Source organism: Pantoea sp. F_5, from assembly GCF_008631595.1.
GTDB lineage: Bacteria > Pseudomonadota > Gammaproteobacteria > Enterobacterales > Enterobacteriaceae > Pantoea > Pantoea gossypiicola.
This window is the reverse complement of record NZ_VWUO01000020.1, coordinates 1-56,960: the sequence shown is the minus strand read 5'-3', so window position 1 is coordinate 56,960 and position 56,960 is coordinate 1. Positions and strand designations below refer to the sequence as shown.

At 55.9% G+C, this 56,960-nt stretch carries 52 protein-coding genes and 1 pseudogene (1 of these 53 running past the window's edge); 33 read left to right on the top strand and 20 right to left on the bottom strand.

Annotated elements, in window-relative coordinates; translation table 11 throughout:
* A protein-coding gene (gene moeA, locus F3I44_RS20440; protein ID WP_150015269.1) for a molybdopterin molybdotransferase MoeA crosses the window boundary here: on the bottom strand, positions 1-1,094 show its 5' portion. 142 nt of this gene lie to the left of the window's left edge; the window shows 1,094 of its 1,236 coding nt (coding positions 1-1,094); the start codon lies at positions 1,092-1,094; the stop codon falls past the left edge of the window.
* Positions 1,095-1,350: 256 nt separating this feature from the next.
* On the opposite strand from moeA, the gene F3I44_RS20435 reads away from it, so the two are divergent.
* From F3I44_RS20435 to F3I44_RS20395, 9 genes and pseudogenes are all read left to right on the top strand, one after another.
* Positions 1,351-2,310, top strand: a complete 960-nt coding sequence (locus F3I44_RS20435) for an isoaspartyl peptidase/L-asparaginase family protein (protein WP_150015268.1) — start codon at positions 1,351-1,353, stop codon at positions 2,308-2,310.
* Positions 2,311-2,320: 10 nt separating this feature from the next.
* Positions 2,321-4,177, top strand: coding sequence for a dipeptide ABC transporter ATP-binding protein (locus F3I44_RS20430; protein WP_150015267.1), 1,857 nt, complete (start codon positions 2,321-2,323; stop codon positions 4,175-4,177).
* Positions 4,178-4,231: 54 nt separating this feature from the next.
* A complete protein-coding gene (gene gsiB, locus F3I44_RS20425; protein ID WP_150015266.1) occupies positions 4,232-5,767 on the top strand; it encodes a glutathione ABC transporter substrate-binding protein GsiB in 1,536 nt (511 codons plus the stop codon).
* Positions 5,768-5,813: 46 nt separating this feature from the next.
* Positions 5,814-6,743: a glutathione ABC transporter permease GsiC gene (gene gsiC / locus F3I44_RS20420; RefSeq protein WP_013357265.1), complete on the top strand. Its 930-nt coding sequence runs from the start codon at positions 5,814-5,816 to the stop codon at positions 6,741-6,743.
* Entirely contained in the window at positions 6,740-7,645 is a 906-nt protein-coding gene (gene gsiD / locus F3I44_RS20415; RefSeq protein ID WP_150015265.1) for a glutathione ABC transporter permease GsiD, read from the top strand. The genes gsiC and gsiD overlap by 4 nt, the downstream gene beginning before the upstream one ends.
* A complete protein-coding gene (locus F3I44_RS20410) occupies positions 7,642-8,091 on the top strand; it encodes a DUF4385 domain-containing protein (protein WP_013357267.1) in 450 nt (149 codons plus the stop codon). Before gsiD ends, F3I44_RS20410 begins: the two co-directional genes overlap by 4 nt.
* Positions 8,092-8,526: 435 nt before the next feature.
* Entirely contained in the window at positions 8,527-9,162 is a 636-nt protein-coding gene (locus F3I44_RS20405; RefSeq protein ID WP_010254395.1) for a carbonic anhydrase, read from the top strand.
* A 132-nt stretch (positions 9,163-9,294) separates the two neighbouring features.
* Positions 9,295-9,960, top strand: a pseudogene (locus F3I44_RS20400) (DUF3313 domain-containing protein).
* A 112-nt stretch (positions 9,961-10,072) separates the two neighbouring features.
* Complete coding sequence (locus tag F3I44_RS20395; RefSeq protein ID WP_150015264.1) at positions 10,073-11,209, top strand: PQQ-dependent sugar dehydrogenase; 1,137 nt, start codon at positions 10,073-10,075, stop codon at positions 11,207-11,209.
* A 145-nt stretch (positions 11,210-11,354) separates the two neighbouring features.
* Here the strand turns inward: F3I44_RS20395 and F3I44_RS20390 are convergent, their stop codons facing one another.
* Positions 11,355-12,011, bottom strand: a complete 657-nt coding sequence (locus tag F3I44_RS20390) for an HAD family phosphatase (RefSeq protein ID WP_150015263.1) — start codon at positions 12,009-12,011, stop codon at positions 11,355-11,357.
* 272 nt (positions 12,012-12,283) lie between these two features.
* On the opposite strand from F3I44_RS20390, the gene F3I44_RS20385 reads away from it, so the two are divergent.
* A complete protein-coding gene (locus F3I44_RS20385) occupies positions 12,284-13,486 on the top strand; it encodes a serine hydrolase (protein WP_150015262.1) in 1,203 nt (400 codons plus the stop codon).
* Between the two features lie 258 nt (positions 13,487-13,744).
* Here F3I44_RS20385 and ybjG read toward each other — a convergent pair whose 3' ends face one another.
* The gene (gene ybjG / locus F3I44_RS20380; RefSeq protein WP_150015261.1) at positions 13,745-14,350 is read right to left on the bottom strand and encodes an undecaprenyl-diphosphate phosphatase; all 606 of its coding nucleotides are present in this window, start codon (positions 14,348-14,350) and stop codon (positions 13,745-13,747) included.
* A gap of 401 nt (positions 14,351-14,751) precedes the next feature.
* Entirely contained in the window at positions 14,752-16,440 is a 1,689-nt protein-coding gene (locus F3I44_RS20375) for an aspartate:alanine antiporter (protein ID WP_150015260.1), read from the bottom strand.
* 258 nt (positions 16,441-16,698) lie between these two features.
* On the opposite strand from F3I44_RS20375, the gene ybjM reads away from it, so the two are divergent.
* Positions 16,699-17,064, top strand: coding sequence for an inner membrane protein YbjM (gene ybjM / locus F3I44_RS20370; protein ID WP_033782470.1), 366 nt, complete (start codon positions 16,699-16,701; stop codon positions 17,062-17,064).
* An 88-nt stretch (positions 17,065-17,152) separates the two neighbouring features.
* On the opposite strand, the gene F3I44_RS20365 is transcribed toward ybjM, so the two are convergent.
* Positions 17,153-17,416, bottom strand: coding sequence for a GrxA family glutaredoxin (locus tag F3I44_RS20365; RefSeq protein WP_003849263.1), 264 nt, complete (start codon positions 17,414-17,416; stop codon positions 17,153-17,155).
* A 254-nt stretch (positions 17,417-17,670) separates the two neighbouring features.
* Between F3I44_RS20365 and F3I44_RS20360 the strand changes: the two genes are divergently transcribed.
* The 10 genes from F3I44_RS20360 to rlmC all read left to right on the top strand — a co-directional run bounded on the left by F3I44_RS20360 (position 17,671) and on the right by rlmC (position 26,429).
* Positions 17,671-17,922, top strand: a complete 252-nt coding sequence (locus F3I44_RS20360; protein WP_150015259.1) for a DUF1418 family protein — start codon at positions 17,671-17,673, stop codon at positions 17,920-17,922.
* A gap of 16 nt (positions 17,923-17,938) precedes the next feature.
* Positions 17,939-18,661 (top strand): oxygen-insensitive NADPH nitroreductase, encoded by a 723-nt coding sequence (gene nfsA / locus F3I44_RS20355; RefSeq protein WP_150015258.1) that lies wholly within the window; start codon positions 17,939-17,941, stop codon positions 18,659-18,661.
* Positions 18,662-18,681: 20 nt separating this feature from the next.
* Positions 18,682-19,584, top strand: coding sequence for a 30S ribosomal protein S6--L-glutamate ligase (rimK, locus tag F3I44_RS20350; protein WP_150015257.1), 903 nt, complete (start codon positions 18,682-18,684; stop codon positions 19,582-19,584).
* 87 nt (positions 19,585-19,671) lie between these two features.
* The gene (locus tag F3I44_RS20345) at positions 19,672-20,151 is read left to right on the top strand and encodes a YbjN domain-containing protein (RefSeq protein WP_150015256.1); all 480 of its coding nucleotides are present in this window, start codon (positions 19,672-19,674) and stop codon (positions 20,149-20,151) included.
* Positions 20,152-20,533: 382 nt separating this feature from the next.
* Positions 20,534-21,643 (top strand): spermidine/putrescine ABC transporter substrate-binding protein PotF, encoded by a 1,110-nt coding sequence (potF, locus tag F3I44_RS20340; RefSeq protein ID WP_150015255.1) that lies wholly within the window; start codon positions 20,534-20,536, stop codon positions 21,641-21,643.
* 123 nt (positions 21,644-21,766) lie between these two features.
* Positions 21,767-22,900, top strand: a complete 1,134-nt coding sequence (gene potG, locus F3I44_RS20335; protein ID WP_013357281.1) for a putrescine ABC transporter ATP-binding subunit PotG — start codon at positions 21,767-21,769, stop codon at positions 22,898-22,900.
* 9 nt (positions 22,901-22,909) lie between these two features.
* Positions 22,910-23,872: a putrescine ABC transporter permease PotH gene (gene potH, locus F3I44_RS20330; protein ID WP_003849283.1), complete on the top strand. Its 963-nt coding sequence runs from the start codon at positions 22,910-22,912 to the stop codon at positions 23,870-23,872.
* The gene (gene potI, locus F3I44_RS20325; RefSeq protein WP_150015254.1) at positions 23,869-24,714 is read left to right on the top strand and encodes a putrescine ABC transporter permease PotI; all 846 of its coding nucleotides are present in this window, start codon (positions 23,869-23,871) and stop codon (positions 24,712-24,714) included. The genes potH and potI overlap by 4 nt, the downstream gene beginning before the upstream one ends.
* A gap of 75 nt (positions 24,715-24,789) precedes the next feature.
* Positions 24,790-25,257 carry a YbjO family protein gene (locus F3I44_RS20320; protein WP_150015253.1) on the top strand — a complete coding sequence of 156 codons (468 nt, stop codon included), beginning with the start codon at positions 24,790-24,792 and terminating at the stop codon, positions 25,255-25,257.
* A 41-nt stretch (positions 25,258-25,298) separates the two neighbouring features.
* Positions 25,299-26,429, top strand: a complete 1,131-nt coding sequence (gene rlmC, locus F3I44_RS20315) for a 23S rRNA (uracil(747)-C(5))-methyltransferase RlmC (protein ID WP_150015252.1) — start codon at positions 25,299-25,301, stop codon at positions 26,427-26,429.
* Between the two features lie 20 nt (positions 26,430-26,449).
* Here rlmC and F3I44_RS20310 read toward each other — a convergent pair whose 3' ends face one another.
* The 6 genes from F3I44_RS20310 to F3I44_RS20285 all read right to left on the bottom strand — a co-directional run bounded on the left by F3I44_RS20310 (position 26,450) and on the right by F3I44_RS20285 (position 30,926).
* Complete coding sequence (locus F3I44_RS20310) at positions 26,450-27,181, bottom strand: arginine ABC transporter substrate-binding protein (RefSeq protein WP_150015251.1); 732 nt, start codon at positions 27,179-27,181, stop codon at positions 26,450-26,452.
* A 115-nt stretch (positions 27,182-27,296) separates the two neighbouring features.
* On the bottom strand, positions 27,297-27,965 hold the full coding sequence (gene artM, locus F3I44_RS20305) for an arginine ABC transporter permease ArtM (RefSeq protein WP_150015250.1): 669 nt from the start codon (positions 27,963-27,965) through the stop codon (positions 27,297-27,299).
* Positions 27,965-28,681, bottom strand: coding sequence for an arginine ABC transporter permease ArtQ (gene artQ, locus F3I44_RS20300; protein WP_150015249.1), 717 nt, complete (start codon positions 28,679-28,681; stop codon positions 27,965-27,967). Before artQ ends, artM begins: the two co-directional genes overlap by 1 nt.
* A 6-nt stretch (positions 28,682-28,687) precedes the next feature.
* On the bottom strand, positions 28,688-29,419 hold the full coding sequence (gene artJ, locus F3I44_RS20295) for an arginine ABC transporter substrate-binding protein (protein WP_150015248.1): 732 nt from the start codon (positions 29,417-29,419) through the stop codon (positions 28,688-28,690).
* A 15-nt stretch (positions 29,420-29,434) separates the two neighbouring features.
* On the bottom strand, positions 29,435-30,163 hold the full coding sequence (gene artP, locus F3I44_RS20290; protein WP_150015247.1) for an arginine ABC transporter ATP-binding protein ArtP: 729 nt from the start codon (positions 30,161-30,163) through the stop codon (positions 29,435-29,437).
* Between the two features lie 223 nt (positions 30,164-30,386).
* Positions 30,387-30,926, bottom strand: a complete 540-nt coding sequence (locus F3I44_RS20285; RefSeq protein WP_150015246.1) for a lipoprotein — start codon at positions 30,924-30,926, stop codon at positions 30,387-30,389.
* Between the two features lie 106 nt (positions 30,927-31,032).
* On the opposite strand from F3I44_RS20285, the gene F3I44_RS20280 reads away from it, so the two are divergent.
* Positions 31,033-31,353, top strand: a complete 321-nt coding sequence (locus F3I44_RS20280) for a heavy metal-binding domain-containing protein (protein WP_150015245.1) — start codon at positions 31,033-31,035, stop codon at positions 31,351-31,353.
* Entirely contained in the window at positions 31,350-32,174 is an 825-nt protein-coding gene (locus tag F3I44_RS20275) for an N-acetylmuramoyl-L-alanine amidase (protein WP_150015244.1), read from the top strand. The genes F3I44_RS20280 and F3I44_RS20275 overlap by 4 nt, the downstream gene beginning before the upstream one ends.
* A gap of 4 nt (positions 32,175-32,178) precedes the next feature.
* Here F3I44_RS20275 and ltaE read toward each other — a convergent pair whose 3' ends face one another.
* The 3 genes from ltaE to F3I44_RS20260 form a co-directional block, all read right to left on the bottom strand.
* A complete protein-coding gene (gene ltaE / locus F3I44_RS20270) occupies positions 32,179-33,180 on the bottom strand; it encodes a low-specificity L-threonine aldolase (protein WP_150015243.1) in 1,002 nt (333 codons plus the stop codon).
* Between the two features lie 70 nt (positions 33,181-33,250).
* Positions 33,251-34,972 carry a ubiquinone-dependent pyruvate dehydrogenase gene (poxB, locus tag F3I44_RS20265; protein WP_150015242.1) on the bottom strand — a complete coding sequence of 574 codons (1,722 nt, stop codon included), beginning with the start codon at positions 34,970-34,972 and terminating at the stop codon, positions 33,251-33,253.
* Between the two features lie 130 nt (positions 34,973-35,102).
* Positions 35,103-36,002 carry a lysine exporter LysO family protein gene (locus F3I44_RS20260; protein WP_150015241.1) on the bottom strand — a complete coding sequence of 300 codons (900 nt, stop codon included), beginning with the start codon at positions 36,000-36,002 and terminating at the stop codon, positions 35,103-35,105.
* 125 nt (positions 36,003-36,127) lie between these two features.
* Between F3I44_RS20260 and F3I44_RS20255 the strand changes: the two genes are divergently transcribed.
* The gene (locus tag F3I44_RS20255) at positions 36,128-37,765 is read left to right on the top strand and encodes an ATP-dependent endonuclease (RefSeq protein ID WP_150015240.1); all 1,638 of its coding nucleotides are present in this window, start codon (positions 36,128-36,130) and stop codon (positions 37,763-37,765) included.
* 74 nt (positions 37,766-37,839) lie between these two features.
* Here the strand turns inward: F3I44_RS20255 and cspD are convergent, their stop codons facing one another.
* The gene (gene cspD / locus F3I44_RS20250; protein ID WP_013357297.1) at positions 37,840-38,061 is read right to left on the bottom strand and encodes a cold shock-like protein CspD; all 222 of its coding nucleotides are present in this window, start codon (positions 38,059-38,061) and stop codon (positions 37,840-37,842) included.
* Between the two features lie 316 nt (positions 38,062-38,377).
* Between cspD and clpS the strand changes: the two genes are divergently transcribed.
* Both clpS and clpA read left to right on the top strand, forming a co-directional pair.
* Positions 38,378-38,698 carry an ATP-dependent Clp protease adapter ClpS gene (clpS, locus tag F3I44_RS20245; protein ID WP_003849318.1) on the top strand — a complete coding sequence of 107 codons (321 nt, stop codon included), beginning with the start codon at positions 38,378-38,380 and terminating at the stop codon, positions 38,696-38,698.
* Between the two features lie 52 nt (positions 38,699-38,750).
* Positions 38,751-41,027, top strand: coding sequence for an ATP-dependent Clp protease ATP-binding subunit ClpA (gene clpA, locus F3I44_RS20240; RefSeq protein ID WP_150015239.1), 2,277 nt, complete (start codon positions 38,751-38,753; stop codon positions 41,025-41,027).
* Between the two features lie 86 nt (positions 41,028-41,113).
* On the opposite strand, the gene infA is transcribed toward clpA, so the two are convergent.
* From infA to trxB, 5 genes are all read right to left on the bottom strand, one after another.
* Positions 41,114-41,332 (bottom strand): translation initiation factor IF-1, encoded by a 219-nt coding sequence (infA, locus tag F3I44_RS20235; RefSeq protein ID WP_002211347.1) that lies wholly within the window; start codon positions 41,330-41,332, stop codon positions 41,114-41,116.
* Between the two features lie 345 nt (positions 41,333-41,677).
* The gene (gene aat / locus F3I44_RS20230; protein ID WP_150015238.1) at positions 41,678-42,370 is read right to left on the bottom strand and encodes a leucyl/phenylalanyl-tRNA--protein transferase; all 693 of its coding nucleotides are present in this window, start codon (positions 42,368-42,370) and stop codon (positions 41,678-41,680) included.
* A gap of 33 nt (positions 42,371-42,403) precedes the next feature.
* Entirely contained in the window at positions 42,404-44,134 is a 1,731-nt protein-coding gene (gene cydC, locus F3I44_RS20225) for a cysteine/glutathione ABC transporter ATP-binding protein/permease CydC (RefSeq protein ID WP_150015237.1), read from the bottom strand.
* Positions 44,134-45,903 carry a cysteine/glutathione ABC transporter permease/ATP-binding protein CydD gene (gene cydD, locus F3I44_RS20220; protein ID WP_150015236.1) on the bottom strand — a complete coding sequence of 590 codons (1,770 nt, stop codon included), beginning with the start codon at positions 45,901-45,903 and terminating at the stop codon, positions 44,134-44,136. Before cydD ends, cydC begins: the two co-directional genes overlap by 1 nt.
* Before the next feature lie 143 nt (positions 45,904-46,046).
* Positions 46,047-47,015, bottom strand: a complete 969-nt coding sequence (gene trxB / locus F3I44_RS20215) for a thioredoxin-disulfide reductase (RefSeq protein WP_013357303.1) — start codon at positions 47,013-47,015, stop codon at positions 46,047-46,049.
* Between the two features lie 144 nt (positions 47,016-47,159).
* On the opposite strand from trxB, the gene F3I44_RS20210 reads away from it, so the two are divergent.
* From F3I44_RS20210 to F3I44_RS20180, 7 genes are all read left to right on the top strand, one after another.
* Positions 47,160-47,360: a hypothetical protein gene (locus F3I44_RS20210; protein ID WP_150015235.1), complete on the top strand. Its 201-nt coding sequence runs from the start codon at positions 47,160-47,162 to the stop codon at positions 47,358-47,360.
* Between the two features lie 175 nt (positions 47,361-47,535).
* Complete coding sequence (gene lrp, locus F3I44_RS20205; protein ID WP_006118610.1) at positions 47,536-48,030, top strand: leucine-responsive transcriptional regulator Lrp; 495 nt, start codon at positions 47,536-47,538, stop codon at positions 48,028-48,030.
* A gap of 118 nt (positions 48,031-48,148) precedes the next feature.
* Positions 48,149-51,784, top strand: a complete 3,636-nt coding sequence (locus F3I44_RS20200; protein WP_150015234.1) for a DNA translocase FtsK 4TM domain-containing protein — start codon at positions 48,149-48,151, stop codon at positions 51,782-51,784.
* 177 nt (positions 51,785-51,961) lie between these two features.
* Positions 51,962-52,573, top strand: a complete 612-nt coding sequence (lolA, locus tag F3I44_RS20195; protein ID WP_003849334.1) for an outer membrane lipoprotein chaperone LolA — start codon at positions 51,962-51,964, stop codon at positions 52,571-52,573.
* A 7-nt stretch (positions 52,574-52,580) separates the two neighbouring features.
* Complete coding sequence (locus F3I44_RS20190; protein ID WP_150015233.1) at positions 52,581-53,924, top strand: replication-associated recombination protein A; 1,344 nt, start codon at positions 52,581-52,583, stop codon at positions 53,922-53,924.
* Between the two features lie 92 nt (positions 53,925-54,016).
* On the top strand, positions 54,017-55,309 hold the full coding sequence (gene serS / locus F3I44_RS20185) for a serine--tRNA ligase (protein WP_150015232.1): 1,293 nt from the start codon (positions 54,017-54,019) through the stop codon (positions 55,307-55,309).
* Positions 55,310-55,627: 318 nt separating this feature from the next.
* Positions 55,628-56,785, top strand: coding sequence for an MFS transporter (locus F3I44_RS20180; RefSeq protein WP_150015231.1), 1,158 nt, complete (start codon positions 55,628-55,630; stop codon positions 56,783-56,785).
* Positions 56,786-56,960: the final 175 nt, after the last annotated feature.

Genomic DNA, 56,960 nt, shown 5'->3' with positions numbered 1-56,960 from the left:
TCCACCTCCAGTTCACCCTGTGCGTTCTGGCGCAGGATGCCGCGCTGGAAGTCGAGGCGACCCGGTGACTTTTTCAGGCGCGAGGCGCAGCGCACTTTCTGACGGGGTGGCAAGGCGGATTTCTGCTGGCCGGTGAGGGTGGCAAGCAGCGGCTGCACCAGCTGATAGAAAGTGACCGCGGCGGAGACCGGATTGCCCGGCAGGCCACAGAACCAGCTGCTGTTAAGGCGGCCAAAAGCAAATGGCTTGCCGGGTTTGATCGCCAGCTTCCAGAAGCTGATTGCACCAAGCTCTTCCAGCATGCTTTTGGTGAAGTCCGCTTCACCCACCGAGACACCGCCGGTACTGATTACCACATCAGCCTGCCGATCTGCCTCTTCAAAGGCTGCGCGAAGGGCGACGGGATCATCTTTGATGATGCCAAGATCGATGACCTCACAGCCGAGCTTATGCAGCATCAGCGAGACGGCAAACCGGTTGGTGTCGTAAATCTGTCCATCTGCCAGCGGCTCGCCAACCGGCTGAAGTTCATCACCGGTTGAGAAGATCGCGACCCGAAGTTTTCGCAGTACGCGGACCTGGGCGATGCCCAGCGAGGCGAGCAGCGGCAGCTCGGCAGCACCCAGGCGCGTACCGGCTTGCAGCACCACATGGCCGGGCTGAATATCATCACCGGTCAGGCGAATATTCTGTCCCTGACGCACCGGCGCGGTAATCACAATCGCCTCGCCCTGAGTTTCGGTCTGCTCCTGCATTACTACCGCTTCACAGCCAGCGGGTACCGGCGCACCGGTCATGATGCGAATCACGCTGCCCTGAGGCCACTCACCGCTGAACGGTGCGCCAGCAAAGGCCTTGCCTGCTACCGGAAGCGGCTGTCCGCTGCTAACATCGGCCAGCCTGACGGCGTACCCGTCCATCGCGGCGTTATCAAAGGGCGGCACGGCAATCGGTGAGGTGACTACGGTTGCGGTGATGCGCCCGACCGCCTCGGCCAGCGGCACACTCAGCGAGTCGGTGACGGGCGTCAGCTGTGACAGCATTTTTTGTTGCGCCTCCTCAAGGGAGATCAAACCTGCAGTAAAACTTTCCATGAACGGTCCAGCCTGGTTATGTCAGATGCTGCCTATTATGGTGGGAATTGGTCGCTGAGTCACATCGGTGTCGTTCTGACTTGCCGGAGGTTGTGGCCAAAGTGAAATATGGCGGTAAGAAAAGGTTATAACCACAGGAACAGTTTCCCCTTTACAACCCTTAGCAGGCTTTCTATAGTCAAAAATCACCAAAAATGGATGAAAACCATTTTAAATCAGTGTTTTTCGTCCTGATGCAACCACAGGGTAAAGCGTTATGGTTAATGCAGTGATCGCCATTCACGGCGGCGCAGGTGCGATTTCGCGCGCAGCAATGAGCGCTGAAAAGGAACAACGCTATCGTCAGGCGCTCCACGATATTGTCACCCAGGGTCAGCAGATACTGGCGCAGGGCGGCAGTGCACTCGATGCAGTAACTGAGGCGGTGCGACTGCTGGAAGAGTGTCCGTTGTTTAACGCGGGCAAAGGCGCGGTCTTCACCCATCAGGGTACCCATGAACTTGATGCCTGCATTATGGATGGCCGCACGCTGGATGTCGGCGCGGTCGCAGGCGTAACGCGATTACGTAATCCGGTCCTGGCAGCACGTGCCGTGCTGGAAAAAAGCGAGCATGTGCTGTTTATCGGGGAAGGCGCAGAGCAGTTTGCCGTGGCGCAGGGACTGGAAACGGTCGATCCTGATTTCTTCTCTACGCCGGAACGCCGGGAACAGTTGCAGCGCGCGCTCAACAGCGATACCGCGGTGCTTGACCATGATGGTGCCGCCCACAGCGACGACCCGCTCGACCCGGACCGTAAGTTTGGCACAGTCGGTGCGGTCGCGCTGGATCTGGCGGGCAACCTGGCTGCTGCTACCTCGACGGGCGGCATGACCAATAAGCAGGCCGGACGCGTCGGCGATTCGCCGCTGCCGGGCGCGGGCTGCTATGCCAGCAACGACAGTGTGGCGGTCTCCTGTACCGGTACCGGTGAAGTCTTTATGCGGACGCTGGCGGCCTACGATGTGGCCGCGCAGATGCGTTACGCCGGACGCTCGTTGCAGCAGGCGAGTGTAAACGTTATTCATGACAGCGTGCTGGAACTGGGCGGCAGTGGCGGCTTAATCGCTGTCGATCGCGCAGGCAACGTGGCGCTGCCGTTCAACAGCGAAGGCATGTACCGGGGCGTTGCGCGGGTCGGCGAGGCGGCTGACGTCGCTATCTATCGCGAAAGTTAAGGATACAGAAATGAGCGACAGGCAAACGTTACCGCCGCTGGCTCCTGATCAGGTGCTGGCGGTGCGCGATCTCAGTGTGCGTTTTCAGCACGAAGCCACCGTCACAGACGCGGTGCGTCATTTGTCACTCGATCTGTTTCGCGGCGAAACGCTGGCGCTGGTAGGAGAGTCAGGTTCAGGCAAATCGGTCACCTCGCTGGCGCTGATGCGGCTGATTGAGCAGGCTGGCGGCAGGGTGAGCGGTGAAGTGCAATTACGTCGTCGAAATGGCGAGGTGCTGGATCTGATGCGCGCCTCAAAAAGTCAGATGCGTCGGGTGCGTGGCGCGGATATGGCGATGATCTTTCAGGAGCCGATGACCTCGCTGAATCCGGTCTTCTCCGTGGGCGAGCAGATTGCTGAATCCATCCGTCTTCATCAGGGGCTGAGCCATGCCGCGGCACTGGCAGAGGCGCGCCGGATGCTGGATCTGGTACGCATCCCCGATGCGCACAATGTCCTGTCTCGTTTTCCGCATCAGCTCTCAGGCGGAATGCGTCAGCGCGTGATGATTGCGATGGCGCTCTGCTGCAAACCGGCGCTGCTGATTGCCGATGAGCCGACCACCGCGCTCGACGTCACCATTCAGGCGCAGATTCTGCAACTCATCCGCGTGCTGCAAAAAGAGATGCAGATGGGGGTGATTTTTATCACGCACGATATGGGCGTAGTCGCCGAAATGGCCGATCGCGTTCAGGTCATGTATCGCGGCGATGTGGTGGAGAATGCGCCGGTCGCCGAACTGTTCAGCGCACCGCAGCAGCCCTACACCCAGGCGCTGCTGGCCGCGGTGCCCAGACTCGGCTCGATGCAGGGCCAACCCCTGCCGGCCAGGTTTCCGCTGCTGCACAGTGATGCCGTTGATGACGTGCCGCAGGATACGGTTCGCCGTCTGCAGCCACCCATTCTGCAGGTACGCGACCTGGTCACCCGCTTCGATATTCGCGGCGGCCTGCTGAATCGCGTTAAAAGCCGGGTTCACGCCGTCGAAAAAGTCAGTTTCGATCTCTATGCTGGTGAGACTCTGGCACTGGTGGGGGAGTCCGGCTGTGGTAAATCGACCACCGGACGCTCGCTGCTGAAGCTGGTTGCCAGCCAGGGTGGCACGCTAACGTTTGACGGACAGCGCATTGACCATCTTTCAGGTGCTGCGCTCGCCCATCTGCGGCGCGATATTCAGTTTATTTTTCAGGATCCTTACGCTTCGCTTGATCCCCGGCTGACGGTTGGCTTCTCGATTATGGAGCCGCTGCTGGTCCACAAAGCGATGCCGCGTCGCGAGGCAGAGCAGCGTGTCGCCTGGTTACTGGATAAAGTTGGTCTGCTGCCGGAGCATGCTCAGCGCTATCCGCATGAATTTTCCGGCGGGCAGCGCCAGCGCATCTGTATTGCCCGCGCGCTGGCGCTGAATCCGAAGGTTATCATCGCCGATGAGTCTGTCTCGGCGCTGGATGTGTCGATTCAGGCGCAGATCATCAATCTGATGCTCGACCTGCAGCGCGAGTTTGGCATCGCCTTTCTGTTTATTTCTCACGATATGGCGGTGGTGGAGCGTATCAGCCACCGCGTGGCAGTAATGTATCTCGGTCAGATTGTTGAGATAGGGCCGCGTCAGGCAGTGTTTGAACAGCCTCAGCATCCCTACACCCGAAAACTCATGGCCGCGGTCCCGGTAGCCGATCCGGCACACCGGCGTCGTGAACGCGCCTTACTGGTCGATGAGATCCCCAGCCCGATTCATGCGTTAGGGGATGAACCTGAAGTGGCCCCGCTGATGGAGGTGGCTCCGGGCCATTTCGTCGCCCGCCACATTATCAGCGCGACCTGAACAGTGAAGATGTCGCTCCGGCGACCAACCCGACAGGGATTACAGGAGAACAAGATGCAGATTACGATGCGTAAAGGGTTACTGGCGGCTGGCGTGTTAAGCAGCGCAATGACATTGCCCGCCTGGGCAGCACAGGATGCGGTGATTGCCGTCGCGTCCAACTTCACCACGCTCGATCCTTATGATGCCAACGACACGCTGTCGCAGGCGGTGGCGAAATCTTTTTATCAGGGGCTGTTTGGCTTCGATAAGGATATGAAACTCACCAATGTGCTGGCGGAGAGCTACCAGGCCAGCGCCGACGGCCTGACCTACACGATTAAGCTGCGTTCCGGGGTTAAATTCCAGGATGGCACGGACTTCAATGCGGATGCGGTGAAGGTCAACCTCGACCGCGCCAGCAATCCGGATAACCATCTTAAGCGCTACAACCTGTTCAAACGCATCGCCAGCACCGAAGTCGTGGATCCGACGACGGTGAAAGTGACGCTGAAAGAGCCATTCTCTGCCTTTATTAATAATCTGGCCCATCCGGCGGCGGCGATGATTTCACCCACCGCGCTGAAAAAATATGGCAAAGAGATCGGTTTCCATCCGGTGGGCACCGGTCCGTTTGTGTTTGAAACCTGGAATCAGACCGACTTTGTGAAGGTGAAGAAGTGGGACGGCTACTGGAAACCGGGCTATCCGAAGCTGGACAGCATTACCTGGCGACCGGTGGTGGATAACAACACTCGCGCGGCCATGCTGCAGACCGGCGAAGCGAACCTTGCGTTCCCGGTGCCTTATGAGCAGGCGAAACGGCTGGAGAAGAACAACAAGCTCGATGTGGTGACCACGCCTTCCATTATGCAGCGTTACATCAGCCTGAACGTCACGCAGAAGCCGTTCGATAATCCGAAGGTGCGTGAAGCGCTGGAGTATGCCATCAATCGTCAGGCGCTGGCGAAAGTGGCCTTCGCCGGTTACGCCACGCCTGCGACCGGCATCGTGCCGCCCGCCATCGACTTTGCGCAGACCTATCCGGCTATCAGTTACGATCCCGCTAAAGCCAAAGCGCTGCTGAAAGAGGCGGGTTACCCCAACGGATTTGAAACCACACTCTGGTCGTCGCACAACCACAGCACCGCGCAGAAGGTACTGCAGTTCACTCAGCAGCAACTGGCGCAGATTGGCGTGAAGGTAAAAGTTACGGCGATGGATGCGGGTCAGCGTGCTGCAGAAGTCGAAGGTAAAGGCCAGAAAGAGAGCGGCGTGCGGATGTTCTACACCGGCTGGTCCGCCTCAACCGGTGAAGCCGACTGGGCGCTGACGCCACTGTTTGCCACCGCAGCCTGGCCACCGGCAATCTTCAACACCGCGTTTTACAGCAATCCGAAGGTCGATAAAGATCTGGCCGATGCGCTGAAAACCACCGACCGTGCTGAAAAAGCGCGTCTCTACAAAGAGGCGCAGGACACCATCTGGCAGGACCATCCGTGGATCCCGCTGGTGGTTGAACAACTGGTTTCAGCCAACAGCAAAAACCTGACTGGTTTTTATGTGATGCCCGATACCTCATTCAATTTTGATGAGGCCACGCTGAAGTAACGGAGCCGGCCAGCCCGTGTGGCTGGCCGCAACTGCAGGATGTTGCATGTTTAACTATTTTCTCAAGCGACTGTTTGGGCTGATCCCTACACTGCTGATCGTAGCGGTGCTGGTATTCCTGTTTGTTCACCTGCTGCCAGGGGACCCGGCACGCCTGATCGCCGGACCGGAAGCGGATGCCTCGGTGGTGGCGCTGGTGCGTCAGGAGCTGGGTCTCGATCTGCCGCTGCCACAGCAATTCTGGCATTTTATGCTGAATGCGCTGCAGGGTGATTTCGGTCAGTCGATGGTCTCAAAGCGGCCGGTTGCGGATGAGATTGCCTCACGCTTTATGCCGACACTGTGGTTAACGCTGGCCAGCATGATCTGGGCAGTGATTTTTGGCATGACCATCGGCATCGTTTCGGCTGTCTGGCGTAACCGCTGGCCCGATCGGCTGGGGATGACGCTGGCGGTGTCGGGCATTTCGTTTCCCGCCTTTGCGCTGGGGATGCTGCTGATGCAGGTCTTCTCGGTTGAGCTGGGCTGGCTGCCCACCGTCGGGGCTGAGAGCTGGAAGCATTACATTCTGCCCTCCATCACCTTAGGTGCAGCGGTCGCGGCGGTAATGGCGCGCTTTACCCGCGCCTCGTTCGTGGAGGTGATGCAGGAAGATTACATGCGCACCGCCAGAGCTAAAGGGGTACGCGAGTCGCTGGTGGTGGTGAAACATGGCTTGCGCAACGCGATGATCCCGGTAGTCACGATGATGGGGCTGCAGTTTGGTTTTCTGCTGGGCGGCTCAATCGTGGTCGAGGTGGTGTTTAACTGGCCGGGCCTGGGGCGTCTGCTGGTCGACTCCGTGGCGATGCGCGACTATCCGGTTATTCAGGCCGAAGTACTACTGTTTTCACTGGAGTTTATTCTGATCAATCTGTTTGTCGACATGCTTTATGCGGTGATTAACCCCGCTATTCGCTTTAAGGAGTCGCGATGAAAAACTGGCGACGTGAAGCGGCACTGAAAACGATGCCGCTGATCGCGGAGAACCGCGTGCGTACGCCGTGGTGTGAATTCTGGCGACGCTTCCGGCGTCAGCCGGTGGCGCTTCTGGCCGGGGCTTTTGTGCTGCTGCTGATTGTGCTGGCGGTGATCGCCCCGTGGATTGCGCCGTTCGACGCAGAGAACTACTTCGATTATGACCGGCTCAACGACGGTCCGTCGCTGATACATTACTTTGGCGTCGATTCGCTGGGTCGCGACATCTTCAGCCGGGTGCTGGTCGGCACGCGTATCTCTCTGATTGCCGGCTTTTTTTCGGTGGTCATTGGCGCAGTGATTGGCACGCTGTTTGGTCTGCTGGCCGGGTATTACGAAGGCTGGTGGGACCGTATCACCATGCGCATCTGTGATGTGCTGTTTGCCTTTCCCGGCATTCTGCTGGCAATTGCGGTAGTGGCGATTATGGGCAGTGGCATGAGCAACGTGATTGTGGCCGTCGCTATCTTCAGTATCCCGGCCTTTGCCCGTCTGGTACGCGGTAACACGCTGGTGCTGAAGCATCAGACCTATATTGAGTCGGCACGCAGCATCGGCGCGTCTGACTGGACAATCCTGATGCGGCATATCCTCCCAGGCACCGTATCGCCGATTGTGGTCTATTTCACTATGCGGGTTGGCACCTCCATCATCACCGCCGCCAGTCTGTCATTTCTCGGGCTGGGCGCACAGCCGCCCACGCCGGAGTGGGGCGCAATGTTGAATGAGGCGCGGGCCGACATGGTGATTGCCCCACACGTGGCGATTTTCCCCAGTCTGGCGATTTTCTTCACGGTTCTGGCATTTAATTTGCTCGGTGACGGGCTACGTGACGCACTTGATCCTAAACTAAAGAGATGAAACCTTTCGATTATGATCAGGACTTCAGCACGATCGACTTCCGCCAGCATCCCGAGCTTTATCAGGTCGGGCGAGGTGAGCAGGGTGTGCTGATGGTCGAGCCTTATAAAGGCGAAATTCTGCCGCACTGGCGTTTTCGCACCGTTCCCATTGCTGAAGAGTCGGCTGAAAAAATCATGGCGCTGTTTGAGGATTACCGGCGTCAGGACGATTTTGTCGGCATGGATATGGCGCGCAAATTTATCCAGATGGGATATACCCGGGCGCGACGTTACAGTAACCACAAAGGCGGCCGCAAATATGACGCGGACGGCAAGGAGCTGCCGCGCGGCGTCAACGAGGAAAAGGCCGCGGCGGCCGCTATTTTCAAGGCTTACTGGGACAAACTGCGCGAAGATGAGGACTACCTGCGACGCAAGAAGGCGCATCAGCAGCAGTATGGTTAAGCGCTAAATCTTTTCCCCCGGCCACCTCCACCGTGGCTGCCATCATTACCTGAACCCGCCCGGCTTATTCTCCGGGCGTTATCCTGCTCCCCTTAATCTGCCCTCAAAGACCAGATGCAAAACAGAAATCTTTGGTTTCGTTCAAACTGCGACGTAAAGTAGTGAAAAAACGCGTAAAAGCCGGTCCACGGCTCAGACAATAAAAGTGGGCGGAACCCCTTCTGCCTTTTCCAGTAACCTCCCGTGCTGTAAAAAGAAATCGGCTTCGGGAATGCTGGATAAGAGATAAGCGAAACGCTGACGATGACAGCGCTTCAGGGCTGTCTGAAAAACGCGGGTTGATATTCACTTGTTTTCATTAATAATAAACCAGCAAACCCCACTGAGGGGGCTATGCCCCTCAGGTAATGAAATGGATAATGTGAGAGCTAAATAATGAAAGAGATCATCAACGGATTTCTGAATTTCCAGCAGAATGTGTTTCCTGAAAGGAAGGATCTTTTCAAAAGCCTGGCGTCAAATCAAAATCCGAAAGCGCTGTTCATCTCCTGTTCAGACAGCCGTCTGGTGCCTGAACTGGTGACGCAGCAGGAGCCAGGAGAGCTGTTCGTTATCCGCAATGCGGGCAACATCGTTCCCTCATTTGGCCCGGAGCCGGGCGGTGTCTCCGCTACGATCGAATATGCTGTGGTCGCGCTGGGCGTCTCCGACATCATCATCTGCGGTCACTCCAACTGCGGTGCCATGAACGCCATCGCCTCCTGCGCCTGCATGGACACCATGCCTGCAGTTGAGCACTGGCTGCGCTATGCCGATGCAGCAAAGGCGGTGGTCGAGCAGCGTGAGTATGACTCACCAGAGAAGAAACTGAACGAGATGGTCAAAGAGAACGTCATCGCTCAGCTCAACAACATGAAAACCCATCCGTCGGTCTCTGTTGCCCTGCGTAACGGCAAGCTGCGTCTGCATGGCTGGGTTTACGATATCGAAAGCGGCACCATCATGGCGCTGACCCAGGGCGGTAAGCAATTCATCACCCTGTCGGAAAATCCTGATACCTGCTTCGAGTAATGGCTTTTACCCGCTGCGTTATGCAGCGGGTATTTTCCGATCTTCCGCACAGATAACCCCTTAGAACGACGCTTATTTTCAGCATTTCCTCGTGATTTATCCATTCATGCTTAAACCTCTGACACAAGCGAGTTGATCAAGCGTAAAACGTCCGTTGCTGCTCTGCTGGCAGTCTCCGCACTGTTGCTCAGTGGATGTCATTTTCATGTTGCAGACAAGCAGCACTATTCGGGCTTCTTAGTGGATTAAAGCCAGCCAGAGCCCTCTGAGTCAGCCCGCGGGGAACCGACTCTGCGCTGGATTTCGCCCGACGACAAGAGCAGCCAGTATCAGGATGTGCTCTATACACCGGTCGTGTTCTATCCGGCTGCACGGCCTACGGCTCGCGTCAGTCAGCAGACGCTGGATCAGATACGCAGTTACACCGACATTCAGTTAAAAGGAGCGATTGCCACCCCTCTGCCGCTGGTTAATCAGGTTTCGCCACATACTCTTAAAGTGCGTGCCGCGATCAGCGCCGTCCCGGCAGAGAACGAGGGCGTACAGTTTTACGAAGTGGTGCCGATTGCGGCAGTCGTCGCCAGTACGGTGGCGGCATCAGGCCACCGAACTCAGAACAGTGAACTGTTCCTGGAAATCGAAGCCAGCGATGCCGTGACCGGCAAACCGTTGCTCCGGGTTGTGCGAAAAGCCTTTGGCAAAACGGTCAGTAACAGCACGACGCCAATCACCGTTGATGACCTGAAGCCGGGTGTTGATATGCTGGTTCGTGACACGGTGAGTTTCAACGCGCCATAACCCTTCGGGGCTGCACATCCTTGTCGCCCTGTTTAATCTTTTGTAAATCCTCAGGTTCACCAAGCAGTGGATGACTACGCTTAAGGGCACGCTATCCCGTCAGGAGAACCTTATGACCCGTTTTTCGACTACTCTTGTGCTCGGCGGCGCGCTGTTCTGCGCCTCGCCACTTTTTGCCGCTGACGTAAAAGTTGAGGTATTGCAGGATAAGTTACAACATCCATGGTCTGTTGCCTTCCTGCCCGACAACAAAACGCTGCTGATTACCGAACGTAGCGGAGCGCTGCGCAGCTGGAGTCCGGAGAGTGGCCTGTCGCAGCCGATTCAGGGTGTGCCAAAGGTCTGGGCAGAACGGCAGAGTGGCCTGCTGGACGTGGTGCTGGCACCCGATTTTGCGACCAGCCGTCGCGTCTGGCTCAGCTACACTGAGGCGAACAGCAGCGGCAAAGCGGGTGCCGTCGTGGGTGTCGGGACGCTGAGTCCTGATAACCGGCAACTCAGCGATTTCCGCGAGGTGGTCCGGCAGACGCCGATGCTCTCCAGCGGCAACAATATCGGTACCCGGCTGGCGTTTGATACTCAGGGCTATCTCTGGATCGCGTTCGGCGATAATTTTGTCAGCAGCGCAGCGCAGGATCTCGATAAGCTGCAGGGTAAGCTGCTGCGGCTCAACACCGATGGCAGCGTGCCGGACGATAATCCGTTTGTGAAAAAGCCCGGCGCGCGGCCAGAGATCTGGGCCTATGGTCTGCGTAATCCGCAGGGACTGGCGCTTAATCCCTGGACCGGCATGATATGGGAAAATGAACATGGCCCGCGCGGCGGCGATGAAGTGAATATCATGAGCCGTGGCAAAAACTACGGCTGGCCGCTGGCAACGTACGGCATTGACTACAACGGCGATAAAGTGCCGGAATCAAAGGGCACCCATGCTGCAGGCACCGAACAGCCGCTTTATCACTGGAAGGATTCTCCGGCCATCAGCGGCATGGCGTTTTATAACAGCGCCCGTTTTCCGCAGTGGAAGAATTCGGTGTTTATCGGAGCACTGAAAGAGAAAAACCTGATCCGTCTGAGTCTCAACGGCGAAAAAGTGGTGGAAGAGCAGCGCCTGCTGGACGATCAGAAGGCGCGAATCCGCGATGTGCGGCAGGGACCGGATGGCTGGCTCTATGTGCTGACCGATGAGGCCAATGGTAAGCTGCTGAAAGTGGGATTAGCGCAGGACGCTGGCGCGTCCCGCGGCTAAGAGCGAGACCTGGCAGACGATTTTATTTGTCAGTCCGGACCTGAGCCGTGCTCACAATCTTCGCGTACTCCCTGTACGTGCTGGTTGCTGCGCGTGGTCCGTGTCCCGACTGGAGACAAGGATGCCTGCCGGGACAGGCTCTGAATCATCGCGCCCAGTGATAAACCTGCCAGCCGCGGTTTAGAGCTTCCTGATGCAGTTGTTCATCAGGGTTGATAACGTGGGCATGATCGGCCTGCTTCAGCAGTGGCAGGTCGTTCATGGAATCGCTGTAGGCCCAGGTACGGTTAAAGTTCTCCTCCTGCTGCAGCGCTTTCCAGTCACCCAGGCGGGTCACTTTGCCCTCTTTGTAGGTCATGGTGCCGTAGGTGTTGCCGCTGTAGCGTTCATCCACGATCTCAACGCCAATCGCCAGCGCGCCGCAGGCACCCAGCTTCTCAGCAATCGGCACCACCAGATGTTCGCCACTGGCAGAGATGATCATCACTCTGTCACCGCGTGTCCGGTGCCACTCAATGCGCTCGCGCGCTGCAGGATAAACGCGCGGCATGATGTCACGGTGAATGAAGCGGCGCACCCAGCCTTCAACGGTCAGTGTTGCCATGCCTGCCAGAGGGGAGAGTGTTTTATTCATATACTCTTCAATCGACAGCGTACCGGCGTAGTACTGGTTCATTAATGCCTGTTCCTGATCAATCAGTTCGCTGGGGGCAAATCCCTGTGATACCAGCCAGCGCAGCCACAGGCTGGTGCTGTCTTCACAAATCAGTGTTTCATCAAGATCAAAAAGGGCTAAGTCCATGGTCGGTCTCCTCGGCTGACTGGCTTTCAGGTTAGCCGATAATTGTGACGGGCTTAACTCTTCTGCGAAAAATCGGAATTTCACGCAATTCAGAAAGTGACAGGCGCGGGAAAAAGCGGCATACGCGCGGCGTTTATGCCAGGGTTACTCTACTAAACTCTAAAAAACTTTACGATTCGACGGTTTTTTTCGCTGCCGGCAACGGTTAGCGTTTGAGTGAGAATTTTCTGCCCCTGGAATTTCGATTTAACAAGGACAATTCGGCCAAGCCCATGACAAACACTCGTTTCACATCTCGCCTGCGGCACCTCGTTGCCACCTCATTACTGATTATCGCCCCCATCAGCGCTTTTGCTGAACAGGCTCCCGCTGCGCCTGGCATTGATGCTAAAGCATGGATTCTGATCGATTATGCCAGCGGCAAAGTGTTAACCGAATCCAGCGCCGATCAGCGTCTTGATCCTGCCAGTCTGACCAAGATGATGACCAGCTACGTGGTCGGTCAGGCGATTAAAGCGGGCAAAATTAAACCGGATGACCTGGTCACCGTGGGACAGGATGCCTGGGCCACCGGCAATCCGAAGCTGCGTGGCTCTTCGCTGATGTTCCTCAAGCCGGGCGATCGGATACCGGTTCATGAGCTGAATAAAGGGATTGTGATCCAGTCCGGTAATGACGCCTGTATAGCGCTGGCAGATTATGTGGCAGGCAGTCAGGACTCGTTTATCGGCCTGATGAACAACTATGTAAAGGCGCTGGGACTCCAGAATACCCACTTTATGACGGTGCATGGTCTGGATGCTGAAGGGCAGTACAGCACCGCGCGGGATATGGCGCTGATTGCTCAGGCGCTGATCCGCGATGTGCCAGAAGAGTACGCACTGAATAAAGAGAAAGAGTTCACCTTCAACAATATTCGCCAGATTAACCGCAACCGTCTGTTATGGAGCACCAACCTTAAGGTGGATGGCGTCAAAACCGGTCACACCTCCGGCGCGGGCAATAACCTGGTGGCTTCCGCGACCGAAGGCGATATGCGCCTGATCTCGGTGGTGCTCGGCACCGCCAGCGATGCCATACGTTTCCGCGAAAGTGAAAAGCTGCTGACATGGGGCTTCCGTTTCTTTGAAACGGTGACGCCGATTAAGGCGGATGCACCTTTTGCGCAGCAGCGGGTCTGGTTTGGTGATAAGAGCCAGGTGAATCTCGGGGTAGCGAAAGATGCGGCGCTGACCATCCCGAAAGGGCAGATGAAGAACCTGAAGGCGAGTTTTAAACTGACCACACCTCAGCTGGAAGCACCGCTGAAGAAGAATCAGGTAGTGGGCACTATCGATTTTCAGCTGGATGGCAAAACTATTGAGCAGCGTCCGCTGGTGGTGCTGCAGGATGTGCCGGAAGGCGGCTTCTTCAGCCGGATGATTGACTTCGTAATGATGAAGTTTAACGGCTGGTTCGGGAAGTGGTTGTCGTAAGTGAGCAGGGACGCTGATCCGTCCCTGAGACGAGTGCTGTTTCCAAATCAGAATCCAGCAGCAACGCTTTAGCTCAGCGCGCTGGGAACTGGGTCAGAAGAGGAAAGCGTCCCGCGCCATGGACGGCGCGGGTCGAGCGTGCCATGGATGGCGGTTTTTGCGTCTTTCCGATCTGACCCTGTTCCCTGCGCAGGTTCGATCTCACCGCCAGTTGAAGCAGATTCCAGACAATTAAGGAGACGCAACCGCACCCCTTCCTTAATTCTGCGTCCAGCCCTTACGAATCGGCAGAGCAAACAGCGCCCGATAGAGCGGGTTGATCACCGCCAGCATCCGCTCGCCATAGAACTGCCACGCCAGATGTGACGCCAGACAGCTCAGCAGACCCACCAGGAACCCGCCCAGCATATCCATTGGCCAGTGAACACCCAGATAAACCCGCGACCAGGCGATGGCACAACCCGCCATCATCAGTACCACACCCGACCAGAGGCGATGCCAGAAAATAAATGCCAGAGCAAAGGTGAATATTGTCGTGCCGTGATCGCTGGGATAGGAGTCATCGGCGGCGTGAGGCAGGAACTGATAACCGTAGCCAATGGCGAAAGGGCGGGGATGCGGCAGCAGGTGGCCCACACACCAGGAGATCGCCAGCGCATAGATCAGCGCCATACCGGTTTTCAGTACCAGCGCCCGCTGCGAAGAGACCTGATCGCGCGGTCCCCAGAGCCACATCGCCACAATTAACAGCGGCACGATGGCGATCAAATCTCTGGCAATAAAGGTCGCCAGTTGCAGCAACCAGGCAGGTGACGCCGGTGTGGCATTGATGGCAGTAAACAGTGCGTGGTTCAGCTCTTCCATTTCGGGATAAATTCCTCAGCAGACAGGCCGGTCATCAGCGTCAGGCAACATCCAGTCACCCAGGCCCGATAACAGCGGCAAATAAACGTTCAGCGACAGCGCGCCTGACCAATCAATCAGCACAATTTGCTAACTTATCAGCGCGCTATCCTGCTTTTTGTCGGGCTAATCGTCTATAGAAAGGCTCTTAATCTCATAATGAGTTGCACAACTGTTTAAGTTTTATGACGGTTTGAGAGGTGATTACGGAGTGGAAGCGCGGGATGGGACGAAAAAGGCATAAAAAAACCCGCCGGGAAAAAGACCAGCGGGCTCCACAATTTGGGGATTTCAAAGAAAAGCAGTGGCACTTATTATGACTATCGCTTAACAATAAAGTTCTGGACGTCAGCAAAAAAATTTTATAGGGGCAGTATCGGCCAGATAATCACAATCAGCGTCCCCGCCAGCGTCAGTAACACGTTGGCGATCGCATAGGTTCCGGCATAGCCCAGCGCCGGAATATTACTGCGTGCGGTATCACTGATGATCTCCATGGCTGGTGCGCAGGTTCGCGCGCCCATGATGGCCCCAAATAGCAGGGCGCGGTTCATTCGCAACACATAGGCTCCAAACAGATAGCAGATGATCACCGGAATCAGGCTGACCAGCAGACCGCACAGCAGCATCAGCGCACCGTCGCTGCTCAGGCCGTGATTAATTCCGCTGCCGGCGCTTAATCCTACACCCGCCATAAATACCATCAGGCCGAACTCTTTCACCATGGTAAGCGCGCCCTGCGGAATATAGCCAAAGGTCGGATGGTTGGCGCGCAGGAAGCCAAGCATGATACCGGCGAACAGCAGACCCGCCGCGTTCCCGATACCAAAACTGAAATTGCTGAACTGGAAGGTGATCAGACCAATCATCAGACCCACGATAAAGAAGGCGCAGAAGGCCAGAAGATCGGTCATCTGACTGTGAATCGCGATAAAGCCGATACGATCTGCCACGCTTTTCACCCGTCGCGCCTCGCCGCTGACCTGCAACACATCACCTTTATTGAGCATGATGCTGTCGTCGATCGGCATCTCGATCTGACTGCGTATTACGCGGTTCAGGAAGCAGCCGTGATCGGTAAGGTTTAACTTGCTGAGGCGTTTGTTTACTGCGTTATGGTTTTTCACCACGATCTCTTCGGTGACGATGCGCATATCCAGCAGGTCGCGGTCAAACACCTCTTTACCGTTACGGAAACTGGGATCGAGCCGGGCGTGTGCGTCGGGATAGCCGACCAGCGAGATATCATCACCCAGTTGTAACACCGCATCCCCATCGGGACTGGCGAGAATACCGTTACGGCGGATACGCTCAATGTAGCAACCTGTCTGACGATAGATACCCAGCTCGCGCAGGTTTTTGCCGTCGCTCCACGCCACCAGTTCCGGGCCCACGCGATAGGCGCGGATCACCGGCAGAAAGACTTTACGCTGGCTGTCCGCATCCAGACCGCGCTCGCGGGCGATCTGCTGGGCGCTGGTGGGCAGATCCTGATGTTGCAGGCGGGGCAGGTAACGGGCACCAAAAATCAGGCTGACCAGTCCAATCAGGTAGGTCACGGCATAACCGAGGCTCAGCTGATCCTGCATCAATCCAAGCTGCTTGGAATCGCTGATGCTTTGCCGCAGAGTATCACCCGCTCCGACCAGCACCGGTGTTGAGGTCATCGACCCGGCCAGCATGCCTGCGGTGAGACCAATATCCCAGCCAAAGAGTTTTCCCAGCCCCAGTGCCAGCAACAACGCGCTGACCACCATCACGATGGCGAGCATGAAATAGTTTTTGCCGTCGCGAAAGAAAATAGAAAAAAAGTTGGGACCCGCTTCAACACCAACACAAAAAATAAACAGCATAAAGCCCAGACTTAATGCATCGGTATTGATCGCGAAGTGCTGCTGCCCTAATAAGAGCGAAACCACTAATACGCCAATCGAATTTCCCAGCTGAACCGAGCCAAGACGCAACTTGCCCAGACAGAGGCCGAGCGCTAAAACGACAAATAATAACAAAATGTCATTTCCGCTTAACAATCCTGCGACGTTAATATTCACTGTTTAACTTCTTGTTTACGTGTAACCTGTTGAAGAGTGGCCTGTTTTTCGCTATCGTGAGCAGGCCGTTGAGGTGCTGTTGTATCAACACTGCAAATGGAACCGGTATCGCGGCGCTATTCTAATCACAAATATCTTTCACAGCCATTGGCTGTTTTCATTCGTTACCACAGCGAACTGTTTCTTTTTATTTCCACCAGAACGCATCAGGGATATCAGCAGGTTATTGTCGGGGTTACTTTTAATCAGTGGGGTGGTATGCCGCAGCGTTCTTATCTCTGGACTACCCGCCTGTGCGGCGTGGTGTTGTACAGTCTGGTGTTTGTTTTTACCTGTCATTTCTGGCAGGTCGGTCCCGGCCCGCTCCGTGGTCAGCCCGAATTACTGCTCTTTATGTTGCCCGGTATTGTAATGGCATTGATGCAGGTGGAAAGCCCGTTAAAAAGCACGCTGCTGATGGGACTCTGGGGAACGTTGCTGGCAGCACTTCTGCTCAATAACAGCCTGTTTATTCACAGCAGCGGACTGTTTGCCATCGCATGGAGTCTCAGCGCGCTGTTCTGGGCAGGCTGTGGGGCATTGCTGGTACGATTGATGCAGATCGTGATGGCGTCGCTCAACTAAACGGTGCCGGATGGCTGGCGTCAGCCAGAGAGCAAAAAGGCGAGACAGGAAAACCCTGCCTCGCCTTTTTTATTCCGGTTATCTGCGCTTACGCGACAAATCCCAGATTCTCTTTGGTCCAGGCCGCAAACTCGGTGTAGCCACCGATATGTTTTTCGTCCACGAAAATCTGCGGCACGGTGCTGACCGGTTTACCGGCGCTGGCTTCCAGATCGGCTTTAGTAATGCCTTCTGCATTAATATCGACATACTGATAGCTAAAATCATCGCGCTCCGCGGTCAGCTTGTCGGCCAGTTCATGGGCTCGGACACAGTAGGGACAGCCCGGACGACCAAAAATAACAGCAATCATTGATAACTCCTTGCAGCGACTATTATGTGATGTGTGTCACATAATAAAACAGAGAATGGCAACCATCATGCCCGCTCGTATCGCTTAAGGAAAGCAGGAATTGCCTGTTAGTCTGATGCCCGCACGCTATTGCTGCCGTTCAGGAAGCGTCTGAAACAAGGGCTTTTTCGCGACGGCAGCCCGTGTAATCCGCGCAATTTTTGGGTTGTTGACCATAATTGACGCTCAGTAAGCCGCAAAGGCAGGAGGATGTGATGCAGAGTGTGGCCAGATTACCCCGGTTTATCGTGGTGCTGGAGGCGGCGGGCGGCCTGTTAATTCTGGGTGCGCTACTGCTGATTAACCACTGGCTGCCGCTGCCAGATCAGGCTGATGCCAGAACGCTGGCCACCCTGCTGTTCATCGCTGGTGTGGTGCTGATGCTGCCTGCTGCCTGGCTATTGATGTGGCGCACCGCGAAAGCTATCGCGCCACAGCTGTTCAATCAGATTGATAAAAAAAGATAATGTTGCTGGAGACTTTATGACACCGACCATTGATTTACTGTGCAGCCACCGTTCAATCCGCGCCTTCACTGACCAGCCGGTCAGTGAAGCCCAGCGTGAAGCGATTATTAATGCGGCGCAATCGGCGTCCACATCCAGCTTTTTACAGTGCTCTTCTATTATCCGTATCACCGACAAAGCGCTGCGTGACAAGCTGGTGACGCTGACCGGCGGACAGACGTGGGTCGCGGATGCGCCTGAGTTCTGGGTTTTCTGCGCGGACTTTAATCGCCACCTGCAGATTTGCCCGGATGCGCAGCTGGGCCGTGCCGAGCAGTTGCTTCTGGGCTGCGTCGATACCGCCCTGATGGGGCAGAACGCGATGGTAGCGGCGGAATCGCTGGATCTGGGTGGCGTCTTTATCGGCGGAATCCGTAACAGCATTGCGGAAGTGACCGAACTGCTTGGCCTGCCTAAATTTGTGCTGCCGCTGTTTGGGTTCTGCCTGGGGCACCCGGCGTCAAAACCGGACGTTAAACCGCGCATGCCACACGCCATGCTGGTGCATGAAAACCGCTATCAGCCACTGGATAAAAGCGTGCTGGCCGAATACGATAGCCGCACAGAACTCTATTATCAGCAGCGCGACAGCAACCCGCGTAGCGAAACCTGGAGTGAGCTGATTCAGCGTCTGATCATTAAAGAAACGCGTCCGTTTATGCTCGATTATCTGCATCAGCAGGGCTGGGCTACGCGTTAACCCACAAAGGGAGAGCTGCGATGAAGATAGCCATCCTGTCGCGCGATGGGACGCTCTACTCCAGTCGGCGATTGCGTGACGAGGCCGCCGCACGCGGTCACGAGGTGCAAATCATCGATCCGCTCTCCTGCTATATGAATATCAATCCCGCCTCACCCGCGGTTCACTATTGTGGTGAACCGCTGGGCCCTTTCGACGCGGTTATTCCGCGCATCGGCAATGCCATTACCTTTTACGGTGCGGCGGTGCTGCGACAGTTTGAAATGTGTGGCAGCTATCCGCTGAATGAGTCCGCCGCCATTACCCGCACCCGGGACAAATTACGCTCGCTGCAACTGCTGGCACGGGAAGGCATCGACATGCCTGTGACCGGCTTTGCCTCCTCACCCGATGACACTGACGATCTGATCGCCATGGTGGGCGGCGCGCCGCTGGTGGTTAAGCTGGTGGAAGGGACGCAGGGCATTGGCGTCGTGCTGGCGGAAACACGGCAGGCGGCAGAGAGCGTCATTGATGCCTTCCGCGGCCTGAATGCGCATATTCTGGTGCAGGAGTTTATTAAAGAAGCCGAAGGGCGTGATATTCGCTGCCTGGTGATTGGTGATCAGGTGGTGGCAGCGATTGAGCGGGTCGCGAAAGAGGGCGATTTCCGCTCTAATCTGCATCGCGGCGGCAAAGCCTGCCCGGTTGAGATTACCCCTCAGGAGCGGGAAATGGCGGTGAAAGCCGCCGCTACGCTTGGGCTGGAGGTTGCGGGTGTCGATATTCTGCGCGCCCATCGCGGTCCGCTGGTGATGGAAGTGAACGCCTCGCCCGGCCTGGAAGGCATTGAAACCAGCAGCGGCCTTAACATTGCCGCGCTGATGATTCAGCGGATTGAGCAGCAGGCCATCCCCGGGCTCCGTCCTAAAACCGCTGGCTGACACGCGCTTTTCAGCAGTTTTCGTGGCATCGCCACGCATTTTTCCGTAAGCTAAGTCGCCTGTTTATCACCCCACTGGGATTTTACGATGGATTCTCTTGTCGTTCCGGATATCGACCTGCTGCGTCGCTGGCTGGATCAGCAAAATATCACCTGGTTCGAATGCGATGCCTGTCAGGCACTTCATCTGCCGCACATGCAAAACTTCGATGGGGTGTTTGACGCCAAAATCGATCTGGTCGACAACGTCATTCTGTTTTCGGCGCTGGCTGAAGTGAAGCCGACGGCGCTGATTCCGCTGGTCGGCGATCTGTCGCAAATTAATGCCAGTTCACTGACGGTGAAAGCCTTTATCGACATTCAGGATGATAATCTGCCGAAGCTCATTGTCTGTCAGTCAATGACGACCACCGCCGGATTAACCTTTGGTCAGTTCTCACACTTTATGAAACAGAGTGAAGAGCAAATCTCCATGGTGATTCTGGAAGCCTTTGCCAATAATCTGCTGATTGTGGGTGAAGAAGAAGAGCACGTTCCGGTCTCCAGCGTGCATTCGGTGCTGCACTAGGCCGACCCCTTTACAGACTAAGCCGTCCCTGAGACGGCTTTTTTATGCACGCCGCGTGCCGCCACCTTTTTTTATTCTGCATTTTGCCCTTTAATGCCAGATATCTGTCGTCGTTTATACCATCAAAGCCGAACCTCATAGCTCAAACATGCATAAAATATCGGTTTCAGGCGTTTTTTACGCTGGGGTCTGGTGCAGCCTGAGCAGGGGGGCTATGCTTGCGGGGCTGTAACAGGCGCGTAACTACGCTTCTGATATAGGATTTTGCTGGTAAACTCCCGCTGAATAATGATTCATTGTGTCACTGACGTCCTGTACAGAACGCAATGCAGGGATCTCAGGTTTGCAGCGTTGTAATGACCCGCTCAGGAGGATGGAAAACATGTTCAACTCACGTCAGAAATGGCTGTCAGCTGTGGTAGCGGCTTCGCTGATGGTCGCGTCGGCCAGCAGCATGGCGGAAGATAAAACGCTGCACGTCTACAACTGGTCCGATTATATTTCGCCAGATACCGTGCCGAACTTTGAAAAGCAGTCGGGCATTAAGGTTGTCTACGATGTCTTTGACTCCAACGAAGTGCTGGAAGGCAAACTGATGGCGGGCAGTACCGGCTACGATGTCGTGGTGCCATCCTCCAGCTTCCTGGCGCGTCAGCTGCAGTCCGGGGTATTCCAGCCACTGGACAAGAGCAAACTGCCTAACTATAAAAACCTCGATCCGGCGCTGATGGAAAAAGTGGCGCAGCACGATCCGGGTAATAAATATGCCATTCCTTATCTGTGGGGCACCACCGGTATCGGCTACAACATCGACAAAGTCAAAGCCGCGCTGGGAACCGATGCGCCGGTCAACAGCTGGGACCTGGTGATGAAGCCGGAAAATCTGGAGAAGCTGAAAAGCTGTGGCGTCTCTTTCCTGGATGCGCCGGAAGAGATTTTCGCCACCGTGCTGAACTATCTGGGCAAGGATCCTAACTCTTCGGATGCCAAAGACTATTCCGGTGCGGCGACAGACCTGCTGCTGAAGCTGCGTCCGAACATCCGCTATTTCCATTCGTCTCAGTACATCAACGATCTGGCTAACGGTAACACCTGCGTCGCCATCGGCTGGTCGGGCGATATTCTGCAGGCGAAGAACCGTGCCGATGCGGCGAAAAACGGCGTGCATCTGGGCTACAGCGTGCCAAAAGAGGGCGCACTGGCCTTCTTCGATATGATGGCAATTCCTAAGGATGCCAAAAACCTCGACGGTGCCTACGCCTGGCTGAACTACATCATGGATCCGAAAGTGATCGCTGATGTCTCCAATAAAATGAACTACGCCAACGGCAACAAAGCGTCGCTGCCGCTGATCAATGCCGACGTCCGCAACAACCCGGGTATCTTCCCGACGCCAGAAGCGATGTCGAAATTGTTCGTGCTGAAAGTCCAGGATCCGAAACTGGATCGTGTGCGTACGCGCGCATGGACTAAAGTAAAAAGTGGTAAGTAGTTCGTCCTTTACGGATTGACCTGTCACGCATCAGCAACAGAGGCGCAGTGTCGGCCTCTGTTGTGCCATTTTTAGCGGCGGATTTTGCCGCCATGTTCCGCCTGGCTCCGGAGAGAACCCTTTGTGAACGATGCCATTCCCCGCCCTCAACATAAAACTGCAAAGGCCTTAACGCCGCTGCTGGAGATCCGCAATCTGACCAAATCTTTTGACGGCCAGCACGCCGTGGATGATGTCAGTCTGACCATTTATAAAGGTGAAATCTTCGCTCTGCTGGGCGCATCGGGCTGTGGCAAATCCACGCTGCTGCGTATGCTGGCCGGTTTTGAGCCGCCCACCAGCGGCCAGATTGTGCTGGATGGACAGGATCTGTCGCACGTTGCGCCCTATCAGCGTCCGATCAATATGATGTTCCAGTCCTACGCGCTGTTCCCGCACATGACGGTTGAGCAGAATATCGCCTTTGGTCTGAAGCAGGATCGGCTGCCGAAAGGGGAGATCACCAGCCGCGTCGCCGAAATGCTGGCGCTGGTGCATATGCAGGAGTTTGCGAAACGCAAACCGCATCAGCTCTCCGGTGGTCAGCGCCAGCGCGTGGCGCTGGCACGCAGCCTGGCGAAACGGCCAAAACTGCTGCTGCTCGATGAGCCGATGGGCGCACTGGATAAGAAGCTGCGCGACAGGATGCAGCTGGAAGTGGTTGATATTCTTGAGCGTGTGGGCGCGACCTGCGTGATGGTGACGCACGACCAGGAAGAGGCGATGACCATGGCGGGCCGTATCGCAATTATGAATCGCGGTAAGTTCGTGCAGATTGGCGAGCCGGAGGAGATTTACGAGCATCCGACCAGCCGCTACAGCGCGGAGTTTATCGGTTCGGTTAACGTCTTCGAAGGTTTGCTGCGTGAACGTCAGGCAGATGGCCTGGTAATCGACAGCCCCGGCCTGATGCATCCGCTGAAAGTCGATTCCGATGTCTCGGTAGTCGATAACGTGCCAGTGCATGTCGCGCTGCGCCCGGAAAAAGTGATGCTGTGCGATGAAGTACCCGCCGATGGTTGTAACTTTGCGGTGGGTGAAGTGGTCCACATCGCCTATCTCGGCGATCTCTCTATCTTCCATGTCCGTCTGCACAGCGGGCAGATGATCAGCGCACAGTTGCAAAACGCGCATCGCTACCGCAAAGGGTTGCCGACCTGGGGGGATGAAGTCCGCCTCTGCTGGGAAAGCGACAGCTGCGTGGTGTTGACGGTTTAAGGAGCGGCTATGAGCCAGATTTTCCAACGCGCCAAAGCGCCCGCCCGACTGGTCGGTACGCCGCTGCAACGCTGGGCCACGCGGGTAAAAATGCAGCATGGCCGTAAGCTGGTCATTGCTCTGCCGTATGTCTGGCTGGTGCTGTTGTTTCTGCTACCGTTTCTGACGGTGCTGAAGATCAGCTTCGCGGACATTGCACGGGCGATTCCCCCTTACACCGAGCTGGTGAGCTGGGCAGATGATCAGTTCAGCATCGTGCTCAACTTCGGTAACTACCTGACGCTGACCGATGATCCGCTCTACATTGACGCCTATCTGCAGTCGCTGAAAGTGGCGGCGATTTCCACGGTAATCTGTCTGCTGATAGGCTATCCGCTCGCCTGGGCCGTTGCGCACAGCAAGCCGTCGATGCGCACCATCTTGCTGCTGCTGGTGATCCTGCCGTCGTGGACCTCGTTTCTGGTACGCGTCTACGCCTGGATGGGGCTGCTGAACAACAACGGTATCCTCAACCGCTTCCTGCTGTGGCTGGGCGTGATCGATCATCCGCTGGTGATCCTCTACACCAACACCGCGGTCTATATCGGTATCGTCTACTGCTATCTGCCGTTTATGGTGCTGCCAATCTACACGGCACTAACCCGTATCGACTACTCGCTGGTGGAAGCCTCACTGGATCTGGGTGCACGCCCGCTGAAGACCTTTTTCAGCGTGATTGTGCCGCTGACCAAAGGCGGCATTATTGCTGGATCGATGCTGGTGTTTATTCCAGCGGTGGGAGAATACGTGATTCCTGAACTGCTGGGTGGCCCTGACAGCATCATGATTGGCCGTATTCTGTGGCAGGAGTTCTTTAACAACCGCGACTGGCCGGTCGCCTCTGCGCTGGCGGTGATTATTTTGCTGATCCTGATTCTGCCGATCATCTGGTTCCATAAGCATCAAAACCGTGAAATGGGAGAGAAGGCATGAATAATCTGCCCACCATTCGCTCACCCTGGCGAACCGGCATTCTGGTCTGCTGCTTCCTGTTCCTCTATGCGCCGATGCTGCTGCTGGTGGTTTACTCCTTTAACAGCTCACCGCTGGTGACGGTGTGGGAGAATTTCTCCTTCCACTGGTACAAGGTGCTGTTTGAGGACAGCGCGATGATCGACGCAGTGCTACTGAGTCTGAGCATTGCCGGGCTGTCGGCCACCATGGCGGTAGTGCTGGGCACGCTGGCGGCGGTAATCATCGTGCGCTTTGGTCGCTTCCGCGGGCACAACGGTTTTGCCTTTATGCTGACGGCACCGCTGGTGATGCCCGATGTGATCACCGGTCTGTCCCTGCTGCTGCTGTTTGTGGCCATGGGCAACGCCTTTGGCTGGCCGAGTGAACGCGGCATGCTGACCATCTGGCTGGCGCACGTCACTTTCTGTACCGCCTATGTGGCGGTGGTGATCAACTCGCGTCTGCGTGAACTGGACCGCTCAATCGAAGAGGCGGCGATGGATTTAGGCGCGACGCCGCTGAAGGTTTTTTTCGTCATTACCGTGCCGATGATTGCGCCGGCAATTGTCACCGGCTGGCTGCTGGCGTTTACTCTGTCTCTCGACGATCTGGTGATTGCCAGCTTTGTTACCGGGCCGGGTGCCACCACGCTGCCGATGGCGATCTTCGCTACCGTACGCCGCGGCGTGAACCCGGAAATCAATGCGCTGGCTTCCCTGATCCTGTTTGTGGTCGGTTTAGTCGGTTTTATCGCCTGGCGATTCATGGCGCACGAAGAAAAACAGCGTTTAAGCGATATTCAGAAAGCTAAACGTGGCTGAAATACGTAACCTTTGCCACTATATGAACGGGCCGGTTTAACCGGCCCGTTTTTCGATCAGGTGGAGTCAGGGACTATGTCAGAAATCTTCAAAAGCAGTGCTACGCTCTCAGACGCACCGGTTCCGGTGACGGTCGCGGGCATTGCCATTATTGCGACCCGCTGCCTGAGCGTACTGATGCTGGCCAATGAGCTGGGTTACAGTGAAATCGCCAACTTTGTTCACCGCAGCGCCCAGTCCTGGGACTCGACGCTTATCTTTATCGCCAGTCAGCTCATCTTCCTGTTCGAACTGCGCTGCGCCTTTACGCTGATGCGCGGCAGTAACCGTGGCCGCTGGGGCTATGTAGCCACGCAGGGGGTTGTGCTGATCTATATGCTGTTTGCTTCGCTGGGCGGGATTTACCCCGAGATTTTCAGCATTGATGGCGACAACAACGTCCAGATTATCCACCACACCCTGTCGCAGAAAATCCCTGACCTGCTGGTGCTGATGCTGCTGTTTCTGCCCGCCAGCAGTCGCGCTTTTTTCAGGAAGCGGTGATACAATCGCGCTCCGCCAGACCCCATCGTTAAGGCTCTACCATGCACTGCGCGCTTTATGACGCTAACCGTTGCCGCTCCTGTCAGTGGCTGGAAAAACCCTATCCCATTCAGCTAGGCGACAAACAGTCGATGCTGGAACAGTTACTGGCTGATCAGCCGGTTGCGGCCTGGCTACCGCCGGTGACATCACCGCAGCAGGCATTCCGTAACAAAGCCAAAATGGTGGTCAGCGGCAGTGTGGAGCGCCCGGTGCTGGGCTTAATTCATCGTGATGGCGAGGCTGTCGATCTCTGCGACTGCCCGCTCTATCCCGCCAGCTTCCAGCCGGTGTTTGCGGCGCTTAAGCCCTTTATTGCCCGTGCCGGACTGACGCCTTATAACGTGGCACGTAAACGCGGCGAGCTGAAATTCCTGCTGATTACCGAAAGTCAGCAGGGCGGCATCATGCTCCGTTTTGTCCTGCGCTCAACCGCCAAACTGAAACAGCTGCGCGCGGCGTTGCCGTGGCTGCAACAGCAGCTGCCGCAGCTGGCGGTGATCTCGGCCAATATTCAGCCGGTACATATGGCGATTCTCGAGGGAGAGGAGGAGATAGCGCTCACGCCCGATCAGTCGCTGGCTGAGAACTTCAATGGTGTGCCGCTGTGGATCCGGCCGCAAAGCTTCTTTCAGACCAATCCGCAGGTTGCCAGCGCGCTCTATGCCACCGCGCGCGACTGGGTGCGTACGCTGCCGGTTAACAGCATGTGGGATCTCTTCTGTGGCGTAGGAGGTTTTGGTCTGCACTGCGCGACACCGGAAATGGCGCTGACCGGCATTGAAATAAGCGCTGAAGCGATTAAATGCGCCCGGCGTTCCGCTGAGATGCTGGGACTGAAAAACGTGCAGTTTGCGGCGCTTGATTCGACGGCGTTTGCGACCGGACGCGACGCGGTGCCACAGCTGGTGCTGGTGAATCCGCCACGTCGCGGAATGGGTCAGGCGCTGTGTGACTATCTCAGCCAGATGGCTCCGGATTATCTGCTCTATTCAAGCTGTAATCCGCAGACCATGGCGCAGGATATTGCCCGGTTGAATGACTATGAGGTCACGAAGGTTCAGCTGTTCGACATGTTCCCGCACACTGCGCATTTTGAGGTGCTGACGCTGTTAACCCGCCGTCAGCACTGAGCCCGGTGAAATTCCCGGCGTTACTCCGGGAACCATTTCTGATTGAGCTGCTGCCAGCTGCCGTTGGCTTTCAGTTCAGTCAGTGCCTGGTTGAACCGATCGCGCAGCGCTGTATTCCCTTTACGCACAGCAATGCCCAGTCCGGTGCCAAAGTAATCTGCATCAGTGACATGCTCACCAACCGTCGCGAGATCCGGATTGGTCTTCAGCCACTGATTCACCACCGCGCTGTCGCCAAAAACGCCATCGAGCCGGCCACTCTTCATATCCAGAATCGCATTCTGATAGCTGTCATACGCCACCACTTTCACGTCCGGATGCTTATCCTGCAGGTATTTCTGGTGGGTAGTGCCGTTTTCAACGCCGATGCGTTTGTCTTTCAAATCACCGAAGCTGCTGAACTTGCCTTTCTGCGCAATCACAATGGCGGAGTTAGCGTAATAGGGCTGGGTAAAATCGACCTGCTTGCTGCGCTCCGTGGTGATATCCATACCGGAAATCACGGCGTCATAGCGGCGGAATTTCAGTGACGGGATCAGGCTGTCGAAGGCATTGTTAGTGAAAGTACACTCCGCTTTCATCTGCTGGCACAGCGCTTTAGCCAGATCGATATCAAATCCGACGAGATGATTTTCTTTGTCCAGAGATTCAAACGGCGGATAGGTAGCTGAAGCAGCGAAGCGAATCGTTTCCGCGGCCTGCGCGGTCATCGCCAGTGAAGCCAGTGCAGCGGCGATAATCCATTTTTTCATTTTATGATTCCTGTGATGTGGTCAGCCAGAGAAGGCGATACCCTGCCATAAAATGAATTTTTATGCAATTAGTGTGATTTTTCAGGCGGAAAGGGCGAGCAGCCTCGCCCGGCATTCAGTTACGCCGTTCAAAGGCCAGAGCGCGTTTTTCGATCAGTCGCATCATCAGCGTCAGCAAACCGTTAACGCAGAGATAAATCAGACCCGCCGCGGCATAGACCGTAATGTCGTAGGTGCGACCATAGAGTAGCTGGCCGTGGCCCATCACCTCCATCAGGGTGATGGTGTAGGCCAGCGAGGTGCCTTTGAACACCAGCACCACTTCGTTGGAGTAGGAGGAGAGGGCGCGTTTAAATGCATAAGGCAGCATAATGCGCAGTGTATCTTTGCGGCTCATGCCGAGTGCCGCGCACGATTGCCACTGTCCGGAAGGAATCGCCCGGACCGCACCGTAAAACAGCTGCGTGGTGTAAGCCGCACTGTTCAGCGATAGCGCCAGCATCGCGCACAGCCACGGCTGCGACAATAAATGCCACAGCCAGGGGATCTGCTGGATCGAGGGGAACTGTCCCGGACCGTAGTAGATCAGGAAGATCTGCACCAGCAGCGGCGTACCGGTAAACAGCGTGATAAACCCTTTTACCAGCGGATTCAGCACGGGTGTTTTCAGCGACAGGATCACGGTGAAGAGCAGCGCGAGCAGCAGCGCCACCACCAGCGAGGCCGCCGTTAGCGTCAGGCTGGTATGCAGCCCTTTCAGGAGTTCAGGCAGATAGGCCAGCATTAGCTGTTCCCCCGTTCAAAGCGGGTCGTGCGCAGTTCGATGCGGCGTAACACCGCCTGGCTGAACAGCGTAATCACTAAGTAGATCGCGGCCGCCACCAGGAACCAGGTAAACGGCTCCTGCGTACGCGTCGCGATACTTTTGGTTTGCAGCATCAGGTCATTGACGCTGATTAGCGAAACCAGCGCGGTATCTTTCAGCAGTACCAGCCATTGATTACCCAGACCCGGCAGGGCGTGACGCCACATCTGCGGCATAATCAGCCGGAGAAAAATGGCCGACTTTTTCATGCCCAGCGCCTGGCCCGACTCCCACTGACCGACCGGCACCGCTTTGAGTGCGCCGCGCAGCGTCTGCGAGGCATAGGCTGCATAGAGCATCGCAAGCGCAATCACACCGCACAGGAATGGACTGACATCGAAGTTCTCTATCTGCATCTGAACCGGCAGTGTAAACAGCGCGAAGTTTAGCGTGAAGCCGTCAGAGAGAGTGAGCAGCAGCTGTGAGGCACCAAAATAGATAAACAGCACCACCAGAATTTCCGGCAGGCCACGGATCAGCGTCACCAGACCGGTGCCAATCCACGCCAGCGGCCTCAGGCGCAGCGACTCCCAGCCGGCGAATATCATCGCCAGCACCAGGCCTGCGATGAGCGCACAAACAGCAAGGCCGACGGTCATCCCGGCGGCGCTTGCGAGGGTCATCATTTCATTCATCAGAGATTACTGCTGGAACCATTTGCTGTAGATGGTTTTGTAGGTGCCGTCTGCTTTGATCTTATCCAGTGCGCCGTTGAATTTGCTCTGCAACTCGGTGTTACCGGTGCGTACGGCAATGCCCAGACCGGTACCAAAGTAGGCTTTGTCCGTCACTTTGTCGCCGACGGCAGCCAGCGCAGCATTCTGCTTCAGCCACTCGTTGACCACAGCGGTGTCACCGAACACGGCATCAATACGGCCATTTTTCAGATCCAGAACGGCATTCTGATAGCTGTCGTAAGGCACAGTGGTAATTTCGCTGTGTTTTTCCGTCAGGTATTTTTGATGGGTGGTGCCGTTCTGAACGCCTACGCGTTTGCCTTTCAGGGCCTCAACGCTGGCGACTTTGCCTTTCTGGGCCACAAACAGCGCAGAATTGTCATAGTAAGGTTTGGTGAACAGGACCTGCTTTTCACGCTCCGGCGTGATATCCATGCCCGCCATCACCGCATCAAAGCGGCGGAACTTCAGGCTCGGGATCAGGCTGTCGAATGCCTGATTGGTGAAAGTACAGGTTGCGTCGATCTCTTTACACAGCGCATTGGCCAGATCGACATCAAAGCCCTGGATCTTATTGTCCGCATCCACAAATTCAAAAGGAGGATAAGAGGCTTCGGTCGCAAAACGAATCGTCTGTGCCGCGGTAGCGCTCAGGCTAAAACCGGCAAGCAGTGCAGCAAGTACCATTTTTTTCATTTTTAGCATCCTGACTTAGTGCGAAAGATAGTGAGCAAACGCGTCGGTTTGCGGCTGTGTAAAGCGGCTGGCATCGCCCTGTTCCACAATGTGACCGTTCTCCATATAAACCACGCGGCTGGCCGTTTTACGTGCCACTTCCACTTCATGGGTCACAATCACCTGGGTAATGCGTGTCTGCGCCAGTTCGCGAATGATACTGACAATCTGTGCGGTAATTTCAGGGTCCAGCGCGGCCGTCGGCTCATCGAAAAGCAGCACCTGTGGCTCCATCATCAGCGCGCGGGCAATGGCCACACGCTGCTGCTGCCCCCCGGAGAGATGCAGCGGAAAGCGATCGCTGTAGGGCGTCAGGCGCAGCCGGTCAAGCAGCTTATCGGCGCGGGCGCGGGCGTCGCTTTTACTGAGGCCCAGAACCCGGCAGGGCGCTTCGATCAGATTCTGCAGCACGGTCAGATGTGGCCAGAGATTATATTGCTGGAACACCATGCCGACGTTCTGACGCAGTTCGCGAATCGCGGCATCAGACGGTTTCTGCGCGAAGTCGAAGTGATTGCCCGCAATTTGCAACTGACCTGAACGGGGCTGCTCCAGCAGATTAAGTACCCGCAGCAGCGAACTCTTGCCCGCACCACTGGGCCCCAGCAGCACCAGGGTCTCGCCTTGCGGACACTCAAGGTTGATGTCGAACAGCGCCTGATGAGCACCGTAGAAGCAGTTTATTGCGTTTAGTTGAATACTCATGCGCCAGATTTGAATAGCTATTAGTGTCGCGGATTTTAACGTCACCAGAATAGTTATGCAATTAAGGTGGGTTAAAATTTGTAAAACAGCAGGTAAACAGCAAAAGCTTAGCACAATATCATGCGCTGTCTGCCGTCAGTAAAAGGCCGTGCGGCGGGCAGCGGCTATAAAAAAAGCGCAGTCACCTGCGGTGGCTGCGCTTCTTATAACCGTTAAATCTGAATTATTTTTTTGATTTTTCAAGCATCTGGCTCAGGCTGCCACCCTCGGCATGCGCAGGGTTCGCCATGTAGCGCACGTCGTCAACGACCCAGCAGGTGCCCTGATGGATCATCAGCACTTCATCCTGCCACTGTTTGCCGTCGCGGCTCAGATCGACCCGCAGCGGGATGTTGCGTGCATCGCGGTTCGGAATGGTGGAGGCATCGGCGACGCGGGCAGCCGTCGGACCCTGTGACAGGCTGGAGAAGAGATCGCCATTGCGCCACTGTGAGCCAGCATTACTGCCGCTGGCCGCCTGAAGGGAGTGATAAAGCGCATCACTCAGGTAAGGGCGATATTTTGCCAGCGTGTTGCTGTCGGGCAGACCCTGCACAGGCTGTTCGACACGCAGATCGTAAAACTTCTGGGCTACCTGGTCAGGACCGCCATCAATACAGGGGGCGGTGCGCTGGCCATTATCCTTAATGACTGGCTCAACGGTGGTACAGGCGCTGAGCAACAGGGCCGCCGGAATTAATAGCGCAAACGCGTTGTTTCTCATCTCGATTTCCTTATGGTTCTCTGGCAAGGTGCCCTTTTTAGCATAGAGTATAGCCGTGCTTTTTAGTCGAAAGAGCCTTAGCCCGGTTTACAACAAGGAGAATGCGATGAAATTTTCAACAACCCCAACGCTGGAAGGTCACAGCATCAGTGAATATTGCGGTGTGGTTACCGGAGAAGCGATTCTGGGTGCCAACATCTTCCGTGATTTTTTCGCGGGCATCCGTGATGTGGTCGGTGGTCGTTCCGGCGCGTATGAGAAAGAGCTGCGTAAAGCACGTGAAATCGCGTTTAAAGAGCTGGAAGAGCAGGCAAAAGCGCTGGGTGCCAACGCTGTGGTCGGTATCGACATTGATTACGAAACGGTTGGCAAAGATGGCAGCATGCTGATGGTCAGCGTCAGCGGCACGGCGGTGATCATTCGTTGAAACGCGGGCTGTTGCTGATACTGGCACTGCTGCTGGCGGGCTGTCACTCCGGGATGGAAGCGCGTGACGGCTACTGGGCCGATCTGCGGCATCCGGCACAGGGCGCGCGACCGCGGGTGAAGGTGATTGTGATCCACTACACCGCCGAAGATTTTTCTTCGTCGCTGGCGACACTTACCGATCGGGAAGTCAGCGCCCACTATCTGATTCCCCGCCAGCCGCCTCAACGCGCCGGTAAAGGCGTTATCTGGCAGCTGGTGCCAGAGCAGCAGCTCGCCTGGCATGCCGGGCCCAGCTTCTGGCGTGGAGCCACACGCATCAATGACACCTCGATTGGCATTGAACTGGTGAACCGGGGGTATCGCCGGACGCTGACCGGCCTCGAATGGCAGCCCTTTACTGCCGCGCAGATCCCCACCCTGGAGGCGCTGGTGCGGGATATTGCACAGCGTTACGACATCCCACCAGAAAACATTGTCGGTCACAGTGATATCGCGCCGCAGCGCAAGCAGGATCCGGGCCCACTGTTCCCGTGGCAGCAACTGGCACAGCGCGGACTCGGTGCCTGGCCCGATGCCGGGCGGGTGCAGCTTTATTTAGCGGGTCAGGATCCACATGCGCGGGTGCCTGTACAGCCGCTCATGGAAAGTCTGCAACGCTACGGTTATGCGGTGACAGCGGGGATGAGTGCGCGTGAGCAGCAGAGGGTGATTGCCGCCTTTCAGATGCATTTCCGGCCTGCGGATTATCGCGGTCAGCCCGATGCCGAAACCGCCGCGATAGCTGCCGCGCTTCTGGATAAGTACGGCGCGTCGCAATAGCGAATTACTGTTGCAGAAACGCTTTCCAGTGGGTGACAACCTGCTCCAGCGCCGCACGGTCAGCATCCAGATGAGTGACCAGTCGGGTGCGTGTTCCCACGCTGATTAACACGCCGCGTGCCTTCATCCACTCGCCTAAGGGTTTAACCTGGGCTTCCGGTACCGCCACGAACAGCATGTTGGTCTGCTGATCGAGGACGCTGACGCCCAGCTCATGCAACTGCTGTCCCAGCCAGGCGGCATTGTCATGATCCTCCTGCAGTCGCGCCACGTTGTGCTCTAACGCATAGAGACCCGCCGCCGCCAGAATACCCGCCTGACGCATGCCGCCGCCGGTCATTTTGCGCCAGCGACGGGCGCGCTCAATCAGCGCCGTATTGCCACACAGCAGCGAACCGACGGGTGTGCCCAGACCTTTAGAGAGACAGATGGTCAGGGTGTCACAATAGCGGGCGATCGCCGTCAGCGTGGTCTTCTGCGCAACCACGGCGTTGAAAATGCGCGCGCCATCAATATGCAGCGCCAGCTTGTGCTCGCGGGTGAAGGTCCAGGCCTGGTCCAGATAATCCAGCGGCAGCACTTTACCGTGATGGGTGTTCTCCAGACTCAGCAGACGGGTGCGGGCAAAGTGAATATCATCCGGCTTAATGGCCGCTGCCACCACATCGAGCGGCAGGGTGCCATCATCGGCGGCCAGCACCGGCTGCGGCTGAATGCTGCCCAGCACCGCCGCACCGCCCGCTTCATATTTGTAGTTGTGCGCCTGCTGACCGACGATATATTCATCGCCGCGCTCGCAGTGGCTGAGCAACGCCACCAGATTTGCCTGGGTGCCGGTCGGGAAAAACAGTGCCGCGGCTTTGCCGCTCAGTCGTGCTGCTTCCGCCTCCAGCGCATTCACGGTGGGATCGTCACGGTAGACGTCATCACCGATTTCGGCTGACATCATCGCGCTTAACATGGCGGCGCTGGGCCGGGTCACGGTATCACTGCGTAAATCGATCACCTTATGCTCCTGGATGTGGCGAAAGAGAAAAAAAGGCGGGCATCGCGCCCGCCTGGATGGAGCCTCTGTTTTACCGCAGCCAGTTGGTTTTCGCCAGTTCTACCACCTCATCACCGCGACCGTTCATGATGGCGCGCAGCATGTAGAGACTGAAGCCTTTGGCCTGCTCCATTTTGATCTGCGGTGGCATGGCCAGTTCCTCTTTGGCGGTGATGACATCGACCAGCACCGGGCCATCATGGGCAAACGCCTGCTCCAGCGCGCCATTCAGTTCTGACGCCTTTTCTACCCGGATGCCACGAATGCCGCAGGCCTGGGCGATAGCAGCAAAGTCGGGATTTTCCAGCTCCGTGCCGTCGGTGAGATAGCCACCGGCCTTCATCTCCATCGCCACAAAGCCCAGCACACTGTTGTTAAAGATCACCAGTTTTACCGGCATTTTCAGCTGCGCCAGCGAGATGAAATCGCCCATCAGCATGCTGAAACCGCCGTCGCCGCACAGCGCCACGACCTGACGGTTGCGATCAATCGACTGCGCACCCAGCGCCTGTGGCATCGCGTTAGCCATTGAGCCATGGTTAAACGAACCCAGCAGGCGACGTCTGCCGTTCATCTTCAGGTAGCGCGCCGCCCAGACGGTCGGGGTTCCGACATCGCAGGTAAAAATAGCGTCGTCGCTGGCGTAATGGCTGATCTGCTGTGCCAGATATTGCGGATGAATCGGCTGCTTGTCGTTGGGTTGCGCCAGCTCGTCGAGACTTTTGCGCGCCTCGCCATAATGCTTAACCGCGCTGTCGAGATGTTTGCGATCGCTTTTGGGCGTCAGTTGCGGCAGCAGCGCCTGCAGCGTGCTTTTCACATCGCCAACATAAGCCTGATCGACGTGACAATGTGATCCGAGGCTGCCCGGATTGATATCGATCTGAATGATCTTGGCGTTTTCCGGATAGAAGGCGCGATAGGGGAACTGGGTGCCAAGCAACACCAGCGTCCCGGCATTCATCATGGCGTGGAAACCGGATGAGAACCCGATCAGGCCGGTCATGCCAACATCATAAGGGTTATCATTTTCGATGTGTTCTTTGCCGCGCAGCGCATGGACGACAGGGGCTTTCAGCGCTTCGGCCAGCGCGACCACTTCCTGATGCGCACCAGCGCAGCCACTGCCGCACAGCAGCGTAATGTCAGTGGCCTCGTTCAGCGTCTGTGCCAGCCGGGCCAGTTCGGCGGGCTGCGGCAGGACCTGCGGTAACTGCGGCGGATACCACTCAGTGCTGGCGCTTTCCGGTGCCAGTTTCAGCGCAATATCACCTGGCAGTACCACAACCGAGACGCCGCGATTCAGAATCGCTTTTCGCATGGCGATGCCCAGAACCTGGGGTAACTGCTCAGGATTCGAGACCAGCTCACAGTAGTGGCTGCATTCGCGGAACAGCTCCTGCGGATGGGTTTCCTGAAAATAGCCGCTGCCGATTTCGCTGGAGGGGATGTGCGCGGCAATCGCCAGAACCGGAACGCGGTTACGATGGCAGTCGAACAAACCGTTGATGAGATGTAAATTGCCCGGCCCGCAGGAACCGGCGCAGACCGCCAGTTCGCCGCTGATGTGCGCTTCCGCGCCCGCCGCAAAGGCAGCCACTTCTTCGTGGCGCGTCGGCATCCATTCGATGGTGCCCATGCGATTGAGACTGTCGCTCAGGCCGTTCAGGGAGTCCCCGGTGACACCCCAGATGCGTTTGACGCCCGCGCTTTCCAGCGTTTTGGCGACCAGCGCCGCCACGGTTTGTTTCATGCTCTTCTCCTTTGTCGGCCCGTACTAAAGAGTGACGTGACCAGAACCGAAAAAAGAAGCGTAGACGACACGGCAGAAAAGCAGACGTGAAAAAATGCGCTGGCAGAGCTCAGCCCATCTCAGACCGGGGTCAGGCAGAGAAGAGGGCGATCAGAATCGGGGCCAGCAGGCTCATGACAAAACCGTGCACAATGGCAGCAGGGACAATCTCGTTGCCGCCCGCCCGCTGCAGCACCGGCAGGGTAAAGTCCATTGAGGTGGCTCCGCACAGGCCCAGTGCACTCGAACGATGACGGCCAATCAGTGCCGGGATCAGCATGATGGCGACCAGTTCACGTACCAGGTCGTTGAAGAAGGCGGCGCTGCCGATGACCGGGCCAAAGGCTTCGGTCATCAGAATGCCTGAGAGGGAGTACCAGCCAAAGCCGCTGGCTAGTGCCAGACCAGTCTTCAGTGGCATGCCCAGCACCAGCGCGGCAATCAGGCCCCCGATCAGCGCGCTGACCAGCACGACAACGGCCACCAGCATGCCACGACGGTTCAGGATAATCTGACGCAGCGTCATGCCACTGCCACGCAGCTGAATACCCACCAGAAACAGCAGGAAAATCAGCGCATATTCGCTGGCGGTTGAGGCGTGATGCAGCAGCGGCCACTGGGTCAGGCCAAGCAGAAAACCAAGGACAACGACGCCGCACAGTTTCAGGGAGTCCAGCGCCATATGCAGCCGTGATGGCAGTTTCTCCTGCCGGTGCGCATGCTGCCAGGGAGCATATTTTTCCAGTCCGCGCAGTGCCAGCAGGTTACACAGCAGAATGCAGAACGCCGCTACCAGCGCGGTGTGAAAAACCGCCAGCAGGTTGCTGCTCAGATTGTCGAGAAAGGCCAGACTGATGCCCATAAAGAAGAGAATCACGTAAACCATCCAGCCCAGCAGCTGATTTACCCGGCGCAGGGTGTCGGTTTTGCGGAAAGGTAGCAACCAGCCGGCGATCAGCGGCAGCAGAATAATCAGAAGTCCGGAGTACATATCAATGCCATCCATGGGGGAAGAGGCAACACGCTAGCGAAAAAGCGTATTGGAGTAAACCCCATAGCAGCTTGACCGGTTCGCTGGCGGCAACCATGCTGTTTATAACCTGAGGATGGACGCCTATGATTCTGGAACATATCGATATTCGCGGTTTCCGCGGCATCAACAAGCTCTCACTTCCTTTAACCCGGACTAATCTGCTGATTGGTGAGAATGCCTGGGGCAAATCCAGCCTGCTGGATGCCCTGAGCCTGTTACTTTCGCCTAACGAACCGGCCTATGTTTTTACCCAGGCTGATTTCCATTTCACCCCAGGCGATGTGGCCGATCCCATGCGCCGTCTGTCAGTCGTATTTCATTTTCGCGATGATGGCTGCGACCCGGATGCTGTGCTCTCAACGTTCTGGCAGCGCGATGCTCAGGGCCAGCGTCGGCTTTATTACAGCGTCAGCGCGATCTGGCGTGACAGCGGCATCGAAACCCGACGCCGTTTCGTTGATGTGAACGCGCAGCTGTTGCCAGAGCAACATTGCGCGGCGGCCATTGACCTGTTGCTGAAACGCTATCCGGTGCTGCGACTGCGCGATGCGCGCTTTAGTAAGCGGACGCGTAACAGTGCGCCGGTGGCTACTCCACATCCTGAGGTGCTGGCGAGCATGGCGTCGCTGGCGCGCGATCTGGAACACTATCCTCAGCAGCTCAGTGATGAGGTGCTGCGACAGGGGCTGAAGACCATGCAGCAACTGATGCAGCACTATTTTCTGGTGCAGTTGCCCGATGCGGGCAATGAACTCAGGTCGCGGGATCCACAGACACGCGACGGGGAAAAAGGATGGAGGGCGCTGGATCAGCTCAATCAGCTGATAGCCGGAACCGACTCCCGCAGTCGTCAGCTGATTCTGCTGCAGATGTTTACCCTGTTGATTGAGGCGCGAGGCGACGTCCCGCTGGCCGCTGATGCCCGGCCGCTGCTGCTGATTGAAGATCCGGAAACCCGTCTGCATCCGATTATGCTGTCGGTGGCGTGGAACCTGCTAAAGCTGTTGCCGCTGCAAAAAATCGCCACCACCAATTCTGCTGAGCTTCTGTCTCAGGTGCCGGTAGAAAACGTCTGTCGTCTGGTACGCGGCCCCTCGCGCGTGACCGCCTGGCGCATCGGGCCAGAAGGGCTGAGTGCCGAAGAGAGCCGGCGCATCGGCTTCCATATTCGCGTCAACCGGCCTGCGGCGCTGTTTGCCCGTTGCTGGCTGCTGGTGGAGGGGGAAACCGAAGTCTGGATTATGAATGAGCTGGCACAGCAGTGCGGTTACAACTTTGCGGCTGAAGGGGTTAAGGTAATTGAGTTTGCGCAGTCGGGCTTAAAGCCGCTACTGAAGTTTGCCCGTCGCATGGGCATCGCCTGGCATGTGCTGACAGACGGCGATCAGGCGGGTAACAAATATGCCAGCACGGCACGCACGCAGTTACAGCCCGGCGATCCTGAGCTGCGTTTTCTGACGCAGTTACCGGCGCTGGATATGGAGAATTTTCTCTATCACCAGGGCTTTCAGGATGTCTATCATCAGATGGCGCACCTGCCGTTAAACGTTCCCATGAGTTCCAGGTGTATTATTACTAAAGCGATTCATCATAGTTCTAAACCTGAACTCGCCATCGCGGTGGCGACGTCAGCAGCGGAACGCGGGCCGGAGGCCATCCCGCCGTTAATACGGGAGATGTTTGCCCGGGTGATTCGGCTGGCGCAGCGCCAGGCAGATTAAGTCTGCTTCGTAAAGAAAAATGCCAGCGGCACTGGCTGGCATTTTTAGGTCACTGTTCAGAGGTGGGGTATGTATCACGCCACGGCCTGTATCTCAACCGGCACGATGAGGCTGGCGTGATTGCCTTTCGGGCCTTCATGAACATCGAACTGAACCTGCTGGCCTGCCTTTAGCGTGCGGTAGCCTTCCATCTGAATGGTGGAGTAGTGTGCAAAAATATCGTCGCCACCGCCAACCGGACAGATAAAGCCAAAGCCTTTGGAATTATTGAACCATTTAACTGTGCCCGTCTCCATGCTTTTACTTCCCTCGCAAGACATTTTATAAGTAGGTGAGGTCTTACAGGCTGTGAGTCGGATTTGATTAAAACTCAATCAGCGTGTGCAGGTAGAATGTAGAGAAAGCGCCGCTGGCGTCAAGCAAACCACCGGGCCAGGTGGAGAAAAAATCATCAAAATTTGAGGTAGTTAACGCTATTGCAAATTTTGTGATGCAGGTCGCGCAAGGGAATTTCTGAATAAATTTTCAGCAGCGACCAGGAGCTTGACAGGCATGTTAAACTCTCAACATGTAGCCAATAAAAGGCTCAAAGCAAAATCTCAACGGAACACTATGGCAAACACAAACGACTGGCTTAATTTTGAACATCTGGCCGAAGACAAAGTACGCGAAGGGTTAAAGCCGCCTTCTATGTATAAAGTCATTCTGAATAATGACGATTATACACCTATGGAATTTGTTATTGACGTCGTGCAAAAGTTCTTTTCTTATGATGTTGAACGTGCAACGCAGCTGATGTTGAAAGTTCACTATCACGGCAAGGCGATCTGTGGTGTATTTACAGCAGAAGTCGCCGAAACAAAAGCGGCCCAGGTGAACAACTATGCGCGGGAAAATCATCATCCGTTGCTGTGTACGCTGGAAAAAGCCTGAACCCGTCTCCATATAGGAAACTGGTAAGGGCGATAATTGGGGGAGGTGCCTAATGCTCAATCAAGAACTGGAACTCAGTTTAAATATGGCTTTCGCCAGAGCGCGTGAGCACCGTCATGAGTTTATGACCGTCGAGCATCTGTTACTGGCGTTGCTCAGTAACCCGTCGGCCAGAGAGGCACTGGAAGCCTGTACGGTGGACATTGTGGCTCTGCGGCAGGAACTCGAAGCCTTCATCGAACAAACCACGCCGGTGCTGCCCGCCAGCGAAGAGGAGCGTGACACTCAACCGACGCTCAGCTTCCAGCGCGTGTTGCAGCGTGCGGTTTTCCATGTCCAGTCATCCGGTCGCAGCGAAGTCACCGGGGCAAATGTGCTGGTCGCCATCTTCAGCGAGCAGGAGTCGCAAGCGGCCTATCTGTTACGCAAACATGAAGTCAGCCGCCTTGATGTGGTGAATTTCATCTCTCATGGTACGCGCAAAGACGAACCGGGCCAGGCGCCAGGCGCTGAAAATCCGGTTAACGAAGAGCAAGCAGGCGGGGAGGATCGTATGGAAAACTTCACCACCAATCTTAATCAGCTTGCTCGCGTCGGTGGTATCGATCCACTGATTGGTCGCGATAAAGAGCTGGAACGTACTATTCAGGTACTGTGCCGTCGTCGTAAAAATAACCCGCTGCTGGTGGGTGAATCGGGTGTGGGTAAAACCGCCATTGCAGAAGGTCTCGCCTGGCGTATCGAGCAGGGCGATGTACCGGAAGTGATGAAAGACTGCACCATCTACTCGCTGGACATCGGTTCATTGCTGGCGGGCACCAAATACCGTGGTGATTTTGAGAAACGTTTCAAAGCGCTGCTTAAGCAACTTGAACAGGACGAACACAGCATTCTGTTTATCGATGAGATCCATACCATCATCGGTGCGGGTGCCGCGTCCGGCGGCCAGGTTGATGCCGCTAACCTGATCAAGCCACTGCTTTCTTCAGGCAAGATTCGCGTGATGGGTTCCACCACGTATCAGGAATTCAGCAACATCTTCGAAAAAGATCGTGCTCTGGCGCGTCGCTTCCAGAAGATCGATATCACGGAGCCTTCCGTTGAAGAGACCGTACAAATCCTGAATGGTCTGAAAACTAAGTACGAAGCGCATCACGATGTGCGTTATACCGCGAAAGCGGTGCGTGCAGCCGTGGAACTGGCGGTGAAATATATCAACGATCGTCATCTGCCTGACAAGGCGATTGATGTGATTGATGAAGCGGGCGCGCGTGCGCGCCTGATGCCGGCCAGTAAGCGTAAAAAAACCATCAATGTCTCTGACATTGAAACCGTGGTGGCCCGTATTGCCCGTATTCCTGAGCAAAGCGTGTCGGCAACCGATCGCGATACGCTGAGAAATCTGGGTGATCGCCTGAAGATGCTGGTGTTTGGTCAGGACAACGCCATTGCGGTGCTGACGGAAGCAATCAAAATGAGCCGCGCGGGTCTGGGTCAGGACCGTAAGCCGGTCGGTTCCTTCCTGTTTGCCGGACCAACCGGTGTGGGTAAAACGGAAGTCACCGTGCAGCTGGCGAAAGCACTGGGCATTGAGCTGCTGCGCTTTGATATGTCTGAGTACATGGAGCGTCACACCGTTAGTCGTCTGATTGGTGCACCTCCGGGTTACGTTGGATTTGATCAGGGTGGCCTGCTGACGGATGCGGTAATCAAGCATCCTCATGCAGTCGTGCTGCTGGATGAGATTGAGAAAGCGCACCCGGATGTCTTTAATCTGCTGCTTCAGGTGATGGATAACGGCATGCTGACCGACAACAACGGCCGTAAGGCAGACTTCCGTAACGTGGTGCTGGTGATGACCACCAACGCCGGTGTGCGTGAGACAGAACGTAAGTCGATTGGCCTGATTCATCAGGACAACAGCACCGATGCGATGGAGGAGATCAAAAAGATCTTTACGCCAGAGTTTCGTAACCGTCTCGACAACATCATCTGGTTCAGTCACCTGTCACCAGAGGTGATCCATCAGGTGGTCGACAAGTTTATTGTCGAGTTGCAGGCGCAGCTGGATGCGAAAGGCGTATCGCTGGAAGTCAGTGATGAAGCACGTGACTGGCTGGCTGAGAAGGGCTACGACAAAGCGATGGGCGCACGTCCGATGGCGCGCACCGTGCAGGATAGCCTGAAGAAACCGTTAGCTAACGAACTGCTGTTTGGTTCGCTGGTGGATGGCGGCTCAGTATCCGTCGCGCTGGATCGTGAAAAAGGTGAACTGACCTATCACTTCCTGAGCGCTGAAAAACGCAAAACCGAAGGCACTGTGCATTAATCCCCTGCTGCAGATGTGAAAAAGGCCGGATGTTAATCCGGCCTTTTTTTTCGCTACAATGTGCAGAGCGATGAGATTACTGCAAATTAGCGACTACGGAAGACAATGCGGCCTTTGCTCAGGTCGTACGGGGTCAACTCAACGGTCACTTTGTCACCCGTCAGGATACGGATGTAGTTTTTGCGCATTTTACCGGAGATATGAGCAGTAACCACGTGTCCGTTTTCGAGTTCTACGCGGAACATGGTGTTAGGTAACGTATCCAGTACGGTACCTTGCATTTCAATATTGTCTTCTTTGGCCATCGAATCCTCTGGGTGTACTACCTTTCAGTTGAACCGGCAAGATAATGCCCAATTCAACGATTTATGTAAAGAACCGTCGGCGATTTTGCCAACGCTTTGCCGGGGTGCACGTCAGTTGCGCGCATCCGGTAAAATTAGGGTGTTTAAGGTGACGTCTGCAGGGGATTAGCGGGCTAAGAATCTGAATCAACCGGTTACATGCGCACGATTGAAAACAGTTCCGAGAGTGCGTTGAGATTCCCAGCCTGGCAATTCCGGCTCGTTATTGCGAAGCGCGGACGACATACCAAACTCGACTATTATACCACTTATACGCCTTTATGTGTGCAAAACATCTCTGCAGGGCTAAAAAAGCGTTTGTGTCTGCCAGCAGCCATCGCTGACCGGCTGGTCAGCAAGGCTTTGCACATATTGCAGATAATCAGCGCGCGGAATCTCCTGCGCGCCCAGCGAGGCTGTATGAGGATTAAGGACCTGACAATCCACCAGTCGGCCCTGATGTCGGATGAAATGCTGACAAAACACCCAAAGTGCGGTTTTGGATGCATTCTCCTGACGGCTGAACATCGATTCACCACAGAAGATTTGCCCCATCGCCAGCCCATACATGCCACCCACCAGCTGATGTTCATCCCACACCTCAATGGAGTGCGCGTGGCCCAGTTCATATAATCGCAACCAGGCACGCTTCATCTCAAAGGTAATCCAGGTGCCTTCTTCGCGACCGCTGGCGCAGCCCTCAAGGACCCCGGCAAAGGACTCGTTCATTGTCACCCGATAAGGTGAACGATTGTGAAAACGCTTCATGCTACGACTGAGATGAAACTGCTCAGGCAGCAGGACGGCCCGGGGATCGGGCGACCACCAGAGAATGGGATCGCCGGGCGAAAACCACGGAAAGATACCGTGCTGATAAGCGTTAAGTAATCGGGCAGGGGAGAGATCACCGCCCATGGCCAGCAGGCCGTTTGGCTCACGCAGCGCCATCTCAGGCGGGGGAAAGATTAGAGATTCCCGTGACAGTTGTACCAGTCTCATCGCGTTATGTTACTCATCGGCATTTCGCTAAGACTATAACGCAATACGCTGCCGGAAACGCCAGTAGCGCCCTGCTTTTGAGATTAATTCCGCATGACTGCCCTGCTCAACAATCGCGCCATTATCCATCACGCAGATGCGATCCATCTGTTCCAGGCCACTCAGCCGGTGAGTGACCATGATCATGGTCTTTCCGGCAGTCAGCCGTTGCAGCAGGGCGAGAATATGCTGCTCGGTGGTGGCATCCAGCCCTTCGGTGGGCTCATCCAGCAGCCAGAGATCGCCGTCGTGTAGTAATGCGCGCGCCAGCGCCAGCCGACGCAGTTCGCCGCCGGAAAGCGGGCGACCCCCTTCGCCCATCCAGGCGTTTAATCCCTCCTGATTCTCAAGCAGGCGTTGCAGGCCAACGTCGTTCAGGACGCGGCATAGTTGCTCATCAGTGGCATTGGGGCAGGCCAGCAGCAGGTTATTGCGCAGGCTCTGGCTGAAGAGGTGAACCCGCTGCGTCACCACGCTGATACGCTGGCGCAACGCGGCTTCTGACCAGGCTGTAATCGGCAGATCATTCAGGCTGATCACACCGTGCTGGCTTTCGCGAGCGCGGGTCAGCAGCGCCAGTAGCGTCGATTTTCCGCAACCGGTCGGTCCCAGTAGCGCAATATGTTCACCCGCGGCCACCTGCAGGGTACAGCTGTTCAGTACCTTATCCGGACGGTCGGGGTAGCTAAAGTCGAGCCGATCAATATTGACGTAGAGCGGCCCTGACCGGGCGTCTGACCGTACCGGGAAGGTAATAGCGGGTGCCTGATCGATAATGTCATTAACCCGCTGCGCGGCGGTTGTCACCTGCGACATCGGCAGAAAAGCGCCTGCAACCGGTGCCAGCGCCTCAAAGGCGGCCAGGGCGCAGAACACGACCAGCGCAATCAGCGAGCCGGGTAACTGCTGTTCACTGATTGTCGCAGCACAAAGCCAGAGCAGCAGGGTTACGGTAATGCCGCTGATCAGCAGCAGCAGGCTCTGGGCGGCGGCCTGCAAACGCTGTTGTTTGCTCTGTGCCTGCTGCCAGCGCTGTTCATCTTCGTCAAGTTGCTGACGCCAGCTCTGCGAGGCACCATATAACGTGAGTTCAGCCTGTGCCGCCAGCCACTGCATCAGTTGCAGACGCCAGCGGGCGCGTCCATGGGCAATCGCGATGCCTGCCGGTGAGCCAAGACGATAAAATAGCAACGGCATCAGAATCAGCGTACTCAGCATGATACCGCCCAGCGTCAATGCCAGTGGGACATCAATAAAGCTTATTCCGAAGATGACTACCACTATCACCACAAATGCGCCAAGCAGCGGCGAAATGACGCGCAGATAGAGATGATCCAGCGTATCAACATCGGCCACAAAACGGTTGAGCAGGTCCGCCTGGCGGAACTGCGAGAGCTGCCCCGGCGAAAGCGCCATCAGACGGCTGAAGGTGTGGACACGCAGATGCTGAAGCACTCTGAACGTCGCATCATGACTGACCAGACGTTCAGCATAGCGTGCGGCGGTACGGATGATCGCAGCACCACGGACGCCCGCCGCGGGCAGCATATAGTTGAAGGTATAGAGGCCCGCTACGCCTGCCACTGACGATGCGGCGAGAAACCAGCCTGACAGGGTCAGCAGGCTGATGCTGGCCAGCAGGGTAACAATCGCCAGCGCAATGCCCAGCGCAAGGCGGAAAGGGTGGCGCAGCCAGAGACGAAGAAAAGGACGCAAGGCCGACATCAGCGGATCTCCTGTTGACGATGCTTCAGCATCTCGCTGAAGGCACCGGGCTGTTGCGATAGCTGCTGCCAGTTACCCTGTTGCACCAGCTCACCCGCCTCCATCACCCAGAGGGTCTGCCAGCGACTCAGCGTATCAATCTGATGAGTGATCATCAGCGTAGTCTGGCGGGCAGCCGCCTGGTTCAGGGCCAGCATCACATGATGTTCGCTGAGTGCATCCAGGCTGGCTGCCGGTTCATCAAGCAGCAAAAAATGTGAGGATTTATAGAGTGCGCGTGCGACCGCGACCCGCTGTGCCTGACCCACCGACAGCTGATTACCACCATCGCCGGGCTGAGTTTCAATACCCCTGGGCAGACGAGGCAGGAACTCGTTAATGCCGCACGATTCCAGCAGCGTCGCAAAGCGCTCGCCGTTCCAGGCAGCATTCATCACGATATTGTCACGCAAGGTGGTGGCCGGTAACTGAGGATTCTGTCCTACCCAGCTAAGCTGCTGATGCCAGTCGCTCCGCCGTATATCACGCAGTTCGATGCCATTCGCTTTCAGCGAGCCCTGGTAAGGAAGGAAGCCAAGCAGGGCGTTCATCAGGGCCGTTTTCCCGGCTCCGCTTTGACCGACCAGCGCAATCTGCTCACCCGCGGCGATGGTAAAGGTGAGCGGGCCGCAGAGCACCTGACCATCCGGCGCGCAGACTCGTAGCTCATCGGCGTCAAGTGCGATTGCGCGATCGGCAGTAAAAGGCTGCTGGCCATCCTGCGGTACAACGTCGGGCGTCGCCTGCATAAAGGCTTCAATTGCATCGGCACCGCCTACCGCCTGGGCTTTGGCGTGATAGAACGCGCCGAGATCGCGCAGCGGCTGGAAAAACTCCGGGGCAAGTATCAGCACCAGAAATCCTGTAAACAGCGTCACGCCCTGACCATAATCACCGAAATGCAATTCGCCCAGATAGGAAAAGCCAAAATAGACGGCCACGACGGCAATGGCTAACGAGGCAAAAAACTCCAGCACGGCCGAGGAGAGAAACGCTAAACGCAGCACGTCCATGGTGCGCTGGCGAAAATCAGTGGTGGCGTCGGCAACCGCCTGCTGCTCTGCTTCAACACGATGAAACAGCCGCAGCGTTTCTCTGCCGCGCAGACGGTCGAGAAAGTTACCGCTCAGGCGGGCCAGCACCAGGAAGTTGCGGCGATTGGCCTCGGCCGCACCCATGCCGACAAGTGCCATAAACAGGGGAATCAACGGCGCAGTGGCAAACAGGATCAGACCCGCGGTCCAGTTCAGTGGAAAAATAGTCAACAGAATGCAGCAGGGGATCAGCACCGCCAGCGTCATTTGCGGCAGATAGCGTGCGTAATACTCCTGCATCTCTTCAATCTGCTCCAGCAGCAGAGTCGCCCAGCTCCCGGCTGGCTTTCCCTGGATCCACGCCGGGCCTAGCGCAGATAACCGGTCTAAGACCTGCTGACGTAACGCCTGACGGATAGCCTGCCCGGCACGATAACCGGTCAGTTCGCGGGCATAGTTAATCAGGGCGCGCAGTACGAAGCAGAGCAGTAACAGCACGATACTGACCGTCAGGGTTTCACGCGGCTGCTGGTCAATGATCAGCGCCTGCAGCAGCGAGGCCAGTAAACCAGACTGGGCAATGATCAGCAGGGCACTTACCATGCCCAGCAGCGTGTTGAGCCGCAACCAGCGACCGGCGAAACGACGTTGCTGACGAAGCCAGCGGGTAAGATGCTGCTGCCGCGATTTGTCCATGCGAGACCATGCTAAATGTCGGTGACAGGGGAAAATGGAAAGACATTTCCATCTCTTCAGGCGCAAGAATCTAGCATGAGAGCCATAAAAAAGGCGACGGAAAAACCGTCGCCTGGAACATTTGAGATCAGAGGGTTAACAACTTACCGATCGTTTTTAACCAGCCCGTCAAGAAAACGCTCAGCGTCTAACGCGGCCATGCAGCCGGTGCCCGCAGAGGTGATCGCCTGACGGTAGATATGGTCCATCACATCGCCTGCCGCAAAGACACCAGGGATGCTGGTCTGGGTCGCGTTGCCGTGCAGACCCGACTGAACTTTGATGTAACCGTTCTCCAGCGCCAGCTGACCTTCAAAAATAGCCGTATTCGGGCTGTGTCCGATAGCAACAAACAGACCTGCCACCTCCAGCGCTTCTGTTTCATCACTGTTCTGAGTTGAACGCAGTGTCAGACCCGTCACGCCCATCTGATCGCCAGTCACTTCTTCCAGCGTACGATGGGTGTGCAGCACGATATTGCCATTGCGCACTTTTTCCATCAGGCGGTCGATCAGGATCTTCTCTGCGCGGAAGCTGTCACGACGGTGAATCAGATGCACTTCAGCCGCGATGTTCGCCAGATAGAGCGCCTCTTCAACGGCCGTGTTACCCCCGCCAATCACTGCGACTTTCTGATTGCGATAGAAGAAACCGTCACAGGTTGCACAGGCAGAGACACCTTTACCCTTGAACGCCTCTTCAGACGGCAGACCCAGGTAACGCGCTGACGCACCGGTTGCAATGATCAGGGCATCTGCCGTGTATACGCCGCTGTCGCCAGTGAGGGTGAACGGACGGTTCTGCAGATCAACGGTATGAATATGGTCGAAAATGATCTCAGTATTAAATTTTTCGGCATGCTCGTGCATGCGCTCCATCAGCGATGGACCTGTCAGATCGTGCGGGTCGCCCGGCCAGTTCTCCACTTCAGTAGTCGTGGTGAGCTGTCCGCCTTTTTCCAGACCGGTGATCAGCACCGGGTTCAGGTTGGCGCGTGCAGCATAAACGGCTGCGGTATAACCCGCTGGGCCGGAGCCCAGAATGAGTAACTTACTGTGTTTGGCCGTACTCATGCGTTCCTCAGTTTCATTCGGCTGACATAGCCTGCGATTGTAGGGAATATCCGGCGACAATAACAAGACTTAGCCAATTTTGTTAACGATAGCTGCAAGTGGCGTAGACGATGAGCGGCGGTTTTGCCTGGTCAATGCGCCAGAATGGGGCAAAAATCGGCTTTAAAGGGTGCAGAAGTGGAAAAATACTCATTTAAAAACAGATACCCAGCGGTCTGTCTGGCATCTTGTCCTGAATTTGGTGATTTTACTTTGACAATCGCCTGCGCTTTTGCGAAAACATTATCAGAAGCGAATAACATTTATCGGAACAAAACAGGTTTTCCTCGCCTGTTTTGCGTGTAACGCCGAATAAAAGCAGCCTGATATGGATAATGACGCATGATGTGGACAGACAACATGCGTCATATCGATAAGTGTCAGATCACAGGCTCTGTTAGCTCACTTCAAAAATGCCCCGAACATTGAGCGTTTTCAGGGCGTGGCAGGTAAAGGGAAGGAATTAAGAGAGACAATAATAATGGTAGACAATAAGAAACGCCCCGGGAAAGACCTCGACAGAATTGACAGGAACATTCTGAATGAACTTCAGAAAGATGGTCGTATTTCAAACGTAGAGCTTTCCAAACGCGTAGGCTTATCGCCTACGCCATGTCTTGAGCGTGTACGCCGTCTCGAACGCCAGGGATTTATTCTTGGTTACACCGCGCAGTTAAACCCGCACTATCTGGATGCTTCTCTGCTGGTATTCGTTGAGATTACTCTGAATCGTGGTGCGCCGGATGTGTTTGAGCAATTTAACGCCGCTGTGCAAAAACTTGAGGAAACTCAAGAGTGTCACCTCGTTTCTGGTGATTTCGACTACCTGCTGAAAACGCGCGTACCTGATATGTCTGCCTACCGTAAGCTGCTGGGTGAAACCCTGTTGCGCCTGCCGGGCGTAAACGACACGCGAACTTATGTGGTGATGGAAGAGGTCAAACAGAGCAATCGACTGGTGATCAAAACTCGCTGATGCGGGGCAGGTGCAAAACCTGTGAGATTTCGGTACACTCCTGTGCATTCATACAGGAACAGCGTCGGGCTTGCCCGACGCTGTTGCTTCTTACTTTACAGGCACCTGGAGAGTCCTCTTGAGCCAGGAATATACAGAAGATAAAGACGTTTCGTTACAATCGCTGAGCAGTGGACGTCGTCTGCTGGAAGCGTTGCTCATTCTGGTGGCGCTGTTTGCCATTTACCTGATGGTTTCACTGGTCAGTTTTAACCCTTCCGATCCGAGCTGGTCGCAAACGGCCTGGCATGAACCTATCCACAATATCGGCGGCAGCGTCGGTGCCTGGCTGGCTGACACCTTACTCTTCATCTTTGGTGTGATGGCATACGCCATTCCACCCGTCATCCTGGGCTTGTGCTGGATTGCTTTCCGTCAGCGCGACAGCCAGGACTATTTTGACTACTTTGCCGTCGGATTACGCTTAATTGGTGTTCTTGCGCTGGTGGTTACGACCTGTGGTATGGCAGCGCTGAACGCGGATGATATCTGGTACTTTGCTTCGGGCGGCGTGATTGGCAGCCTGGTCAGTAATGCTATTGCTCCCTGGTTTAGTCCGGCTGGCGGCACGCTGATGCTGCTCTGCGTCTGGGCGGCAGGAATAACCCTGTATACCGGCTGGTCCTGGCTTACCATTGCAGAGAGAATCGGCGGCGTTGTCATGGGCGTGCTGACGTTTGCCAGCAACCGTTCACGTCACGATGAACCCTGGCAGGAAGAAGATGACGAGCGGGAGGGGCAAGATTATGCGGATGTCCCTGCTCTGCATGCCGCCGATCAGGATGATGACGTGCTGCTATCTGCTCCGCGTGCTGCCGATCAGGAAGAGGATGTGCTGCTTTCGGCACCACGTGCTGCCGCTCAGCCTCTGCCGTCACAGCAAGATCCGCTACTGGCGAAAGCGGCGGCCGCAACCAGTGCAGCGGTAGCCGCCACTGCGGAAGCTGCAGACGTGACCATCGCTCCTGCGGCACCGGTTAACGCGGTGCCTGCTGCAGCGGCCTTTACTGCATCGGTGCCTGCCGCGTCAGCAGCAGTGCCTGCACCGCCGACGGCACAACCTGCTCCAGCTTCTGCACAGAGCACCCCTGCATCCTATGGTGCAACGACGGCTCCGACGCCGGCGCAGAATGCTTCTGCACCCGCGGCCTCACCACCGCTTTACCACTTTGAAATGCCAGACGAAGCCCCGGCTGCGCCGTCGTTCAATGCTTATGATGATGACGACCCTAAAATGGGTAACTGGCGTGACACATCAGCGGCCCCTGCGGCCGCAACAATCACCGCTGCCGCTACGGCGGCCACACGCACTGCGCCTGTTTTCGACCTGGCACCTGAAACCAATCTGAACCCGCAGGTTAAGCAGGGTATCGGACCGGCGCTGCCGCGTCCTAATCCGGTAAAACTGCCTACGCGTCGTGAGCTGGCCTCTTATGGCATTAAGTTACCTTCGCAACGCATGGCTGAAGAGAAAGCAAAAGCGGAAGAGAGTGAAGCGGCCCCGGCTACGTCGGTTTCCACTGCACCTGATGCAGAAGAGGCACTGCAGCAGGCTGAACTGCGTCAGGCCTTCCAGTCTGAACAGCAGCAGCGTTACGGCACCAGCTGGCAGCAGGACGAAGAAGATGAGCAGGATGCGCAGCAGCAGGATGCTCTGGCGCGTCAGTTCGCCGAGCAGCAACAGCAGCGCTATGAACCTGAAGTGAGAAACGAGCCGGTATTGAATATTGATACTGCCTCAGCGTTCGATTTTTCACCGATGAAAGATCTGGTGGATGACGGCCCGTCTGAACCGCTGTTTACCATTACTGCGACGCCGGAGCCGGAAGCACCTGCGGCTTCACACGAACCGTGGCAGCAGGTGAGTGAGGTCTCAAGCCCTCAGGCACCGGCTCAGGTTCCTGCACCTGCCCGTTTTGCACCGGCAGAACCTGCCTATAGTGCGCCAGTGACGCCTGCGGCACCCGCAGAGCCTGTTTATCATGCACCAGCGGCAGCGCAGGCCCCGGCCTATTCTGCATCTGCTTATGGTAGGCCAGCAGAGCCTGAAGCGGGTTATGCCGCGCCGTCTGCGCCTGCATATGCTGCACCAGCGTCGCCTCAGGCCCCGGCTTATTCTGCGCCGTCTTATGGCGCGCCAGCCGTTGAGCCAGTCGAAGAAGCGAAACCTTCATTGCATGACAGCCTGATCCACCCGTTCCTGATGCGCCATGAGCAGCCACTGGAGAAACCGTCCACGCCACTGCCTTCGCTGGATCTGCTGACGGTGCCACCTGAAGAGGAAGAGCCGGTTGATATGTTCTCGCTGGAGCAGACTGCCCGTCTGGTGGAGTCACGCTTAGGCGATTATCGCGTCAAAGCCGAAGTGGTTGGCATCTCGCCTGGCCCGGTTATCACCCGTTTCGAGCTTGACCTGGCACCGGGTGTAAAAGCAGCACGTATTTCTAACCTGTCGCGCGACCTGGCACGATCACTCTCGACTGTCGCAGTTCGCGTGGTGGAAGTGATCCCTGGCAAACCTTATGTGGGTCTGGAACTGCCAAACAAACATCGTCAGACCGTCTATCTGCGTGAAGTCCTGGATTGCCCTAAATTCCGCGACAATCCATCGCCACTGGCCGTCGTGCTGGGTAAAGACATTGCCGGTCAGCCTGTCGTGGCCGATCTGGCGAAAATGCCACACTTACTCGTTGCCGGTACTACCGGTTCCGGTAAGTCCGTGGGCGTGAATGCCATGATTATCAGCATGCTCTACAAAGCGACACCGGAAGAAGTTCGCTTCATTATGATCGACCCGAAAATGCTGGAGCTGTCGGTCTACGAAGGCATTCCGCACCTGCTGACCGAAGTTGTCACCGACATGAAGGATGCCGCCAATGCGCTGCGCTGGAGCGTTGGTGAAATGGAGCGTCGCTATAAACTGATGTCGGCGCTGGGCGTACGTAACCTGGCCGGTTACAACGAAAAAGTGGAGCAGGCCGAGGCGATGGGCCGTCCGATTCCTGATCCGTTCTGGAAACCGGGCGACAGCATGGATATGACCCCGCCGGTGCTGGAGAAACTGCCTTATATCGTGGTGATGGTTGATGAGTTTGCTGACCTGATCATGGCGGTGGGGAAAAAGGTTGAAGAGCTGATTGCGCGCCTGGCACAGAAAGCCCGTGCTGCGGGTATCCATCTGGTGCTGGCAACACAGCGTCCATCCGTGGATGTCATTACTGGCCTGATCAAAGCGAACATCCCCACACGTATCGCCTTTACCGTTTCGAGCAAGATAGACTCACGTACTATTCTCGATCAGGGCGGCGCGGAATCACTGCTGGGTATGGGTGACATGCTTTACATGCCACCAAACTCCTCACTGCCGGTTCGTGTTCACGGTGCCTTTGTGCGTGACCAGGAAGTGCATGCGGTGGTTCAGGACTGGAAAGCACGTGGTCGTCCGCAATATATCGACAGTATTACGGCAGGCGAAGAGAGCGAGAGTGCCGGTGGCATCGATAGCGATGAAGAACTTGATCCGCTGTTCGATCAGGCTGTGGGCTTTGTGGTCGATAAGCGCCGTGCCTCGATCTCAGGCGTTCAGCGTCAGTTCCGCATCGGCTATAACCGCGCGGCACGTATCATTGAGCAGATGGAAGCGCAGGGCATCGTCTCTGCACCTGGACACAATGGTAACCGTGAAGTGCTGTCGCCACCGCCTCACGATATGTAGCGGTTAAATGTTTTGAAACATTACTTGATGAGCCAGTTCCGACTGGCTCATTGTTTTTATGCGGTTAACCCCCATATCTGGATCAGCTTTCGGCTTATTCCTCTGTTCTGATGGCGGAACGGCGACCAGGCTTAATGCAGTTATCGATGGGAACGTTTAAATAAGGAATTGAAGCAGATGAAATTACGCGTAATCGCTCTGGGCCTGTTGGCCACCTTTTCTTCAGCCAGCGTGCTGGCTGATGCTTCCAGTGATCTGCAACAGCGCCTGAACAAGGTCAGCAGCTTCCACGCCAGCTTCACGCAAAAAGTGACCGACAGCAGCGGTGCCAATGTGCAGGATGGTGAAGGCGAATTGTGGGTTAAACGTCCCAGCCTGTTTAACTGGCACATGACCGCGCCTGACGAAAGCATCATCATCTCTGACGGTAAATCGCTGTGGTTCTACAATCCATTTGTTGAGCAGGCGACCGTTAGCCTGCTGCAGAATGCGACCAGCAATACGCCGTTTATGCTGATTGCCCGCAACCAGTCGAATGACTGGAAGCAGTACAACATTAAACAGCAGGGTGACAATTTCGAGCTGACACCCAAAAACAGTGATGGCAACCTGAAACAGTTCACCATTCAGGTGACCTCCAGCGGCACCATTAACCGTTTCAGCGCTATCGAACAGGATGGCCAGCGCAGTGATTACCAGCTGAAAAGTCAGCAGAATGGCGCTATCAGTCCGGATAAATTCACGTTCACACCGCCTAAAGGCGTGACGGTGGACGACCAACGTCAGTGAGGTCACGGTGAGTAACCTGTCCCTGGATTTTTCCACCGAAAATTTCAAACCTCTGGCCGCGCGTATGCGGCCAGAAACATTGAAACAGTACATTGGTCAGCAACATTTGCTGGGTGCGGGCAAACCTCTGCCGCGCGCGATTGAGGCAGGGCACCTGCACTCGATGATCCTGTGGGGACCACCCGGGACCGGCAAGACGACACTCGCTGAAATCATTGCGCATTATGGTAACGCTGATGTGGAGCGTATCTCAGCAGTCACTTCGGGTGTGAAAGAGATTCGTGAGGCAATAGAGCGTGCCCGCCAGAATAAACATGCCGGGCGGCGTACCATCCTGTTTGTGGATGAGGTCCATCGGTTCAACAAGAGCCAGCAGGATGCTTTTCTGCCACATATCGAAGATGGCACGATTACCTTTATTGGCGCGACCACCGAAAACCCCTCTTTTGAACTTAACTCCGCGTTGCTCTCCCGCGCCCGCGTCTATCTGCTTAAATCACTGACTCTGGAAGATATTGAGCAGGTGCTGGATCAGGCGATGCAGGACAAAACACGCGGGTATGGCGACAGTGATATTGTGCTGCCGGACAACACGCGCAGGATGATCGCTGAACTGGTTAATGGCGATGCACGCCGGGCGCTGAACACGCTGGAGATGATGGCGGATATGGCCGAAATCACCGCTTCGGGTCAGCGTGAACTGACGCCGCAGTTGCTCAACGAAGTCTCGGGTGAACGATCCGCGCGTTTTGATAACAAAGGCGACCGCTTTTACGATCTGATATCGGCTCTGCACAAATCCGTGCGCGGCTCGGCACCCGATGCGGCGCTTTACTGGTATGCACGCATTATTACCGCAGGTGGCGATCCGCTCTATGTGGCACGCCGGTTGCTGGCTATCGCCTCAGAAGATGTCGGCAATGCTGACCCACGCGGTATGCAGGTAGCGATTGCCGCCTGGGATTGCTTCACGCGCGTCGGGCCGGCAGAAGGGGAGCGTGCGATTGCGCAGGCGATTGTTTATCTGGCCTGTGCGCCAAAAAGCAATGCGGTCTACAACGCATTTAAGGCTGCAATGCGTGATGCGCGTGACCAGCCCGATTACGATGTGCCTGAGCATCTGCGCAATGCGCCGACTAAGCTGATGAAAGAGATGGGACTTGGCAAAGAGTATCGTTATGCCCATGACGAAACCAATGCCTATGCCGCCGGTGAAGTCTATTTTCCGCAGGAACTGGCGAGCACACGTTATTACACCCCAACCCAGCGCGGGCTTGAGGGTAAGATTGGTGAAAAGCTAAGCTGGCTCGCTGAGCAGGATCAAAATAGCCCGACAAAACGCTACCGCTGAAACAGACGTTACGGTAATGTGGGCAATGTTTTCAACGCATTCCGCAGGAATGCGTCCCTTCTTTCAACCAACTTTTTATACACAGGATAAGCATGCTCGATCCCAATCTGCTGCGTAACGAGCCAGACGCAGTCGCAGAAAAACTGGCACGCCGGGGATACAAACTGGATGTGGAAACGCTGCGTTCGCTTGAAGAGCGTCGCAAAGTACTGCAGGTGGAAACTGAAAATCTGCAGGCAGAGCGTAACTCCCGATCCAAATCCATCGGTCAGGCCAAAGCACGTGGGGAAGACATCGAGCCGCTGCGTCAGGAAGTGAACGCGCTGGGCGAACGCCTGGATACCGCAAAAGCAGAACTGGATGAACTGCAGAATCAAATCCGTGACTTTGCGCTGGCGCTGCCGAACATTCCGGCAGATGAAGTGCCGCTGGGCAAAGATGACAGCGAAAACCAGGAAGTGAGCCGCTGGGGTACTCCGCGTGAATTCAGTTTCCAGGTTAAAGATCACGTTGAGCTGGGTGAAGCGGCAAAAGGTCTGGATTTTGCGGCTGCCGTGAAACTGACCGGTTCGCGCTTTGTGGTCATGCAGGGGCAGATTGCCCGCCTGCACCGTGCACTGAGTCAGTTTATGATTGACCTGCACACTGAGCAGCATGGCTACCTTGAAACCTACGTGCCTTACCTGGTAAACCACGAAACGCTTTATGGTACCGGACAGCTGCCTAAGTTTGGTGAAGACCTGTTCCACACCCGTCCGCTGGAAGAACAGTCAGACAGCAGCAACTATGCGTTGATTCCTACCGCGGAAGTGCCGCTGACCAACCTGATGCGCGACGAGATCGTGGAAGAGGATAGCCTGCCGGTTAAACTGACCGCGCATACGCCATGCTTCCGTTCTGAAGCGGGTTCTTACGGCCGTGACACACGCGGTCTGATCCGGATGCATCAATTCGACAAAGTTGAAATGGTGCAGATTGTCACGCCGGAACAGTCAATGGATGCGCTGGAAGAGCTGACAGGTCATGCGGAGAAAGTGTTGCAGCTGCTGAATCTGCCATATCGTAAGGTTTTACTCTGTACCGGCGATATGGGCTTTGGATCGACCAAAACCTACGATCTGGAAGTCTGGCTGCCAGCGCAGAATACCTATCGTGAAATTTCATCCTGTTCCAACATGGGTGATTTCCAGGCGCGTCGTATGCAGGCGCGTTACCGCAACAAACAGGAAAAGAAACCGCGTCTGGTTCATACCCTGAATGGCTCAGGACTGGCCGTAGGCCGTACTCTGGTCGCGGTGCTGGAAAATTATCAGCAGGAAGATGGCCGCATCACCGTGCCTGAAGTTTTACGCCCATACATGAATGGCGTCGATGTCATCGGCTAAGCGATTCACCATTCTTAAACCCGGCCATGGCCGGGTTTTTTTATGCCTGTTTTTGAAATAAAGGATTTATTGAGACGGAATTTATTCACAAATAAACGTTATCGATACCAGGTGAGCCGGAACGTTTAAAAATCCAGTTTTTCATAGAGATAGCGCTCAGCAGCATACCGCTTAACACAATTGTAACCCACTGAAGATTAGTAAATTAAATTGTCCCACAGCAAAATGTGCTGCTGTCAATTTCGTCCCATTGACTTTAAAAAAGCCAGTGGCAAACTGCGCGCAATTTCCTTCATTTTGCTCTGGTTTTTATCTCCTATGTCAACCTGGTCACGCCCCGTGATACTGCTGCTTTGCGGCCTGATGTTAATGACTGTCGCCATTGCCGTGCTGAATACGCTTGTTCCACTGTGGCTGACGCATGACTTACTGACAACCTGGCAGGTGGGCATCGTAAGTTCCTCTTATTACACCGGCAATCTGGCTGGTACATTGCTGGCTGGCTGGTTAATCAGGCATTACGGGTTTAATCGCAGTTATTATCTGGCGACCGGACTCTTTGCCGTGGCAACGATTTGCCTGGTAATGATGGAAGGTTTCTGGGCATGGAGTTCGCTTCGTTTTGTCGCGGGCACAGGCTGTGCACTGATGTGGGTCGTCGTTGAAAGCGCACTTCTCTGTAGCGGAACCGTCCGCAATCGTGGACAGCTACTGGCTGCCTATATGATCGTTTATTATCTCGGCACTGTAACCGGTCAGTTACTGGTCAGCACCCTCTCAACAGAATTGCTGAGCGTGGTACCCTGGGTCACTTCGCTGGTGTTCTGCGCGGTACTGCCGCTGGTCTTCACACGGGTATCAGCCACCGGTGAAGCGGCTGAAGCGGCACCGGCTCGCATCTGGCCGATGCTTCGTCGTCGCAGTTCACGGCTCGGCATCAATGGGTGCATTATCTCCGGTATCGTTTTAGGCTCGCTTTATGGCCTGATGCCGCTTTACCTGTCGCATCAGGGAATGAGTGATGCCAGTGTCGGCTACTGGATGGCGTTACTGGTCAGCGCAGGTATTGTCGGGCAGTGGCCAATTGGTCGCCTGGCCGATCGTTTCGGCCGCTTGCTGGTGCTGCGGGTGCAGGTCTTTGTCGTAATCCTGGGTGCGATGGCCATGCTAACCAATGCCGCAATGGCACCAGCGCTGTTTGTTCTGGGGCTGGCAGGCTTCACACTCTATCCGGTGGCGATGTCCTGGGCTTGCGAGACAGTCGCACATCATGAACTGGTTGCGATGAATCAGGCACTGCTGATGAGTTATACCGTTGGCAGTCTGGCTGGACCGGTAATGACCTCTGTTCTGATGCAGAACTATTCTGACCGGCTGCTGTTTGTGATGATCGCCGCAGTGGCGCTTATCTATCTGCTGATGCTGATGCTGCTGCGTAAAGCGGACCAGCAGGCGACGCCAGTGGCACATGCCTGATGGCTGAACAGTAAAAAGGGAGCTTAACGCTCCCTTTTTTGTGACCGATGACCCGTCCTGAATAGCGTTGACACATTTACCCGGTGTTTTCAGGAGAATGTGATGAAACAGTATGTTAAACGTACACAACGCGATTACTCTCTGTCTTTTAAACTGGCTGTCGTTGAGCAGGTTG

What these genes read in the sequence shown, in the direction of transcription:
- F3I44_RS20435 (WP_150015268.1), top strand. Translation starts at nt 1,351, where the DNA reads ATGGTTAATGCAGTGATCGCCATTCACGGCGGCGCAGGTGCGATTTCG.
- F3I44_RS20430 (WP_150015267.1), top strand. Translation starts at nt 2,321, where the DNA reads ATGAGCGACAGGCAAACGTTACCGCCGCTGGCTCCTGATCAGGTGCTG.
- gsiB (WP_150015266.1), top strand. Translation starts at nt 4,232, where the DNA reads ATGCAGATTACGATGCGTAAAGGGTTACTGGCGGCTGGCGTGTTAAGC.
- gsiC (WP_013357265.1), top strand. Translation starts at nt 5,814, where the DNA reads ATGTTTAACTATTTTCTCAAGCGACTGTTTGGGCTGATCCCTACACTG.
- gsiD (WP_150015265.1), top strand. Translation starts at nt 6,740, where the DNA reads ATGAAAAACTGGCGACGTGAAGCGGCACTGAAAACGATGCCGCTGATC.
- F3I44_RS20410 (WP_013357267.1), top strand. Translation starts at nt 7,642, where the DNA reads ATGAAACCTTTCGATTATGATCAGGACTTCAGCACGATCGACTTCCGC.
- F3I44_RS20405 (WP_010254395.1), top strand. Translation starts at nt 8,527, where the DNA reads ATGAAAGAGATCATCAACGGATTTCTGAATTTCCAGCAGAATGTGTTT.
- F3I44_RS20395 (WP_150015264.1), top strand. Translation starts at nt 10,073, where the DNA reads ATGACCCGTTTTTCGACTACTCTTGTGCTCGGCGGCGCGCTGTTCTGC.
- F3I44_RS20390 (WP_150015263.1), bottom strand. Translation starts at nt 12,011, where the DNA reads ATGGACTTAGCCCTTTTTGATCTTGATGAAACACTGATTTGTGAAGAC.
- F3I44_RS20385 (WP_150015262.1), top strand. Translation starts at nt 12,284, where the DNA reads ATGACAAACACTCGTTTCACATCTCGCCTGCGGCACCTCGTTGCCACC.
- ybjG (WP_150015261.1), bottom strand. Translation starts at nt 14,350, where the DNA reads ATGGAAGAGCTGAACCACGCACTGTTTACTGCCATCAATGCCACACCG.
- ybjM (WP_033782470.1), top strand. Translation starts at nt 16,699, where the DNA reads ATGCCGCAGCGTTCTTATCTCTGGACTACCCGCCTGTGCGGCGTGGTG.
- F3I44_RS20365 (WP_003849263.1), bottom strand. Translation starts at nt 17,416, where the DNA reads ATGATTGCTGTTATTTTTGGTCGTCCGGGCTGTCCCTACTGTGTCCGA.
- F3I44_RS20360 (WP_150015259.1), top strand. Translation starts at nt 17,671, where the DNA reads ATGCAGAGTGTGGCCAGATTACCCCGGTTTATCGTGGTGCTGGAGGCG.
- nfsA (WP_150015258.1), top strand. Translation starts at nt 17,939, where the DNA reads ATGACACCGACCATTGATTTACTGTGCAGCCACCGTTCAATCCGCGCC.
- rimK (WP_150015257.1), top strand. Translation starts at nt 18,682, where the DNA reads ATGAAGATAGCCATCCTGTCGCGCGATGGGACGCTCTACTCCAGTCGG.
- F3I44_RS20345 (WP_150015256.1), top strand. Translation starts at nt 19,672, where the DNA reads ATGGATTCTCTTGTCGTTCCGGATATCGACCTGCTGCGTCGCTGGCTG.
- potF (WP_150015255.1), top strand. Translation starts at nt 20,534, where the DNA reads ATGTTCAACTCACGTCAGAAATGGCTGTCAGCTGTGGTAGCGGCTTCG.
- potH (WP_003849283.1), top strand. Translation starts at nt 22,910, where the DNA reads ATGAGCCAGATTTTCCAACGCGCCAAAGCGCCCGCCCGACTGGTCGGT.
- potI (WP_150015254.1), top strand. Translation starts at nt 23,869, where the DNA reads ATGAATAATCTGCCCACCATTCGCTCACCCTGGCGAACCGGCATTCTG.
- F3I44_RS20320 (WP_150015253.1), top strand. Translation starts at nt 24,790, where the DNA reads ATGTCAGAAATCTTCAAAAGCAGTGCTACGCTCTCAGACGCACCGGTT.
- rlmC (WP_150015252.1), top strand. Translation starts at nt 25,299, where the DNA reads ATGCACTGCGCGCTTTATGACGCTAACCGTTGCCGCTCCTGTCAGTGG.
- F3I44_RS20310 (WP_150015251.1), bottom strand. Translation starts at nt 27,181, where the DNA reads ATGAAAAAATGGATTATCGCCGCTGCACTGGCTTCACTGGCGATGACC.
- artM (WP_150015250.1), bottom strand. Translation starts at nt 27,965, where the DNA reads ATGCTGGCCTATCTGCCTGAACTCCTGAAAGGGCTGCATACCAGCCTG.
- artQ (WP_150015249.1), bottom strand. Translation starts at nt 28,681, where the DNA reads ATGAATGAAATGATGACCCTCGCAAGCGCCGCCGGGATGACCGTCGGC.
- artJ (WP_150015248.1), bottom strand. Translation starts at nt 29,419, where the DNA reads ATGAAAAAAATGGTACTTGCTGCACTGCTTGCCGGTTTTAGCCTGAGC.
- artP (WP_150015247.1), bottom strand. Translation starts at nt 30,163, where the DNA reads ATGAGTATTCAACTAAACGCAATAAACTGCTTCTACGGTGCTCATCAG.
- F3I44_RS20285 (WP_150015246.1), bottom strand. Translation starts at nt 30,926, where the DNA reads ATGAGAAACAACGCGTTTGCGCTATTAATTCCGGCGGCCCTGTTGCTC.
- F3I44_RS20280 (WP_150015245.1), top strand. Translation starts at nt 31,033, where the DNA reads ATGAAATTTTCAACAACCCCAACGCTGGAAGGTCACAGCATCAGTGAA.
- poxB (WP_150015242.1), bottom strand. Translation starts at nt 34,972, where the DNA reads ATGAAACAAACCGTGGCGGCGCTGGTCGCCAAAACGCTGGAAAGCGCG.
- F3I44_RS20260 (WP_150015241.1), bottom strand. Translation starts at nt 36,002, where the DNA reads ATGTACTCCGGACTTCTGATTATTCTGCTGCCGCTGATCGCCGGCTGG.
- F3I44_RS20255 (WP_150015240.1), top strand. Translation starts at nt 36,128, where the DNA reads ATGATTCTGGAACATATCGATATTCGCGGTTTCCGCGGCATCAACAAG.
- cspD (WP_013357297.1), bottom strand. Translation starts at nt 38,061, where the DNA reads ATGGAGACGGGCACAGTTAAATGGTTCAATAATTCCAAAGGCTTTGGC.
- clpS (WP_003849318.1), top strand. Translation starts at nt 38,378, where the DNA reads ATGGCAAACACAAACGACTGGCTTAATTTTGAACATCTGGCCGAAGAC.
- clpA (WP_150015239.1), top strand. Translation starts at nt 38,751, where the DNA reads ATGCTCAATCAAGAACTGGAACTCAGTTTAAATATGGCTTTCGCCAGA.
- infA (WP_002211347.1), bottom strand. Translation starts at nt 41,332, where the DNA reads ATGGCCAAAGAAGACAATATTGAAATGCAAGGTACCGTACTGGATACG.
- aat (WP_150015238.1), bottom strand. Translation starts at nt 42,370, where the DNA reads ATGAGACTGGTACAACTGTCACGGGAATCTCTAATCTTTCCCCCGCCT.
- cydC (WP_150015237.1), bottom strand. Translation starts at nt 44,134, where the DNA reads ATGTCGGCCTTGCGTCCTTTTCTTCGTCTCTGGCTGCGCCACCCTTTC.
- cydD (WP_150015236.1), bottom strand. Translation starts at nt 45,903, where the DNA reads ATGGACAAATCGCGGCAGCAGCATCTTACCCGCTGGCTTCGTCAGCAA.
- trxB (WP_013357303.1), bottom strand. Translation starts at nt 47,015, where the DNA reads ATGAGTACGGCCAAACACAGTAAGTTACTCATTCTGGGCTCCGGCCCA.
- F3I44_RS20210 (WP_150015235.1), top strand. Translation starts at nt 47,160, where the DNA reads ATGGGGCAAAAATCGGCTTTAAAGGGTGCAGAAGTGGAAAAATACTCA.
- lrp (WP_006118610.1), top strand. Translation starts at nt 47,536, where the DNA reads ATGGTAGACAATAAGAAACGCCCCGGGAAAGACCTCGACAGAATTGAC.
- lolA (WP_003849334.1), top strand. Translation starts at nt 51,962, where the DNA reads ATGAAATTACGCGTAATCGCTCTGGGCCTGTTGGCCACCTTTTCTTCA.
- serS (WP_150015232.1), top strand. Translation starts at nt 54,017, where the DNA reads ATGCTCGATCCCAATCTGCTGCGTAACGAGCCAGACGCAGTCGCAGAA.
- F3I44_RS20180 (WP_150015231.1), top strand. Translation starts at nt 55,628, where the DNA reads ATGTCAACCTGGTCACGCCCCGTGATACTGCTGCTTTGCGGCCTGATG.